Below are 57,671 nucleotides of genomic sequence, written 5' to 3' on the forward strand. Positions count from 1 at the left end.
AAACTCGGTCATCGTCTTCTTGTAGCGATCGATCGCAACCACGGTGCACCCGGTGCGCTCCGGGATGCGGGCGTTGCCCAGCGTCAGCCCAACAAAGGGCGTCGCCCTGGCCTCGAACACGCGGATCCGGGGCTCGACCGCGATGAACTTCTCGCCGAACAGCTTGTGCCCCAGCAGCTGCGCGGTGACCTGTGAGATCGACAGCGCGAAGTCAGCCCCGGCCCGGTGGACCCGCGGGATGTTCTCGGCGCGGTCGACCGCGGCGATGATCGGTAGGTCGGGCGCGAGGTCGCGGATGATCGTGACCGCGAACAAGGTGGTGCTGTCGTTGGAGAACGCGAGGATCACCGAGCGCGCGCGCAGCAGGCCGATCTGCTCGAGCACCTGCGGATCCAGAGCGTCGCCACACAGGTCCAGGCGCTCGTGCGGATCCCGGGCCAGGACCATGACGCGCTCGCCCACGCTCTCGAGCATCTCGACCAGCTTCTGGCCGACCTCGCCAAACCCAATGACCAGCAGCGGCCCGCTGCGCTCGAGCGGCGTGGCCAGCTCACCGAGCTTCGCCAGCGCCTCTTCGTTGCCAAGCGCGACCACGATCGCCCCAGGCTCTAGCCTGGTGTCGGGGCTGGGCTGGCCGTGGAAGTCGCCGCCGTACCACTGGCCAACGATCGTCGCGCCGGTCAGACGGCGCAGGCCGATCTCGGCCAGGGTCTTGCCCGCGACCTCCGAGCTGGCCGGGATCCGAAGCTCGGCGATCTCGACGTCGTCACCTAGCAGTTGGACGCCAGTGACCCGCGGAGCGATGCGCTCGCTCGCCTTGGCGGCCAGGCCGGCGGCCAGCGAGTGCATCGGGCTGTAGACTGCGTCGGCGCCGGACAAGATGATCGGCCGACGGTGCTTGGGCGTGTCGACGAGCGCGAAGATCTGGCCCTCGAATCCGCGCTGGCGCGCCATCGCGATCACCGTTGCGTTGTCGTGATCCTCGCCGTTGGCGATGATCGCCCGACAGCGCTCGACCCCTGCCAGATCCAGCTGCCCCTCTTCGAGGCTCGCGTAGACGACCCGGTGGCCCTTCTCCCGCAGCCACCGCGCGCGCGTCTCGTTCTCCTCGAGGATCACCGCCGCGATGCTCTGGCTGCCCATGTCAACGACCAAGCTCGAGACCGCCGGGCCCCAGCGATAGATGAGCACGAAATTCTCGAGCACCGGCAGCGCCGAGGGCAAGCGCGCCTCGAACCGGCTCTCAAACCATGGGATCAGCACCAGCGGGACGATCGACAGGGTGACCATGAGCCCAAAGAACTGGACCGACGCCACGAACACGACCATCAGCGGGCTATCCCAGTGCGAGTCGTTGCCGTAGCCGGTCGTCGTCAGGGTCTCGGACGCCCACTCCAAGCTGCTCCAAAAGTCGCGCTCTTGCCCCTCGAGGTGGCGCATGCCCAGCATGTAGCCGCTCGCCGCGATGAGCAGCGTGATGACCAGAAACCCGAACAGCAAGAACAGGCGATTGAACGGACGGCGCATTCCAAGAGAGCTCCCGGCATTATCGCATCGCGTGACGCGCCAACCGAACGGCACATTTGGCCAGTGAGATGCATCCCGGCAACCAGGCCACGTTCGCAGTTGTGGGAAGGGTGACGCCGTATCAGGCCGTCAGCGCGAGGACCCCGTCACTCGCTCGGACCTGGGCGCACGACAACTGGTCGAGCCACGGTTACCGGGATGCGTGACGTTTGGTTATCACGCCGGCAACCGAAGCTCCAGACGACTGGCCACGCCAGAGCCCACGTGTTCGGCGCCGATCCAATAGGTGGTGATGAAAGTGCGGGCCGGAGCACACGTTGCTCGCCAGATGTCGACGTCATCGAGTGTGCTGTTGAGCTTGTCACTGCTTGCCGTGCCATTGCAGACCGCGAGTCCGCCCGAGCATGACCGCTGTGAGGCCCAACCGGAGCGCTGCGACAGCGAAGCAGACAAGCCCATCGAGATCGTCGTTCGAACCAAGAAGCGGCCCGATTGGTTGTTTCCGGGGCTCGACCACCCTCGCGTCCAGGCCTACTTCCACAGCGGCAGCAGCGTGGGCGGCTCGCTGTTCGACGACTCCGAGGCCGAGCACCGCCGACCGCTGGTGCGGGCGGGATCGATCTCCGTGCGCGGCGCCGACAGCCGAGCCGAGCGAAAAGCAGCGCGCCGATTTGCCCGAGAGTTGGTCGCTGACGTCCGCCCCGCGCTCGAGGCCTGCTACGCCGACGTGCTCGCGCGCAGCCCGACCGACGCGACCCGACTGACCTTTCACGTCGAGCTGTCGGGCGACAAGCGCGGGGCGGTGCAGGTCAGCGCGGGCACCCTGGGCGACGTGTTCGGCAACGCGTGCGTGCACGGCGTGCTGGAGTTCGCCGACGTCGACGCCCCCAAGCTCGAGGCCGGCGTCGACATCCCGGTGTGGTTTTGGATGCAGACGATGTGATGGCGATCGGCCGGCTCAGTCGAGCCGCTCGAGCTTCAGCTCGATGTCGATCTTGGTGGTGAGCTGCTGCGTGCGCCCGCCGATCGACGCCTCGATCGTGAACTCGGTCATGGTCTTGGTGTGCACGAACATCGGCATCAGCTTGGCGAGCTCGTAGACGACGCGCCCGCCTCCGCGCGAGTCGAACTGAAGTAGCGAGACCTCCCCATCGGGCTTGTCGGGAGGCGTGAACTTGTCGGTCAGCGGCCGCTGGCTGGATTGCATCTCGAGGGTCAGCGCGTCGCCCTCGCGCGCGACCAGCTCGAACTGCGAGGTCTGCTCGAGCTCGATGCCGTTGTTGGCGAGCGCCCGGGTCTCTCGCCAGCTGGCCCCGATCCCCACGCCCGGCTCGGGGAACTGGACCAGCACCTGCTCGAAGGTCTGGCGCATGGTCTCGAAGGTCTGGGCCAGCTGCAGGTTCGCGCCCTCCGGGATCGCCAGCGCGCCCTCGATCACCGCGCCCCGATCATCGAACACCAAGCGCTGCTCGAACCCGCGGATCTGCTCGATCGACGCCTGCATCATCGCCGCCATCTGGCTGTTCGCGCCCGCGCCGTCGACCGCGAACCGCTCGGACACGATCTTCGCTTCGATCCTGCCCTCGCCTACCGAGATCGTCTGGGCAGAATTGATCTGGCGCAGCGGCGGCAGGTTCTGAACGATCGGCGCAATCCCGGGCCCGGTGATCTGCATGCGCAAGCCCATCGTGAGCGCGATGTTCTCGACCTGTCCCGCCGCGGGCACCAGGCGAAGACGCTGGACAGGCTCGCTGCCAACCGCGAGCAGCTCGTAGCCGCTGGCGGCCGCCTCGAGCGAGACGCTGGGCAGCGTGGGTGTGTACGCGTCGTCAGATTGCTTGGCTGGGCTCGCCTCGTCCTGCGCCTCGCGCAAGTTTGCAGGATCGGGCTGATCCGACTTGGCCTCGCCCGCAGGTGGGTCACCAGGATCCTTGGCGCAGCCCCCCTCAGCGAGACACACGAACAACACCACAGGTAGGAACCAGGCCCGCACGGGCGGCACCTTAGCAGTGTTGAATTTCATTTTCAGCCCTACCAACCATGGAGTTCTTGCAAGCAGAGCAAGGAGGGTGATAACGGAGTCCATGAACAGCCTCCTGAATCGCTCTGGCGTCCGCGCAGCCGCGCTCGGTTTCGTTCTCGTGCTTGGTTCGAGCGCGCTCGCTTGCGACAGCGGCGACGACATGGGCGACGGTGAAGCCACCGGCGACACGACCGACAACGGCGATGGCGACGGCGATGGCGACGGCGACGCGGGGCTCTCCCACGCTGCCGACATCCAACCCATCTGGGACGACAACTGCGTGACCGGGTGTCACATGCCTGGTGGCGTCTACGCGGCCCTCGACCTCAGCGTCGACGCGACCGACAACCTGATCGGCAGCGCGACCACGCAGGCGGCCGGAAAGACCTTCGTGGAAGCCGGCAACTCGGCGAACAGCTACGTCATCGCGAAGCTGCGCGGGACCCAGATGGAGTTCGGTGGCCAGGGCGCCTCGATGCCTGCCGGCAGCGGCGCTGCCCCGCTCCCGGAAGACACGATCGCGCTGATCGAGCAGTGGATCGACGAAGGCGCGCTGCCCTAGTTGGATGGGTCAGGAGTTCCTCCTGACCCAGCCAACTAGGGACTCTATTTCTGGTTGAGGGGCTTCACAGCCCCTCCCCCATGCCGGCGGAGCCGTCATGGGGCCCCCACCCCTGCGGTCGGGCCGAGCCCTCCGGGTCCGCGGGAGTTGCTTGCGGAACTTCCGTGTCCGTGCCCTCGTTACTCGATCTCGATGAGGCTTCACAGCCCCTCCCCCATGCCGGCGGAGCCGTCATGGGGCCCCCACCCCGGCGGTCGGGCCGAGCCCTCCGGGTCCGCGGGAGTTGCTTGTGGAACTTCCGTGCCCGCGCCATCCAAGACAACCACTGACATGGCTGACCTCGACAAGAAGATCACGCCAGCGGGCTATGCTGCGCTGCGGGCCGAGCTCGACCATCTGTGGAAGGTCGAGCGGCCGCAGGTCACCCGCGAAGTCACCGCTGCGGCCGAGCAGGGCGATCGATCCGAGAACGCCGAGTACCAGTACGGTAAGCGGCGCCTGCGGGAGATTGACCGCCGCGTCCGCTGGCTCAACAAGCGGCTCGCCGCGCTCGAGATCGTTCGCGCTTCGCCGACTGACGGCAAGGTCTACTTCGGCGCCCACGTGAGCGTCGAGGACGAAGACGGCGAGCAAAACACCTGGCAGCTGGTCGGCAGTGACGAGTGGGACGTCAAGCTCGGCAAGATCAGCGTGTCGTCCCCGATCGGCCTGGCGCTGCTGGGCAAGCGCGTTGACGACGAGGTCGTCGTCCGTCGGCCCAAGGGCGACCTCGAGCTGACGATCATCGGGATCCGCTACGACACCTACGAAGACCCAGACTGAGTCTCGACCAAAATTTCGAGTATTAACTCGCCTCATGCGGCGCTGCGACATCTCCCTCGAGCTCGACTGCCCCCCCGACCGCTTCTGGCGGCTCTACTTCGACGAAGACTTCACGCGCGAGACCTTCGAGCGCGGCCTGGGTTGGTCCGCCCCGAAGTACACGGAGTTTCGCAGCGACGAGCACGAGATCATCCGTCACCTCTCGGCCCAGCCCAAGCTGGACATCTCAGGCAAAGCCGCCAAGCTCATCGGTGAGCAGCTTGGCTATCAAGAAAAAGGTCGCTTCGATCGAAAGACCCAGCGCTTCGAGTTCAGCAATCGCACCAATATCTTTGGCGAGCGCATGAAGCTCAGCGCAAAAATGTGGGCCGAACCAATCGGCGAATCCCGCATGCGCTGGCGAACCGAGATGACAATCGACTGCTCGATCTTCGGCGTCGGCGGCCTGCTCGAACGAACCGCCGAGCAGAACATCGAAAAGACCTATCCAACCTGCGCCAAATACTGGAACCGCTACTTCGCCGACCACCCCGAATAGCCCAAACAAAAAACACACGAAGGTGCGAAGCCATGTGTGGGTGCCCGAAGGTGCGAAGCCGCCCAAACAGATGGAGCGCCATCTGGTGGCCGTAGGCACCAGCGCCATCCGGTGGCCGTAGGTACCCAGACAAGAGCCCCTCCTAGATCCTAGACCAGCGGCCCAAAGGTGCGAAGCCGCCCACACAGATGGAGCGCCATCCGGTGGCCGTAGGTACCCAGACGAGAGCCCCCTTCTAGGGGGCCAATCATACCCCTGCGAACAAACGCCCCATTGGGAGCGAGCGCAGCGAGTGACCGCGAAGTGCGAAACCGCCTGTGGGGGTAATAACTACCCCGTAGTGCCGCCGCTGCCGCCGTCCATGTCGATCATGCAGTCCGAAGCATCGTAGGTGCAGGTCACCGGGTCGCAGGCCAACATCCCCGACGCGTAGCCAAGCGACTCGCAGGTCTGCCCCTTGAGGTCATCCGTGTCGCACTGCTCGCCGGGATCGACCGCCCCATCACCACACACGGATCCACCCGTGGTCGGATCCGGATCGCCATCACCATCGCCATCGCCATCACCGGTACCACCGGGGTCGCCATCGCCATCGCCGGTCGTCTCGCCCGGACCGCCGGTCTCTGGCAGGTCGGCCGGCACACCGGTGTCTGTCGCCGTGCCCGAGCTGTCGGTCGGCGAACCCGCAGAGTCGAACTCACCGGGGATGTCATCGCCACAACCAGCGACGAGGAGGAGCGCGGGGACGAGCGAAAGGATCAAGCGGCTGCGCATTTCAGACAATTCGCACGTCACTGCGGCGAAGGCAAACCGTTTGCCCAATCTTCCCCACTGCCCCCACGACCGGGAGCTAGACACAGTTCAGAGCCCGTTTCGCTTCGTGAGCAAGCGCCGCGGACTACCCGCGACACCCACGGGCAAGCCGCTGGGCCGCGGGCGAGGGCAGTTATGCTCGCTCTCATGCGCGATCTCGCCAGTCCATTTGGTCGCGGCGCACGGGTCCATTGGGGGCTCGACGAGCGCCTGACCTTCCTCAACCACGGGTCCTTCGGTGCCGTGCCGCTCGAGCTGCTCGAGCGATCGGCGGAGCTGCGCAGGGAGATCGAGCGCAACCCGATCGACGGGGTGTGGCGTGGAGCGATGCCCCAGATCCGTCGAGTGGCCGAGCAGTGCGCGGCGTTTGTTGGCGCGCCGCCGCAGTCGACTGGCTTCGTCACCAACGCGACGGCGGGCATCAACGCGGTGCTGGGATCGATCCCGCTGTCACCCGGCGACGAGCTGCTCCATCTCGACCACGGATACAACGCGATCTGGCAGACGCTCAAAGTGATCGCGCGGCGTCGCGGCGTCGTGATCCGACAGGTCGCGCTGCCGCTGCCGGTCAGCGGCGCCGAGCAGGTCGTGGCGATCACGATGGCCGCCGTGACGCCTGCGACCAAGGTCCTCGTGCTCGATCAGATCACCTCACCTTCGGCGTTGCGGTTGCCGGTCGCGGACATTGTGGCGGCCGCGGCCGCGCGCGGGGTCGAGGTCGTGATCGACGGCGCCCACAGCCCCGGCATGCTCGATCAGCCCGCCGCCGAGGCGCCCCAGGCCGCAGCGTGGACCGGCAACCTGCACAAGTGGACCTGCGCCCTGCGAGGCTGCGCGCTGTTGACCGTTCGCCCGGATCTGGCCGCGCAGATCCACGCGCCGATCATCTCGCATCACCTAGACGAGGGCCTGACCGCCGAGCTCGACTGGCAAGGCACGATCGATCCCACGCCATGGTTGCTGGCCGCCGAGGCGATCGCGTTCATGGATCGATTTGGGGGCTGGGACGCCGTGCGACGCCACAACCATGAGCTGGCGACCCACATGCACGCGATGTTGTGTGAGCGCTTGGGGCTCACTCCGCTGTCGCCGCTCGACGGCTCGATGCTGGGCAGCATGGCCACGCTGCGGCTGCCGGACTCGCTGCAACCCCAAGCCGACGACCGCGGCCCCGAACAACTCCAAGCCGCGCTGCTCGAGCGATTTGCGATCGAGATCCCCGTGATGGAATTCGCCGGCGTCCGCTACACGCGGATCAGCTGCCACGTCTACAACGAGGCCGCCGACTACGAGCACCTGGCCACCGCGCTCGAGCAGCTCAGCCAAGCGCGAGCGTGACGATCTTGCGCTCGGTGGCCAGCGCTTCGGCGGCGCCGCCGAGCTTGGCGATCTGCCCGACCGCGGGCGAGGCGTTGACCTCGAGCACCGTTGCGACCTCGATCGGCTGCGCGAGCGGATCTGGCTTGGCCATGGGCACGCGCAGATCCACCCCCGCGTGGCGCAGGCCCATGTGCTTGGCGATCTGCAGGGTCAATTGGAGCCAGTGATCCGGCAGGTCGCGGACCAGCTCGCCCACGCAGCAGCGATGCAGGTTGTAGATCGTGGTCCGAAACTCGAGCCGCTGCCCGTCGGGCAGCACCGAGTCCGGCCCGAGCCCAGCCTCGCGCAGGGTCTCGATCCACGGCGCGCTGGCGCGAAGCTTGGCCGCGAAGGTGGGATCGAGCGCGCGCGTGTCCGTGCGCTCGTGCAGCTCGATCATGTTCGAGCGCCCGTCGCCAACGAGCTCGAGCGGGCGCCGGACGTAGGCCAGCAGCAGCTCACCATCGAGGACGTCGATCCGCAGATCAAAGCCCGGCACCGGCAGCTGGACCAGCGCGATCCGATCGATCGTCCACGCCTCGGTGACCGCCGCCGCGAGGCTGGCTTCATCGACCGCGAGGCTGACCCCGCGACCCCGCGACCCACGGTTGGGCTTGACCACCAACGGGTAGCCGGCCCGCTCGGCCATCGCCAACGCCGGGGCCAACCCGCGCTGGCTCGGATAGGGATCGCGCCCCAGCGCATCCAGGATCATCCCCGGCGCGATGCAGCGAGCGCTCTGTGGCACGCGCACGCCAAAGTGCTCGAGCACCATCGCCGTGTGCGACTTGTCCAGCGCCAGGGTCGCCGCCGCGTGATCATTGATGGGGGTGTGGGCCCCGTGCAACACCCGGCGTTGGTCCCCACGCTCGAGCAGCCACAGCCAGCCGGTCTCCGGGTCCAGGCAACGCGCGCGCCAGCCAAGCTCACGGGCGATCTGCAGGCGCAGCTCGATGGTCGGAGATCCAGGAATCCCTTCGGTCACGCGACGACGGTAGATATAGACTGCCACCTCGTGCAAGCGCGGTCTGTCCTCCCCCTGTCCCAGCGCCGGCTCGACCTCGCGCTGGTCGCCTGCTTCTGCGTGTTTGCCTTCACCTCGCTGGTGATGGAGATGTACATCGTGTTTGGCGTGGACCTGCGGGCCGCCACCGATCCCTTTGGCAGCGCGTGGCGGTTCTATGCCCAGTGGGATCCGCTGTTCTTCGACACCCCGCTGTGGCTGCGGATCATGTGCGGGATCGACGGCTTCGTGTTCGGCCCGTTCTACTTGGTGTTGATCTGGGCGTTCGTGCGTGGGCACGCATGGATCCGCATCCCCGCCCTGCTCTACGTCTCGGCGATCGTCTACTCGACGCTGGTCTACTTTGGCTACGAGTTCGTGGCCGAGCGCGAGCGGGCCAACCTGGCGATGGTCGTGCTCGTCAACGTGCCCTACACGATCGTGCCCATCGTGCTGGGCTGGCGGGTGCGCGCGCGCGATCCTTTCGCCGCTCCGGCGGCGCTGGGGTAGCATGGCGCATGTCCGCGTGGCTGGCCTGGTTGTTGTTCGCTGCGGCGACTGGGCAAGACCGACCGGTGCTGACGGTGCACGCGGATCCCTGCCTCGAGCTCGACACCGCGTTGCTGCATGACACCGTGAAGCATCAGCTTGGCGCCGGGCTCGACTACCGCGGGGATGTGGCGGCCCAGGCTGGACACACGCAGATCCTGCTCGACTGCAGCGTTGATCAGCGGGTCGAGATCACGGTGATCGATCCGCTCACGCAGATCAGCACGACCCAGATCGTGGACCTGCCCGCGCCGCCGCGCCGCGGTGAACAGCTGGGTTGGGCCGCGGCCGCGCTGCTGCGATCAACGTGGATGAACCTGGGGGGCGAGCAAGACCGCGCCTCGCGTCGAGCCGCGCGCGTGGCCCAGCGACCGCCTTCACCCTGGCAGCTGGGCGATGGATTTGTGGTCCGCAGCTACTTCGACCGCCGCAGCCCCGCGCTGATGCTGGGCGAGCAGGCCGAGGTCCTTCACCGACCGCGCCGACACTTCGCCTGGAAGGCCGATGGCGAGCTCAGCTACTGGCGGGTCCCCGTCGCGGTCGGCGAGGAGGCGGGCCTCGTCAACACCTTCACGGTCAGCGTGGCGCCCTCGTTGCTCGCCTGGGGCGAGTTTCCAGGCCGCGGCCCTCGCGGCGCGGGCACGGTTGCGATCTACGGGGGCGCCGGGTTTCGGGTTGGCGGCGTACGGATGCGGAGCACCAGCTTTGGCGACTCTGCCGGATTTCAAGCCTACGCCGGGCCGCTGTCGACCGCGCAGCTGAGCGTGAGCATGGGTCGCTTCGTGCGGCTGGCGGTCAACGCCGAGCTTGGGTGGATCCTGCATGGGCCCGTGCAGCCGCAGGGGGTCCCGCTGAGCTTGGTCGGGCCGTGGGCCAATGGGGTGTTCGTGATCGTGAGCTCGTTTTGATCACCGCCTGGAACCGGCGGCGCGCGGCAGGTAGCGTCAACGTCGTGCCCGCCTCACGCCCCCCGTGCTCGAGTCCCTCGTCGAGCGGCTCGAGCTCTATATGACCGACGACCGGCGCGACTACCTTGGCCCCTACCAGCGAGCCGTCATCAGCCACGGTCCGGGGTTTCCTGCGTTGTTGTTTGGCTCGCGCGAGCATCAGCAGCGTCGCTTCGCCGTGCTCGGCGGCGCGATCTCGCTGGCCGGTCGACGGATCGCAGATCTTGGCTGCGGGCACGGTGATCTGCTGACCTGGTTGGATGAGCGCGACATCGAGTACGCGGATTACCTGGGGCTCGAGGCGGTCCCGGAGTTCGCAGAGATCGCCCGCAAGCGCATGACGGAGCGCGCGCAGCCCCGGGCCACGTTCGTGCTCGCCGACTTCGTGGCCGCGCCCGATCGGGTCGACGCGCTGGTGCGCGATCACAACGCGAACACAATCGTCCTCAGCGGCTCGCTCAACACCCTGGACGAAGCCGCGGCGCTGGCCGTGCTCGAGCGCGCGTGGGCGGCCCTCGACGCCCAGCCCGGTGGCGTGCTCGGCTTCAACTTCTTGTCGGGCGGCGGCGACTGGGAGCGGCCCAGCACTCGGCTGCCGCGCCGCGACACCCAGGGGTGGATCGCGTGGGCGCTGGCGCGGACGGCCCGGGTGATCTTTTGTCAGCACTATCTTGGGGCCCACGACGCCACGATCGTGATGTACCGACCTGACTGATCGGCCTGACTGATTGGCCCGACTGATCGGCCCGACTGATCCGCGCGACTTCAGGTACACTCCCGCCATGCTGATCAGCTGCCCCGAGTGCGAGCGGAAGGTCTCGGATCGGGCCAAGGCGTGCCCCGACTGCGGCTTCCCGGTCGCCGAGCATGTCGCCGAGCAGGCCGCGGCGGCGGAGCGAGCTGCCCGGCTCGCGTCGCGCGAGCGCGTGGGTGAGATCGACTGCCCCAGCTGCGACGCCCGCGGGTTCGCCTACTTCGAGGCCAAGAACGACGAGGGCGAGACCCGCCAGATGTTCGGCTGGTGCGAGGCCTGCAAACACAGCGGCCGCGTGCATCAGTGCAAGGACGTGGCGGGCTACTACGCGGTCAGCCACCCGGCGCTGGATCCCTTCTTGCGCGGCGAGCTCGACGCGCCAGCCGAGGGCGTCGTGTTTGTCGGCACGCAGCTGGTCGCGGAGCATCGCTACGAGCAGGCCGGCGAGACCTGGACGGGCGCCGACCCGGGCGATCCACCCCCGGAGAAGTCCCCGGGTTCGTGAGCGGTCGCCGACATGGGACAGACTTGCTAAACCACCGCGTGGTGACTCCGCGCAGCATCGTCGCGTTCGCTGGCTTGGCGCTCGCGCTTGGTTGCACACCAAAGACCACCAACAACACCGGACAGGTCCCCAGCGAGTTCGCCGACGCCACGCTGAAGGTCACGATCGAGCCCGCGCCCGCGCACCTGCAGGGCCGCGTCGCCCTGCCAACCGGCGCGCGGCTCTACGCCCGGCCAACCTACACCAGCCCAAGCTGGACGCTGACCTTGCCGGACCCGCCCTTGAGCGGACTGAGCTCCAACGGACCCGCGCGTGCGCGCGCGTTTCGGGTAGTTGGCGTGGTCCGAACCGGCGACGCCTCGCTTGGGGGCTCGCTCGACAGCCCGGCAGAGTTTCTGGCGATCACCAACGATCTCGACGGCGAGGCCGAGCAGCCCGCCCGCGGCTGTGGTCCGCGCTTCGTCGACCTCTCGCACTTGCGCACGCTGCTCTACGTGCCCGCCGTGCACCTCGCCGAGGTCACCACCCGCAGCCTGGAGTTCGCGCCCTTCTCTGCGGCGGGCGACGTGGAGCAGGTCAGCGTTGGCGCGGGCGTGCGCGTGGGGCCAGCGTCGTCCACCCACGGGTTGCCGGTCGCGCCCCCCAACACGCGCTGGCGGTGGATCGACGCCGACGGCATTCGCGTGCTGGCCCCGATCCCCGACGACGCCATTGGGTTTGCCTGGGACCCCACCGACACGCCCAAGTTCGACAGCGCCGGCGAGCCGCTGCTGCGCGACGCCGAGGGCTCGACCCTGTGGCTGGACGACGACGGCGGCGCGCGGCTCGAGCTCACGATCCGCAACGAGTGCGGCGAGCATCGGCGTATTGTCGACGAGCCGGTCGAGCGCGAGAACCTGCGCGCCCTCGCGCTCGAGGTGTTCTACGATCAGTCGCCCCCGCCCGAGCCAGCGCCGATCGTGCCGCCGGACGCCGACTATTTGATCGTTGCAAACACGCCCCTGCGCTGGACCGACGGCGAGCTCGCGGGTGAGGTGCTGCGCGACTGGGCCGTGACCGTTGGCGTTGGCCAGACCTGGGACAATCGTCGCTGCTTTCCCTTGGTGCTCAGCGGCGAGCTGCGGCCCCTCGACGAGCCGGCCCTGGCGTGCGTCAAGCCAGAGGCGTTGGAGCCGCTTGCGAACGCGGTTGAGGCTGGCGGGTTTGGGGCCAGCGATGAGATGGAGCTTGGCGGCAGCGTGCAGCTGGGTCCGCCCGAGGTGATTGTGGGGACGTGGGAAGAACGGCTGCTGCGGCCGGTGCTCAATAGTCACCACGCCAGCGTGGGTGAGTGTCTGCGGCCGTTGCTGTTGGGGATTGAGGAGCTGGAGGGGGCGCGGTGGGTGATTGCGATGACCGTGGCAGAGAGTGGGCGGGTGGAGCAGGTTGATGTGACCGCGCTGGGGGAGAGCCATGGGGCTGTGGAGGATTGTTTGCGGGTCGAGGCGTATACCTGGGCGATGCCGCAGGGGGGTGGGCAATTGTTGGTGCCGGTTACGGTTGGGGTTTGGGGTGACGCGGGTTCAGATGTTGGCGGAGAGGCCGAGGCCGAGCCTGAGGTTGAGGCCAAGGCCGCTAAGCCCGAGGGGGAGCGCGAGCGGGGGAAGGTGATCATCATTCGTGATGAGGATGAAGCGGACGCGGAGTGAGCTCGAGCGTCAGCGTCATCCGCCGGAACCCAGAAGGCGACAATCCGAAGTTCCGCCGCTGAGTCCAGGTTGTTCGGTGGCAAGCCCCCGAACCACTTTCAAGCCGCGCAACAGCCGTGTAGAGTCAGGTTGTGTCCCGCCGCCGACCTCGACGCGAGATGCTCCAGTTGCCATCCTCTGCCGCCGTTGAACGATGGCTCTGCATCGGAGGCGCCATCGAGGATGGGACCCAGCTCCCGCCCGCCCAAGCGCTGGCAATCCTCCGCCGGTCCACGGGCGGCATCACCTTCAGTCTACGCAGCATCTACAGCTTCATCTGTCGCGCCGGTCTCGGAAGTGCCGTGCCCCGAACGACCCGCGAGCAGTGGAGTCAGATCGAATCAGAAGTTCGCTTCGGTCGCGTGATCGTGGCCGAGCGCCCTCGAGCAATCTCGCGGTACTCACACGACCACCCAGTCGACGACTCCGACGAACTGGCCCCGCCAGATCTGGTGCCCGAGCCGATCGACGACCGCGAGCTCGCGCTGCTCATCTCGCGTTGCGACCCGGTGCTGGCACATGACCCGCTGAAGTTCACCTACCTACTGCGTGGTCTCGGGGGACGGCCAGTGTCGCTGAAGATCGTTGCCGAAAGCTTCCCGGGGCGCGTCGTCCACGAGCGCCCCCTGACTGCGGCCGAAACCCAAAATGGTCCGCACAACGCCGAGTGGGACGGCGTCGTAACTCAGGCGGGTGCGCACCAGGGCGAGCGTCTATCTCCGCGCTACGGCCCGGCCAAGGTCGAGCTCGTCCATGACGAGACCTATCGAGACCAAGCGCCCTTCACGTTGGCCCGTATCGTTCACGTCGTCGAGACGGAAGACCTCGTGTTCGCAACGGGCCGGGCGCTGCTCAAATGTATGCCGAATATGGCATCACCTCAAACAAGGCACCAAAGATTGACGATCACCTGGGGCAGCTGCGAGCCGAACTCAACGCGATCAAGGCAGAATACAGCCTTTGCACACACCCCGACTTGGTCAAGGACCTGCTCGATCTACTTCCGCCCGACACCATCCCGGGGGCACCATGACAAACCACCGCCTACCTGTCTGTCTCTTTACTGCCGCGTTGCTGGGCTGCCGAACACCCGCCCCCGCAGGCACGGACCAGCCCGGCGCCCCTGAGCTGCCGGATCCGCGCTCTCCCGAGGCCGTAGAACCTCCTCGGCCCGGGCCGCTAGACTTCGCACAGGTTCAAGAGCTGATTGAGTTGGCGCTTGGAGCCAAAGTGGGCTTCATGGATTCCCGTCCCGCGAGCTTTGTCGCTGGCGCATGGCGTGAGGTGGTGCTCTTCAGGGTAGACGGCGAAGACTACTGTCGCGCCTTCACGCCACAGACAGAGTGGGACGATTGCAGCTTTATCGCGGATGAGGACGTCGTCCAGTGGAGCGTGCAGGAGCTGCTTGGGGTCGCGGTCGTGTCGTTCACCAACCCGGCCGCGCCACGGGTCGAACGAGTGCGCGTGCTCGAGGATACCTGCTCGCTCTTCGCCGCCTGTGGTGAAGTTGCGGGCACCATGAACACCTCCGCGCCAATGTGGTCGGAGATGGCCCGTATCGTGCTCGAGCACGCCGAGGTATCTGACGTCGACGGTGATGGGCAGCTCGAGATTGAGATCGTCACGAGCTACGTAGAGCTCACCACATTCGCTCAAGAACAAGCCGACGAGCCGTACGCCGACGAAATTTTCTCTCGTCGTCGGCTCACGGTGTTGCGCGGTGATCTGTCGCGCCAGCTCGACACCGACATTCACGTGGAGATGTTCGAGAGTACCCCTGGCGTGTTGCTTGAAGCGGACCGCATCCACGAGCGCTACACGCTCACACCCGACGGGCTGACGGCGTACTGGTGCGAGGTCGACGGTCAGTTCGCCATTCCCGCGCGGGAGTGCTCCAAACAGGTCTGTCCAGAGCCGACGACCCGGGCCCGGATGTCCTATGATGCGGCGAAGGACGCGTATGGAAAGGCGGAGATTGAGCAGTTGCGTCCCGTTGTCGACAGCTGTCCAGAATAGATCAACAGGGGGTCGTCTGGTGTACAGCCGTCCCGCGACTGGTGTGACCTTCAGTCGACATTGGAGGCTATGCTGGTGCTGCCATGGCCCTCGCGTCCAACCAGCAGCGACTGCTCGAGTCGATCTACGACGATCCTCGAGCCAACGACGCCCGACGTGTCTACGCCGACTGGTTGGTTGGCCGGGGGGACCCTCGCGGAGAGTTCATCCACCTTCAGGTCGACCGGTTTCGAGGACAGGCGACGGTCGAGCAGTTCGCCCGCGAGCGAGCGCTACTCGACCAGCACTGCGCTCGCGGATCACATCGTGTTCGAGCGCGGATTTGTAACACGCGTCGTTCTCAACTCCCAGAGTGTGGCGCGAGGGTGCCGGGTCCCGCAGACGGCTTGGTCGACGGTCGAGGAGTTGTTCATGCGTAACTCCGGGCAATGCGACGTGCCCAATGTGCTCGCGCCGCTTGTCGACGCGCCATGGATGGCGGGTCTGTGCCGTATCACTGCGCCCGTCGCCATGCTCGAGGCACTGACGACTTCTGCTCGGCGGCAGAGGTCAGGCATCACTGTGCTCGGGCAATGGTTCATGGACCCGCTCATGGAGCTGTGCGGACGCTTGCCGAAGCTCACCACCGTCGGCGTTTCGGCTAGCTATGGGACGCCAATTGCGTTTCTGCTTGCTCGACCGCCCCTGCGCGCCCGGGTCCGCCGTCTCGAGGTTCTGTGGTCGGACGACGCCGTCTGCAATCGCCCGGTCAGCGAGCTCGTCGAACTGGTCGAGGGATCGGTCTTCGACGAGTTTCGGTGGTACAGCGACGCGAGTCGTGGTGAGCTGGTGTTATACCGGACCGGCCCTGGTCGGTTTGGCGTGGTCGAGGGCGACGCCCACGTGCTCGAAGACTTGGACGTTCCCCCCGTGCCCGCGACCTTTGACAAGATAAGGGTATACTGGGCCAATGACCCCGATCCCGACCCCGACCACTACGATGGTGTGCGTGCTTTGGCCGAGCGGACCGGCGCGATACTCGAGATTGAGAAGGTCCCTGGCACCCGCTTGCTGCCGACACCGGAGGTGGAGAGTGCGGTGTGACCGTCTTGACTGGGTTCGTGGGTCCGACCACGGCGGGCTCCCAGTGGAGCAACGAGAGTTCGACCGGCAGCGCGGTCCGGTGTCGCGTTGGTCGCCGCCGATGCACAAAGGGGCGCGCCATCAGGGCCGCGTTCAAGGAAGCCGGGGCGCAGCGAAGCCTTTCGGTCATCGCCATTTAGGAGCACTCATGGCCACACCAGATGTCGTTCAATTCGTTTGTCTCAGCCAAGATCCCAGGACGGTCATTGAAGCCCTTGGTGGTGCCCTGGATACCCTGGATACCGAACTCGCAGCCATCGCCCGCCTTGGCTACGACACCGAAGACGGTCGCTTCGGATTTGAGGGCCAGGAGCAGCGGTGCACGAACTTCGCCGTCGCCGGCGCGCAGGTCGCAGACTGGGGTGACATTGCGCTGCAGCTCTTGCTTCCTCCTGGGGGGGGCGCCTGTTTCGTGTACCTGTGGCGTCAGCGAGAGACAACGTGTCTTTCTGTTGAACTCCACGCGGGCAATCTGTACTTCGAGAGCGAGGAGTGGGAAAATCTCCAGTGGGTCCGGAGCTTCCTCATTGCTACCAATGCCGCGCTAGGCACGGTTGGCTCGGCTTACGATGCCCACCGCGATGAACTCTTCGCTCCGTTGAATCTGGGCAAAATTCTCGAGGCGCTGCGAGCGGGGACATTGTTGGAGACCGTCCCCTTGTCTCACTACATGATTCGACACGATGTGATCGCCGCGAGGGAGATTCGAGCGCTGGTTGAAAGGGACGCTCCTCCGGGGTTTCGCTACTCAGAGACGACGACAGGGTACTATGTGCTGGACAATCTCTACTGAGCGGATACCACTCCTCTCGTTTCGGGACGCAACGCGGGGGTAGCGGTGCCATGCGCTCGCTACACCACGGACCACCCCGGGACCCAGACGGCACGACCGAGAGTCACCCCGCGTAGCGATTGACACTTCTCAGACTCCAAGATCAGTGCTGACTGACTCGCCGAGGCGTCCCACCAGCACCCCCCACCTCGACAACCCCCCAACCACCCGGCACCCTCCCCCCAATGCCCCTCCTCGCACGTCTAGGCCTAGCGTCCCGCCGCGGCTTCGGCCGCGTCACGCCAGACCCATTCGTGCTCGCCGTCGCGCTCTCGCTGCTCGCCCTGCTCACAGCGATCCTCGCCGGCGACTGGCCCGCCACCCCCGGCGCCGACCGCCTCGCGCTCCGCATCTCCGCCGGCCTCGAAGCCTGGGGCACCACCGGCCTATGGAAGCTGCTCAGCTTCGCCATGCAAATGGTGATGATGCTGGTCCTCGGCTCCGCGCTCGCCGAGGCCCCGGTCGTCCGCGCCGGGATCACCAAGCTCGCCCGCTTCGCCAGCACCCCCCGCGTCCTCGTGGCGATCACGGCCTGCGTCTCGATCGCGCTGGGCCTGCTCAGCTGGTCGCTCAGCCTGATCGGCGGAGCGATCCTCGCCCGCGAGGGCGGTCGCCAAGCCAAGCTCCGCGGCTGGCAGCTGCACTACCCCATCCTCTGCGCCGCCGCCTACTCGGGCCTCATGGTCTGGCACGGTGGGCTCAGCGGCACCGCGCCGCTCAAGGCCACCACCCAAAAGGACATGGTCGAGGTGCTTGGCGAGCAGCTCGCGGCCAAGGTCGGCACAATCTCGCTCGAGCACACGCTGCTCAGCCCGCTCAACCTATTCGTGAGCGTGGGCCTGCTGCTGCTTGGACCGCTGCTGTTCGCGGCCCTGACCCCGCCCGACGGTGAAGACCCCGCCCCACAACCCCAGAGCGACGATCTCGCCGAAGCCCCCCTCCCCGCAGATCCACCGCCCGCCGACACCCTCGAGCGAATCGAGCGCTCGCCCGTGGTCGTGTGGGCGCTCGCGTTTCCGCTGCTCGCGGCGCTGGTCGCCGGGGTCGCGCGCAAGGGCGTGTCGAGCATCGACCTCGACACCGTCAACCTCGCGCTGTGGGTGCTCGCGCTGCTGCTCCACGGCCGCCCGCACCTGTTCTTGGCGGCCTGCGCCAAGGGCCTGCGCAGCTGCACGGGGATCGTGCTGCAGTTCCCGCTCTACGCCGGGATCATGGCGGTCATGGCCGCGTCGGGCCTCTCGGCGCAGCTCACCAAGCTGGTCAGCTCAGCGGGTCCCACCTTGCTCGCCCCGGTGACCTTCCTGAGCGCGGGCCTGCTCAACCTCATGGTCCCCTCGGGCGGCGGGCAGTGGGCGGTGCAAGGCCCGATCATCATGCAGGCGGCGCTCGAGACCGGGGTGGATGCCGGTCACGTGCTCATGGCAATGGCCTACGGCGATCAATGGACCAACATGTTGCAGCCGTTTTGGGCGCTGCCCTTGCTCGCGGTCACGGGCGTGCGCGCCCGTGACATTGTTGGCTACACCGCGCTGTGGATGATCGCGGGCGGCGTGCTGATGGTGCTGGGCCTGGTCCTGTTCACGGCTTTAGGCTAGCGAGCAGCCGCCTCCACGGCGAGCACCTCGAATTGCCCAAGAGAGATCCGCGCGAGCACATCGACAACCGGCAGCCGAAGGTGCCCCGAGCCAACCGTGGTCGTGCCAGCGGTCGCGTCGATCTCGTGCCAGCGCTGGCCGTCGTGCCAGGCCGACCACGCGTGCGCGCCCATGTCGGCCCCGCCAGCAGACATGCCCTCTTCGAGCCGCGCCGGGATCCCGGCGATCCGCAGCAGCGTGACGGTGAGCAGCGCGTACTCGGTGCAGTCGCCCTTGCCGCGCTCGATCAGCTCGACGACGTTGGGGCTGTTCGGCGTGAGCTCGTACTGAATGTGCTCGTGCGCCCACGCAACAACCGCGGCGACGGTGGCCTCGTCGTCGCCAGCGACCTGCAGCTTCTTGACGATCTTGCGCAGCTGCTCGTCGTCGGCGCGGATCCGGCTGTCGAGCTCGAGCATGCGCTGGCGCTCGCTACCAACGAGCTCCTGGCGCGTCGAGGTGGGCACGGCCAGCGAGGGCAGCACGGTCAGGCGTAGCTCGTCTTCGTCAATGACCTCGGCGGTGATCCGCGGGTTGCCGTCGCGGAGCGTGCGACGTGCGAAGCCCTCGGCATCGTCGACGCGCAGGTGATAGACGAGGGTCGAGGCCAGCTCGTGGCGCCCGAGCGAGCGTGGGAGCATGCTGGCGTTTTGGACCTCCGGGCTGGCCACCCATTGATCGATGAGCGCGAGGTCCTGCTCGGACTCCGTCAGGTTCAGGCTGACCTTGGCGCTGAAGTTGGCCCGACTGTGCGCCTTGTTGTCGCTGGCGTCCCAGTCGGCCCGGACCTCGCTCTGGCGCATCAACCCAAGGATGCTGGCCCAGCCAAGCACGCCGTACTCGCGGCTCTGCCCGGGGTAGTGCTGGGCGAGCTCGCGGACGACCTTGGCGGCCCGGGCACCGTCTACCCGAAACAGACCAAAGGGGTCGGCGCCTTCGGTGATCGTGGGCGCGGGCCGGGCCTCAACGGCGGCAGCGAGCTCGGGGGTGGACGCGACGAACAGGGCGCCGTCGCGGATCAGCCACCACAATCCATCGTGTTGCTTGGCGTGGCCGGGCTCGAGTTCACCAAGGCCCGCGCGCTGCAGCGCCTTGCGAAGGTTGGCGTCGCGGGGGACCGCCAGGACCCAGTCCTGCCACAGCGAGTGGCCCACGTCGGGGTACCAACCCAAGAGCACGGCGGAGCCCTGCGCGACGACGTCTATTGGCGGCAGCTTGTCGGTGGCCGCGAGTCCGCACGGCTCTTCGCCGTCCGCGAGCGCGCGGAGCTGCTCAATGCTCAACGGCCCCGCGCCAACGTGCCCCCGGCAGCGCCGCCACGATGGGCCGTCAAACATCTCGTCGAGGTCGTCGGGCTCGAAGGCCAACCCGGCGAGGCTCACGGGTGACGCGGGCATCAGCTGGGCGAGCGCGCCCAGATCCCCGGCGGCGCTCGACTTACCCACGACTTGCCCCGAGAAGGCCAGACCTTCGGAGTCGAAGGCGACCTCGATCGAGAACTGCGCGAGGGTCTCTTGGTATTGCAGCGACTGCAGGGCGGCGCCGTCGTGCCAATCGCTGACGACCGTTGCAAACGCCGAGCTGGCGGCGAGCGACTCGACGCCGCGGGGGAGCTCGCGCAGGATCCTCTCGGCCACGAATTGATCCGAGAACACCAGCAGCCGATCATCAATGAACATGTACAGCTCCGAGTCGGACAGGAGCTGGTTATCGAAGATGCTGACGGTGGCGTACTGCTCGAGCTGGTGACCGGCGATCGTCCGAGTCAGCCGCACGCGCTCGCTGGTCAACCGCGCCGAGCCGCCCGTGTTGCTCTCGAGCGGGGCCTCGAGCATGTCCTGCAAGAAGACCGGGAGGACGCCCGCGACGAGCGGGAGCCCAACGGCCATCAGCGACATCGCCATGGGTGTGGCGACGCCGGCATCTTCGCCGGCCTCGCGGCGGCCAAGCACCTCGAGCACGGCGGCTCGATCGAGCACGGTGGCCGAGCAGGCGAACCGGCGATCACCACCGGGTGACACGCAGTCGATCGCCGCCCGGGTGTCGAGGCCGCCGGACTCGCGCAGCAGGGTGAACGGGCCCGCGACGAGGAGCTCGGTCACGAGCGCGCGGACGATCGTGGTGTCAATGCCGCTGCCCGGCGCGAGGCGGCGGAGCAGATCTTCGATGCTGGCGACGAACAGACCGAGCTGGCCCACACGGAAGTAGCTCCACTGATGGCCCGGCGCGAGCTCGGGGAGCGACAGATCGCGCAGCTGCTGGCGCGAGCGTGGGGCGGTCTTGGTTGCGCGGGCGCGGGCCCAGTCGGCGGCCCGGGATCCGGCGAGCAGGTCACCCTTGCTGAGCAGCTTGCGGCCGCGGTCATAGTCCTCGAGCACGCTCTCGAGGGCGCGGCGCGAGGAGCTGGCGCGGGTCTTGTCGCCGTCGGCTGGGTCGCGATCGACCGCTTCGATCAGGGCTTGCAGCCGCTTTCGATCCTGGCGGTCGAGCACGCTGCCAAGCTGAACGGCAAGGACCATGGCCAGGCCGCGATCGTCCTTGGTCGCGATTCCCGCCTTGCTCAGCGCGTCGGCTCGCTCGCGCAGCAGGGCGAGGTCCTTGGGGCCAGGCTCGCGCGCGAGGCTGTTGGCGGCCAGCAGCGCGTTGGTGTGGGTGCCCTCGCGCAGGACGGCGCGCAGCGACTCGAGGTCGACCCGCCCCGGGTTTGGCTCGCCGTCTGCGAGTGGCTCGAACTCGTCGAGCACGGCGCTCGCGGCCAGGGCCAGCGCGCGCACCCGGGTGTCGCCGCCAAGCATCTCGCGGGACAGCTGCTGGGCCTCGGCCGGGGGCAGCGCGGTGAGGACCTGCAGCAGACCGTAGGGCGCGAGCTTGTTGCCGGCTGTCAGCGCCGGGTTGGAGACGGCTTGTTCGTGTTGGTCGTAGAGCACGCGGCGGGCGTCGGTCAGCACGCGCTCGGGGTGGGTGGCCGTCGCTTGTCGGCCAAATTCATGGAGATCGGGATCGGCGTCGAGCAGGCTCGCAAGCGCGACGCCCTCGGCCGCGGGGGCCTGCGGCGTGGTGCAGGCGAGCAGCGCCCGGCGCTGCCAGGGGTCGCGGGTGGCGAGGAACAGATCGAGGAGCAGACCCGCCTCACGCCGTGGATCGAGGCCGTCGCGGGCGTCGGCGGCGAGCGGGCAGCTGGGCTTGGGGCCAGGGCGAGCGGCGCTCAGCGACGCTCGCCCGCGCAGCCGCGTGAGCGCGTCGGGCATGACGCTGTAGCCGCGCAGCGCCTCGGCCATGCCCGCCGACACAGACCAGTCGAGCGGGCGAACGCTGTCGCGGGCCAGCTTGATCCGCGGCGCGAGGCCAGCGAGATCTTCGGGCGTGGTTCGGGTGATCAGCACGAACACGCTGCCGCCCGTGGGCATGATCAGGCTGTGGACAACGCGGTCGCGCCTGGCCACAGCAAACTCGATCGCCGGTCCACCGTGCAGCTCGATCTCTCGTGACCACAGCAGCGAGTAGTCGTTGTTGAACCACGCGTCGAACCACTCCTCGGCGCAGTCCATGCCCATGCAGCGCGTGTCACGGGGGCTGTGCAACACCCACTGCTCGCGGATCGCCTCAGGGGGCGCCTCGTCCTCGTCTTCATCCTCGTCTTCATCCTGGGGCTTTGGCTTGCCGCCCTTGGTCGAAGTCAGCGGCTCGCTCACGCCAAGCCGATTCGCGTCGAGGGTGAGCGCGGCCGGAAAGAACAGCTCGGCGCTGGTGTCGACCCGAGCGTGACGCACGGGCTCGAGCTTGGCGATGCTGGCGTCATCGACCCGCGCGAGCGCTCGATCAAACGCCTCGGCGCTGCGGATCCAGTCGGGCAGGCCATCGTCGGCGCCGGTCAGCCGCGTGGGCATCACGGCGTCGCTGAGCCAAAAGTGATCAGGTTGCGCGAGCCGGGCGTGGGCCAGGGCGCGCGTCGACGCTTCGAGCTCCCCCGGCTCGCTCAGCAACGGCAGCGCGTCGAGCATGATCAACGGGTTGTCGGGGTGCAGCGCGACGAGAGATCGCGCCCGCGCGCGGGTCTGATCCGTCACCCGTGGGCCGCGCTGGCTGACCAGGCGGACCCACTCGAGCACGTGGCTGTTGGGGTGGGCCTGGGCGAGCGCTTCGAGCTCTTGCGGGCCGCGAGCTTCCCCGCGCGCGCGCAGGATCTCGATCATCGCGTCGCGGGGGATCTTGCGCTGGTCAAGGTCGTCGCGGATCAACGCCGACAGCGAGAGCGTGAGCAGCCCGATCGCGCGCAGCTCGGCCTCGTCCTCGGTCTCGGCCAAGGCGACGCTGTTCAACATCCACGCCTGGTGATGCACGAAGCGCGGCGTGGCCTCGGGGTCGTCTGGATCTTGCGCGGGGAGCCACGCGAGCATGCGCTGGGCGTAGCGATCCGCGGCGTCGAGATCGAGCCCACGCAACGCCGAGATCGCCGCGAGCGCCTGGGCCCGCGGGTCCCCAGTTGGGAGCCAGTTGAAGGTCTGCTGACGCAGCAACGGCCCGCGCATCTGGGCTTGAAGCAGCTCGCTGCTCATGACCTCGCGCGCGACGCTGCCAAGCCCGAGCTGCGCGATCCGGGTGTTGGCGCCGCGGGTGTGATCGCCCTGCTTGGTGTGCCACAGCGACTCGTAGTAGAGCCACCAAGGATCACGCTGCAGCGCCGGTGAGGCCGCGGCGGTCGTGAAGAATTGCGTAAGATCGAGGCCCCGCGCGCGCGCCCGCTCGGGCTCGTTCAAGGCCAGGTAGGCGAGCTGCTTGGCGATGAAGGGGTCGCTCGTTCGCAGCCATAGCTCGACGCAGCGCTCGATCCCCCGCTCGGGATCTTCGAGGTCCGCGAGGTAGTTGCACGCGTACGCAGCCAGGCCGGGGTCGGTGAGCGGCGCCAAGAAGCGCTCGAGCAACGGCTCCGGGTTGGCGTTGAACAGCTCGCGTTGAACGATTGCCCACTCCAGCTCGGGATCCAGCGCCCCGCGGGCCCGGATCTCGGCCATGCGCAGGGCCGCGTGCAGGGGCTCCACGCTGCGACGGTAGCCGTAGGGCTGGGGGGTCTTTGCGTGGACCTGGGCGAGGCCCGCGTCGTCGCCAAGCAAGTAGGTGAGCCACAGCTCGGTCTCGAGCTCAGCCGCGCGGTCTTTGGGGGCCAGGGCGTCGAGCCACGCGAGCTGCTGGGCCGCGACGACCTTCGCATCAGCCAGGCTCGTCTGCCCACGCAGCTGGCGCTGCAAGTAGAAGTAGCCGCGGCGGGCGAAGGTGGGCAGCGACGCCGCGAGCTCCGGGTGCGCGATGACGGCCTCGGGGTCGTCGCGGGTGAGCCACACAGTCGTGAGCTGGGCTTCGTCGATCTTGCCGGTGGCCCTGGCTTCGATCAGCTCATCGAGTTTCCAGTAGACCTGCGGGAGCGCGAGCAAGACGTCGGAGATCGCCTGCGAGGCTTCGAGCTTCTCCGCTTGGGCGCCAAGCGTGCGCAGCGAGGCGTCGAGGGCCTCGGTCGAGCGTGGATCGAGACGCAGCAGCTCGAGGTACAGCGCGTGCGCGCGGGCCGTGTCGCCAGCGGCCTCGGCGATCCGCGCGCGGACCAAGGTTGGCAAGAACTGGGGCTCGCCGTCGGCTTCGGCGATCGCCAAGGCGCGGTCGCGCAAGCGCGCGTTGCCAGCGAGATCAGCGGCCAACGCCAAGCGAGATGCGATCGCGATCTGGACAGGGCCGTTGAGCTCATCGAGCAGCGGCGCGAGCTCGGCGGCCCCAACATCGAAGGCGCCACGCCGCGCGTAGCCAAGGCCGCGCGCAACTCGAGCGAGGTGCGAGGGGCCCTTGAAGGTCTCGGCGATCTGACTGAGATCTTGCCACTGCCAGGGCGACAACATTCGCGCGGCTTCGTGGTGATCCGTCAACAGCTCGTTCGACCAGGACCCAAGCTGCTCGACGCTGATCCGCCCCGCGTCAAAGTCGTCGAACACCAGCTGCGCGAACAGGCGATCGCTGTCGGTCAAGAGCGAGCCAAAGCGCGCCAGCCGAGCGCGCGCCCGCTCGAGCTCACCGGTGGTGATCTCGGCCCACAGCGCGCTGGTCTGGTAGCCGGTGGTCATGGCCACGCGCGTGTCGGCGAAGGCCTCGAGCTGCTCGAGCGCCGCGCTTCGTTGCTCGAGATCCAGCCATTGGACCGGCGCGAACCATGTGGCGCGGGTGTTGGGTGAGACCGCCAGCGCGTCGAGGGCCTCGTCGAATTCTTCCTCACCCCACTGCAGCGGCGCGAGCTCCTCGACCAGCTCGGCGCAGTCCTCATCCACCAAGCCGCGCTCATGGCAGATCGTCAGCAGCCCGCCAAAGTCTGGGTCCTGCCCGACCGCGGCGGCGAGGGCCTGGTTGCGCGCGCGTCGGGGAGCCTTGCTAGAGCGCGCCGCCGACACGAGCGCCGCCATCGAGCTGCGCGGCAGGCCGTGGCCCTTGGCCTCGGTCACCAGCTGGGTGCTGGCCTCGCGGGCAAGGGCAACGTGACCGGCCGGGGCGAGCTCGGCATCGAACGCGCTCAACCAACTCGACACCGAGGTCGACCGGCGGGCGCGGGCCCGGCGATACCAGCTCGAAAACAGCGAGCGTCCTGCTTCAGTCCCAGTCTCGAGCTCGACCATGGCCATGAGCGCGTCGGCGAGCTGGCGCTCGTCGGCGGTGGCTGGCGCGTCGGCGACCGATTCCAAGAGCTGCCCCGCGTCGCCAAAGCCACCATCGCGGAGCATGAAGCGGGCGCGAACCAGGGCCAGCGCGAGGCAGTCTGGCGCGCCGCGGTGGCGCAGGAGCATGCGGGCGTGGGCGCCGAGCGGGTCGGCGCCATCAGGCGAGAGATCGGGGAGCAACTCGGGGTCGGCCTCGAACGCGCCGCGGTCGAGAGCGGCAAGGGCAACCTGGGCTGCGAGCGCGTCGACGTCGATTGGATCGGCGCGCAGGATCATCTGAACCCGCGCCGCGAACAGCTCGCTGTCGTGCGCTTCGCTGGCGCGGTGGGCTTGGCCCCACAGCAAGTCCACGGCCACGGGCCCGAGCTTGGCGAGGGTCTTGGGCGCGAGTTGGGCCGCCCGCTCTGCGCCGGACTCTGCGGACGGACCGCTGGACCCGCGCAGCCGCTGCAGCCCCGCGCGGCTGGCCTCGTCGCCGCGCATGGCCTCCCACAGCCGATCGTACCCCCACGCGATCGATGCATACCCCGTCAGCCGAACGGCGCGCGCGATCGCCTTGCGCTCGCGCCTGGGTGCGGCCATGAACTGCGCCGCCTCGAGCACCAGCGAGCCGTCGAGCACCGCATCACCGATCCCAACGGCGAAGCGGGCGGCCTCGTCGAGCTCGCCCATTACCCGCTCGAGCTCGGCTTCGTCTGCGCTCTCGAGTCGGGCGATCGCATAGCGACCGCGCGCCGCGAGCAGCTGCGCGCGGGCAAACGCCGCGGCCTCGTCATGGTTGCCCAGCGCCAACGCCACCCGTGCACCCTCGCGGGCGCGCGAGCCATCGCTATCGCCCCTGAAGTCCTCGGGTGAACCCAGCGCGATCCGTTGGCCGACGAGCGCGTCGTCGAGCTCGGCGAACTGCGTGGCGACATCGACCCGAGCGAAGCTGCACCCACTTGGCGCGAAGCCAAGCAGCGCGAGCAAGGGCACACAGATCCAGGAGCGAAGCCGACCTCTCGTCATCTGCGAACTCCAATAGCACACCACGGGTGCCGATAGCTCGCTCTTCTTCGCGGAACGGAGATCGGAATCAAGAGCGTCGCCCGGGACCGAAGTCCCAGGCGACGCAACCGAGGCGGCGAAGTCCAAGGTCTCGGTGAGACCACAACCGGACACGTAAGTGGAGAGGTACCCGGTGGCTGCAGGTGGCCAGACAAGAGCCCCCTGCTAGGGGGCCAATCATGCCCCTGCGAACAAACGCCCCACTGGGAGCGAGCGAAGCGAGTGACCGCGAGGTGCGAAGGCGGCTGTGGGGGTCATAGAAGGCCTGCGAGGTGCGAAGGCGGCTGTGGGGGTCATAGAAGGCCTGCGAAGTGCGAAGGCGCCTGTGGGGGTCATAAGCTGATACGCTTCACGAAGAAGTTCTTCGCTTTCGTGGTGACCGCTCGGCTGACGGTCTTCCACTCGAGCCCGCTGGCCTCGAGGTCGCTCGAGCATTCGCGCTTCACGTCCTGCCCGACCCACTGCAGGAAAAACCGCATGTTCTTCATCTCGAGCGAGTGGCCCTGCTCGCCCAGCGTGTCCAGGCCCTGCTCGAGGCGGTTGTCCGTGACCGCGAACTCGATGAACGCCTCGATGCCCGCGAGCACCTCTGGGTCGATCTGCGGCCCTTGCGACTTGGTCCGCTTGGTCCCCTTGTGCTGCTCACCCTTGGTCTTGAAGTACAGCCCCGTGTGGCCCCAGTGCGGCCCGATCGGGGTCCAGACCAGACCCTCGCCAATGCCCTGGATCCCAAACCGGGCCCCCCACGGGCACTGCGCTTCAACGGCTTGGGTCAGCGCCTCGGCCCGGCTCGCGGCCTCGAGCTTGCTCTCGCGCGAGTCGAAGTCAATCCCAAGCTCGTGGGTTGGCGCGTCAAACACCGAGTGAATGTCCGCGTCGGCGTAGGCATTTTCAAACGGGCCGATCACGTCGAGGTAGCCAGCGTCGTGGTCGGTCTCGTCCTTCAGGATCCGGGCCGCAAACACCACCCATTGCCGAGCTGGAAGCGCGTTGACGGCCGTCCCCTTCTGGATACCCGGGCCCACGAACTCGCCAAAGATCGTGACCGGGGTCGCCGCGTCGAGGCCCCCGGCCGCGCGAACCGAGGCCTCGATCGCCCGAACCGCGGCGACCCGCTGCGGCTCCGCCATCCAAGCCGCGAACCCAGCGTTGTCGTCGCCAACGGTGATGACCCGCGACCGCGATTGCATCACCAGACCCTCTGGCGAGCAATTTACGCCCGCGTTGGTCCCGTGGAGCTTGACCGTGGCGCGGAATTTTACCGGGGTTCGGATCTTGTGGATCTCCGGGCAATCCGGGTTTTCGTTGGTAATCTCGATGTAGCGGGCGACTTGATGGAGCGCTTCGATGTGCGTGAATTTTTGCATGGCATGGTTCCTTTCTGGGTTGGTTGGACGGTGGGTTTGGAGGGCGAGAAAATGAGAAGAGCGCCGCGGAAGCTAGGCTCCGGGCGCTCGGCGGCTCGAGATTTACGGTTGCGATTAACCGCTCGAGACCCCGGCAGCGCCAGCTCCCCACAACAATGAGCACGCACTTGTTGGCGCGCTCGAGCGTGTGGGAGGGAGGTGGCGTGCGTACATACGAGGCCTCGACGCGCTGGTTTACTCGCACTGTCTCTCTGTGTCAAGCCAGCTTCTACGCGAGCGCGCGAGGTCTTCGCTCGCGTGGGGGCGAGAAGCCTCGTCCGAGCTGCGCACGCCGATCTCGTGTGTATGTGGACGTGACATTGTTGTCTACACGGCGACCCGTGATGGGCTGCGCGCGGAACCAAGCGCTGGTGGGTATCGCACGATTCGGATAGACGGTGCTCATTTTCGATCATGCGCATTTCTCTGACTGTGGCGAATCTCCCCACCTCTGAAAATTGCCTGAATCCGCATACAAATTAGCAAGTACGAGCATCACTGATGTTATCACCAGAGGCCAACGCCGCCACGACTCTCAACAAATTACGACTGTTCATCATCCCATATTATGGTAACGGTAGGCACACGATCGGGCTCAAATTAAGCGAACCCAACAATGCACTTCAAAACACTACCAGCCATGCCAACCATGCTCCATTCCCCCCGCACGCAGGCTCGCTGGGCTGGCCTGACAGCCGGGCTCCTCGTGTCGCTCGCCGTCGCGTCCCCGGTTCAGGCTGGGTATCAGTTCGACGACGACGAGAGCGACTATCAAGATCTGGTCCTGGCCACCCCGATCGCGCTCGAGGGCCGCGTCATCGATGCCCAGGGCATGCCGATCATGGGTGCGCAGCTACGGTTGATCGCGTGGGGCGACAGCCTGATCAACGATGGTGAAGCAACGATGGCGTGGGAAGCCGGGGACTTCCAGCTGGCCGGCCTCGCCCGCCGCAACGTGCTGCTAGAAGTCAGCATGGACGGCTACTACACAGAGATCTTGCCGGTCAGTCTTCAGGTCGAGCTTGGCGAAGCCGCTGTGGATCTTGGCGATATCGAGCTCGTCGCTGAGCAATTCGGTCGCGCGCGCCTGACCTTTGGCGGCGACACGATGTTCGATCGGCGCATGTTCGACGACGGGGTCCTACACCTCAACAACCTGAGCGAGGACACCCAGGCGCTGTTTCGCTACATCCAGCCGCTGCTGCAGGCCGACGACCACACCTCGATCAACCTCGAGACCCCGGTCACCGACGACTTCTCGACCCCCCACCCCAACAAGTCCTACGTATTCGCCGCCTACCCCGAGAGCGCCGCCGAGCTGCCCGGGGTGGGGATTGACTCGGTCTCGCTGGGCAACAACCACATTTACGACTATCTCGAGATCGGCGTGTCCGACACGCTGTTTCACCTCGACGCGATCGGCCTGCCCTACTTTGGCGCTGGCATGAACCCGAACGCCGCGGCCGCCACAAAGCTGCGCTCGGACATCAACGGCGTCGAGATCTCCCTGCAAGGGTTTAGCAACTTCATTGGCTACTCCTACGGGCCGCTGTATGAGGTCGTGACCCGCAGCAATCCGTTCAAGGCTGGTGCCCTGCCCTCGTTCTCGGCCAACTTGGATGACTTCGTCGACACCGAGGTCGCGGCCGGCCGGTTTGCGATTCCCGTGATCCATGGCGGCGACGAGTACAAGTGGGTGCAGAACTCGGGCAGCCACTACGACTTCGAGCGGCTCGTCGACCACGGCGCCGGGCTGGTGATCGCTCACCACCCGCACGTCGCCCACGGGGTCTCGGTGATCGACGCTGGCGACGGCCCGCGCTTCGTGTTTGGCTCGCTCGGCAACCTCGTGTTCGATCAAGAGGTGTACGAGACCATGCGCTCGTACCTGGCGATCGTCGACATCAACGAGGGTCCCAGCGGCCCGGAGGTCGAGCGGGTCCAGCTCGCGCCCTATCGGCTGGACGGCTACATTCCCCGCCCGCTCGTTGGCGCGGGGTTGGCCGACATGGGCCGCCACCTCGCGCACCTGTCCACCGCCGAGGCGCCGGTCAGCGGGTTTGGGCGCGCGGTGGTGTTCGCAGAGGGCGGTCGCCTGGTCGTCGCCGCCGACGAGAGCGACGTGCAGACCACGGACCTCATTGACGCACGCTCGCTCACGGTGGCCAGCGGCTCAACCGGGCTCGTCTCGCTGGATCCCTATACCGATACCGACGCGCTCGCGGCGTTGTCGAGCAGCGCGGCCGCGACCTGCGAGCTTGGCCTGGACCTGCTCGGGATCGGCGACTTCGAAGATCCCGACGTCGACGACGCCTACCTCGAGGGTGATCTGTGGGTCCAGTCCAGCGCCCGCTACGTGCAGGGCAGCGAGACGTACAATGGCAACGGCGCGGCGGTGCTGCTGCGCAAGTCAACCTACAACGACCGCACCAGCTTGTGGATGGGCAACAAGGTCGAGATCAAGGGCAACCGCCCGATCACGGTCGCCGGCTGGCACAAGGGCGACAACGCGGGTGAGTTCCGCATCACGGTGCGCTGGCTCAGCTCGGCGGGCAACACGGTCGCGCATACGACCGAGTATCAGAATTTTAGCGCCAACTATGACTGGTCGCGCTTCGCTATCAACCTGACCCCGCCAAATGGTGCGGACTCGATGCAGGTTTACTATCGGCACTATCCACCGAACAGCGGCGGCGAGGGCCAGGTGTTCCTCGACGACCTCAGCTACATCGAGTGGGATCCAAACACCGTCGCGGTCAACTCTCAGGCGGTCAGCTTGGCAACGCCAAACGCGTGGGACTTCGTGCGCTGCAGCGCGGGCAATGGGCCGCTCAGCCTCAACCTGACCCACCGCGTGTACGAGAGTAACTGAGCGAGCAGAGCTCAGCTTCAGGGCACGACGACGCGAAACGCCTGCCAGCCGGGGACCCCCTCGCTGCGCAGGCGTAGCTGCGTGTCGCGCAGCGCAGCGGCGCCGTCGAGCTGTTCGGGCGGAGCGAGCCGTGCAGCGGCGCCGGTCGCTTGTTCGTAGAGCGACACCCCGATCTCTCGCGCCAGGGCGTCGTCAACCTTGCCGTCGGCGGCCAGCACCCAGCGCGCGCCCGCCAGCACGAACGCCCGCCCGAGGTTCATCCCGCCCGCGAGGGTCTGATCGTCAACGGTCGCGGTGTCACACCCAGATAGAACGACGGCGGCTGGTACCCGCGGCAGCGCGAGGATGTCGATCACGCTGAGCTGGTCGCTGTCGTGCAACACCAGCGCGGCCTCCCAGCCGCCTGGGCCGCCGTGGGTGCCGTGGCCGGCGTAGTGAAGCAGCGCCGCCCCCGGCAGCGACTGGCTCAGCGCCGGGCCCGTGGCCGCCGCGCCGTTGAAGTGCTCGACCTCAAAGCCGCGCGCGAGCAGGCCACGCTCGACCTCGATCGCCTCGGACTGCGCCTGCGGAAGATCGTTGGACGGGTTGGCGACGACGACCGCTCGCGCTGGTTCGACCGCGCTTGGGCCCGTGTGTGGGCGCGTCGACAGGTCGAGGGCGTAGACGATCGGCGCGGCGTGTAGCAGCACGCCATCCTCGAACGCGAGCGCGTGGAAGGCCAAGCCCCAGCCCGCGCCAGTTGGGATCACGCGGATCTGCTTGGCGGCCCGCAGGCGCGCGGAGATCGGTGCCAGGACCTGCTCGGCCCACGCGTGGTCGGTGTGGCCGTCCACGGGCGGGTCCGCGGCCGCGGCCACGCTGACACCTTCGCTGTCGGCGACGAATACCCATGAGCCGCCCCCGCCCGCGGGAAACTGCATCAGCGTGAGTTCATCGGGGCGGATCGGCGGCAGCGTCTCGCAGCCCGGCGGCTCGCGCTGATCAGCGACGATCCCCAGCGCGAGGTCGAGCAGGGCCATGGCCTCCGTCATCCGGGCGGCGCGTCGGCTCTCGCGACGCTCGCGCTCCGGCGCGGAGAACTGCCAGTCTTCCCGACGCTCGGCCGCCAGCTGGTCGCGCGCGGCGACGAACCGAAACAACAGGTCTTCGCGATCGGCCCGTTGGCTGGGGCTGAGGCTCGCTATCCGGGCCGCACGATCGATCGTGCGCAGGGTTCGGCCGCGAGCCAGCCGCGCCCGACAAAACGCCTCGTCAACCCTTCCAGTCTGGATCAGCAGATCGACGAGACCCTCGGCGCTGGCCCGCTTGCCGAACAAGAACAACTCGCGGCCTGGATCAACCCCGACGCTGGTGAGCGTGTCCTCGAGCAACAGCTCGGCGACCTCGAGCGAGTCGATCGCGGCCTCGCGCAGCCCGTAGGCCTCGAGGGTCCGCGCGTGGCGAACCGTGGCGATCCAGCGCAACCCCGGCTCGCCCTCGCCGATCTCCGGGCGGCCAACGAGCGGCGGGATCAGCTGCTCGCGCCCGGTCGCAACGCCGATCTGCGCCTCGATCTCTGCGACCCAGGGCTGCAGGTACGTGGGCACGCCCGCGACAATGGCCTCGCTGATCCACGCCCAGGCCTCCTCGGGTTCGTGCTCGGCGAGCGCGACCAAGGCCAGGTTCACGCGCGCGGCGTTGTAGGGATCCGGGCACCGACCCGCAGCATCCACCGCGGCGAGCTGCGCCTCCATCAGCTCACGCGGTGGATCGTGAGGGAGCCCGGCCTCGGCCAAGAGCAGGTGGATCCAGCCAACGTTGCCCTGCGCGCGCGCGCGATCCTTGCAGCTCACGCCCGGCGCCGCGGCGCTGGCTTCCACGTCGCGCGCGACCTCCAGCGCTTCGTCGCCGCGACCAAGCTGGGCCAGCGAGGTCGCCAGCTGTTCGCTCGCAGCCAAGGTGGTTCGAAACATTCCCAGCCGCTCGGCCCCGCGGCGCGCCTCCTCGAGCGCGCGCACCGATCCGCCAAGATCCCCGGTCAGGGCCGCGAGCACGCCGCCGTAGTAGTCCCCCCACACCCTCGCCTCGGGCAGCTTGGCGCCCGCGTGCTCGAGGGTCTCGACCCACTCGTGCGCACCGGCCAGATCACCGTTTTGCATGCGCAGAGCCGCCGCCGCTGCGGCGCAGTCGGCGAGATCGCGGGTCCGCCCGATCGAGCGCGCGAGCGTGGCGGCTTGCTCGGTGCGCACCAACGCTTGGTCGGGGTCGACGCCACCAAGCAGTCGCCGCAGGCGCTGCAACACCGCGAGCTGCTGGGTCGGAGCCAGCGCGCCGCCCTCGAGGGCGGCGCCCAGCATCTCAATCGCCTGACGGGGGTCGCCGCCGCGGCTGAGCTGCTCGGCGCGCGCGAGCTCGGCCACGATCGGCTCTCGGACCAGGGTCAGCTCGAACGGAGCGGTCCACGGCGGCTCGATGCCCTCGATTTGAACGGCGCCGGCCGTGGCGGCCACGGGCAGCGCGAACCGCTGCCCGCCATCGACCGCCAAGCTCTGGGTCTCGAGCCGCGTCCCATCCACGCTGACGCGCAGCTCCGCCTTGGCCTGGATGTCGACCCAGACCTGCAGCGTCGCGTCGCTGCCCTCGTCGAGGTGACATGTGCCAGGCTCGATGTGACGGCAGCCCGCGAGTTCGATCGTGGGTGGTGGCACGGCAGCCAACACGAGCTGCTCGCGCGCGGCCCCTTCGGCCGCGGACTCCCGCTGGCAAGCGCTGGCCAGCAAGGCGAGAACGCTCGCTGCCAGGGGTGCACCCGTCCACCAACGCCGACCGCGAGCGGGCGAGGAGCCGCGCCGGAGCTGAGAACACAGTGCGCGACGCGTCACTCGGCGACGATGATCACCCGAAACTCGACGCGGCGCCACGCACCCGGTTTGTCAGCCGCTTCGCTGCTGCCCGGGAGTTGATCGGGTTCGGCGATCAACAGGGCGAGGGTCCAGTCGCCAGGCGTGAGCGCGAGGTGGGTATCGAGCTGCCCGCGCACGCGGATCGCCCCCTCTGGAGATGTCTGCGCCGCCAGCTGGGGCGTAAACCGAAGCTCGCCGTCGGCCGAGCGGCCGAGCAGCGCCACCGCGACCGGAGCGCGCACGGGCTCGCTCGGCGTGAACTGCCAGTCAATTTCATCGCTGGCCCGCAGCGTGATCGTGGGCGCCCCCTGGCCCATCGCGTGGTCGGGATCCGAGCGCTGACTGGCCGCGCCCCCCCGCAGTTGGGTGATCTCGTAGTCCGGGACCATGGCCAGCTGCGGGTCCTGGTTGGAGCTTGGGCCCACGCCCGAGACGCCCAGCCAGATCAGCGCGACGGCGGCGGCAGCCGATGCCAGTACGATCGCTATCGCGGCCACCGAGCGACGACGAGGCGCGAGCTCGATCACCTTGGCGGGCTCCGACTCGACCGGCTCCGACTCGGCCGGCTCCGGCGTTGGCTCCGGCGTTGGCTCCGGCTCCACGCTCGCCTGCGGCTCCGCGAACATCGCCTCCATCGCGTCCAAGATATCCGCTCGCTCCGCATCCGAGAACGGCCGCGAGCGCTCGTCCTCGACCTCATCGCCCTCGTTGATCGGGAGGTCGGCGTCCGCGGCGAGGTCCTCGCGTTGGTGGCGTCCGAGCGCATGCAGGAGTTCGTCAGTCATGACTCGCCATTCCCCTTGTCGCCGCGGTGCCCGACGATGATGCAGTCTTTTCGAGGGCGTGGGCGCGAGCCAACTTGCGCGTACGATAGCACCACGCGTTCACGGCTCCGCGGGTCATACCCAGGCTCTGCGCGACCTCGGCGGGGTCGCGCTCTTGCACGAACAGCTGATCGAACAGCTCGTGATCCCGGGTGTTCATGTTTGCATACAGCCGATCGAGCACCGCGCCGAGCTCGGCCCGCTGCTCCAACAAGAGCACCAACTCCGCGTCACCCTCGGTGTCCGTGTCGCCTTCGATCGTGTGGGGATCGATCGGCTCGTCCGCCCACGGGTTGCCCTTGCGCTGGCCAAGAATGCGCGCAACTTTCCGGCGCGCGACCAACCGGACGAAGCTGTCGAGGCTGCGCCCGCGCTGTGGGTCCCAACGCCGAAGCTCGTGCCCATCCCGCTCGAACAGCGAGATGAGCACGTCCTGGACCAGGTCACGGACCTCTTGGCGAGGGTCCCGCTGCTGCGCCGGAGCGAGTCGGCGCAGCACGAAGCTGACCTCGCGCTGGATCGTGTCGAGCAGGCGCCCGGCCAGCTCGCGCCGTGCGACCGCGTTCCCAGCCAGCGCCGCCTGAACCAGGCGCTCGTCGTCCGGGGAGCTAGACACCGATGCTTGATACCAAACCCGCCCGGGGCCCGCGAGTGAACGCTCATGCACAGACCTCGTGTGCCCGGGGTCGAGGTTTCGATCACGACCAGGGGTTGTAGGGGTATGGCATCCCGGTGATCGCCTGAAAGGTCTCGGCCCAGGTGGTGGAGAAATACCAGTAGGTCCAGCCGCCGCCGGCGTAGTAGTCGACAGCCTGCCAGTTGAAGGGCAGCCCGCAGGCCTCGGGGACGATCTCGTCAGCCCACAGATCGTGGACGGGCTTGAACATGGATGGTGCCCCCGCCTCGAGCGCCCACCGAGCCTCCTGGGTGTCGCCATGGACGTCCATGACGATGTCGGCCTGGGCGCTGCCGAGCGTCATGATGCCCACGCAGTCGAGCACTTCGTCATTGTCGTCGACAACGCAGTCCAGGCTGATCGATGTGGCGTAGCTCTTGTTGCCCAGCTGGGCGGTCCCCTGGGCATCCAAGCTGAAGTCGAAGCCGACCGACGTCTTCTGCTTTGCCGACCGAAAGCCGTTCGATATGCTCAGGCTCGCGGCCTGAGCCGTGCTCGCTATTGCCAGCGTCAAGGGCAGCGCCAGGGCGGGCAAGCAGACAGTCAAGATTGTACGGGTTCGCGTGTTCGGTATCATTTTTCAGGTCTCGCAGTGCAGTGGTTGAGGGAGCTCGTGGGTGATCACCGACCCCGTTGCCGACGAGGCCCGCTGCGATGACAAAACAAACCTCCGCTTGCTCTCCCGTCATTGGCGGCCCCGTAGAAGCCAAAGGACAGACATGACCGCAGACACCCGCTTCCTCCGTATCCTCGCCCCGCTCCTGGCGCTGACGGCCGTCGCTTGTGACGACGTCGAGCCCGAGTCGGACGACGCGCTCCTGCGCGCTGGTGGCCTGAGCGACGCGGCGTGTCCAGCCCACCGTCAGATCGCCCGCAAGCTGGTCAAGAACTGCCCGGTCGTAGCCAACTGGCAGGCGACCAAGCTGTTTGCGGGCGCCGGGGGCGTGCTCGGCAACTACTGCACCTACACCTGGCAGGGCGTCCCCGGCCAAGAAGATGTGGCCCCGCTCGTCAACCACCCCAGCTTGGCGGCGGTGGGCTCCGACTGTGAGGTCGTGTTCGAACAGGGCGCGCCCGCCCACGACGCGGTCTGGTCCGAGCTCGATCCCGACATCTTGGATCTGTTTCACGAGTCGATTGGCTGGGCCAGCGCTGCGGATCTGTCCCTCTCCACCTCCGAGGCGTCGCGTGTGCCGGTCGTGGTCGCGGTGCTCGACTCGGTCCCCGAGCCCGCGCCGGCCAACCCGAGCTCGCAGCACGGTGAGATCATGGTCCGCATGATTCAGGACATCGCGTGTCCGCATCCAACCAAGCCGTGTGTTGTCGATGTCGTGCGTGGTCTCGCCATGCCCCGGCTCGCCGCCCAGCAGATCGACCTTGTCAACGGTGGCTACTTCGGCTCGCAGGGCGACACCGCCAAGAGCATCTACGCCGCGATCGAAGACTGGCGGACCACCAATTGGGGCCAACAGACGCCCAAGGTGGTCTTGAACATGAGCCTGGGTTGGGACCCGGAGTTTGGCGAGCTCGCGGTCGACTCGCCCGCTGTGGCCGCGGTCTACACCGCCCTGGAGTACGCGTCCTGCAACGGCGCGATCATCATTGCGGCCGCTGGCAACCAGGGCCACCTGTGCTCCACCGGGGCGCTGCTGCCGGGCGCGTGGGAGGAACACGCCGCCCCATCACAGGCCCGATGCAACGCGCTCGGGGTCGCTTCCCCGGCCCCAACCACCAACTACCGGCCGCTCGTTTACTCGGTCGGCGGCCTCGATCATGCGCTGTCTCCCATGCCGGGCTCGCGCGAGGACGGCATGCCTCGGCTCGCGTCTTCGGCGACCCACGCGGTCGGCCGCGGCGACAGCACGGCGGTGACCGGCACCTCCGCTGCCGCGGCGACGGCCGCTGGCGCGGCGGCGTTGGTCTGGTCCTACAACCCACAATTTCGCGCCGATCAGGTGATGTCGGTCATCTACGACTCCGGCGTGAACACCGGGATGACCGCCGACTACGTTGGCCCCGGTGGCCTCACCAATGTCCGCAAGCTCGATGTGTGCGCGGCGCTCGAGCACGCCTGCAACATGCTCGGGAGCAGCTGCCCGGCCGTGCCCTTCGCCAACCAGCTGTCGTGCATCAACGCCCCGCCGGCCGTGAGCCTGAGCGACCTGTTTGCCCAGCTCGCCCACGCGGTCCCAGACCACGCGCTGACACCCAACTTTGGCCCCGCGGTTCCGTGTCCGGCCAGCTGCGGCTACCCGGAGACCGCATACTTCGCGTCCAGCCAAGGCGCCTGTCCCACGCCGATCCTGCCGGCCCTGCCCTTCGTCGAGCCCCAGCCAACCCAGATCGGCTGCCCCAACTGCACCCTCGATGTCACTTCGAGCATCGTCTATGCGTCGCTCGATCCCGACTATGCCTATGACACGCTGCGCAGCGTGGCCGTGAGCGTGTTCGATGGCAGCGAGCACTACTACTTCGACCTGGGCCCGATCCCGCTCACCGCGACCGAGATCACCACGATCCAGCTCGACCCCGAGCTGATGCCCCCAACCGTCGTCGCCAGTAAGATCTCGCTGACCTTCGCCGAGTATCCGCGCGACGTCACCAACGAGCTGCTGATCAACTGAACCGCGCCCCGCACCCTGTCGGCTACTCCGCCCCGTCTTCGAGCCGGGCGATCAGCAGCTCGTAGGTGCGGCGCTGATCCGGCCGGGCGCGCCGCGAGACTCGCCGCAAGGTCGGCACGATCTCGCGGCCCCAGATCGCCAGCGCGTCGAAGGCCGCGTCGCGCAGCTTGGTGTCGCGGTGGGTCGTGTACGCGAGCACGGCCGTGACGCCGGGCTCGTGGCGGCCGTTGGCCAGGGTCTTCATCAAGCCGGGGATGACCTCGCGGCGGGTCTCGATCGCCAACACCCGGGCGGTCGTGGCCAGGCAGCGCTCGCGCGGGGCGACCTTGCGCAAGGCTCGGAGCGCGGCGCTGCGGACCCGGGCGCGGGGATCCACGCTCAGCTGCTCGAGCGCGTTGGCGGCTCGCTCTCCGTGGTCGCTGAGCGCGTGCACGGCCCGTACGGCAAGGCCGATCTCGACGCCGTGCTCGTCGATCGAGGCGACGAGCTGGTCGAGGTTCATGCTGCGGATGGGATCGTCGAGCAAGACCTCGCCAGCGGAGTCGATCGGGTCGGGCTCTGGGTCTTCCTCGATCAGGTGGGCGACCTCGTCCGGGGCCCGCTCGGCCAGCTCGCGGACCAAGGTCGCCAGCGCCAGCGAGCCGTCGGGCACCAGCAGCCTGACCAAGCCAAATTCGCCGGCCAGCGCCTGGGTCCGCGCGAGGGGGATCAGCAGCGACTGATCCACTGTGGAGATCAGCGGCGCCAGCTCGAGCTGCCCGCGCGACCACGCTTCGACCCACACTGGCAAGAAGCGTTGCTGCTGAATCGCGTCGAGCCGCTCCGCCAGCGCCTGCGCGTGCCGAGAATGCGCGATCGGGTCGGGGGGCGCGTCGGCGTGGATGCCTGGCCACGCCTCGAGGTGGTTGGCGAGGATCCTGAGCGCCCAGGAGCCTAGCTCGATGCTGCCAGCGAGGTAGGCGTGAAGGACGTCAGCCCAGCGCGGGCGGGCTTCCGGCCAGGCCAACAGTCGCTCGGCCGCGCGGGTCCGAAGCTTCGGGTCATCGTTGGTGAGCGCGGTCGAGAGCGCTTCGAGCCGCGCGCGCGAGGGCGGCAGATCACTCGGCGGGCGGCGCTCGGGTGGCGGCTCGGGTGGAACTGGCAGGCCAAGCGGTCGCCCCTGCAAGACCTCCAAGAGCCACGCGTCCGGGCAACCGGGCAGGTGCGCGGCGCTGGGCGAGGGGCAGGCACACACGCTTCGGTGCCACGCCTGGATCTCGCGCCGCAGCTGCTTGTAGACCTCGCTCTCGTCCTCACGCTCGCTCGGCAGCGCGAGCACTTCGGCGAGCAAGCGGGTGCTGTCGCCGACCACGTCGGGCCCGATCCGGCACGCTGCCAGGCACGCGTCGAGATCCGCCCGCGTCCGAACCGCCCCGAGCTGGCCAAGCAATTCATGGCGACGATCACCGCGGACCTCGGCGCACGGCGGCAGCGCGCGCAGCAAGGTCAAGGCGCGCATCCGCTGAGCGGGGGTTGGGCTGACCGGGACCACGCAGCGCTCGATGAACGCGGTGATCAACGCGGCGATCGACTCGGTGGGCGGCGGCGGCTCGGCCTCTGGCTGGTGGGTCAGCGCCAGCGCGAGCTCGAGCAGCCCGTCGAGGTGCTGCGCCTCGCTGTCCGTCGCGGCTTCGAGCACCAGCCCCGCGGCTTGGCTCGCTCGATCATCGCCGGCGAGTTGCTGCGGCCGGATCCACGCCAGCCAATCGGCGAGCCCCGCCCGAACACACCCGAGCACCGGCTGGAGCTCCCAGATCCGCATGCCGACGCGCGCCTCGGCCAGCACGCTCGCCGCCTCGGGCGAGAACCCTTCGAGCCGCAGGCGCCTGGTCGGATCATCCTTGGTTGGCGCGGGCCGAAGCTTGGCCCGGTACAGGGCCTCGGCCAGAGCCTGCTGGGATGCGTCGGCGAGGGTGATCGTGCCGTCGAGCGCGGCCTCGACCAACGCCGCGTGGACGGGGTTCGACGAGCCGGCCAAGCGCAGCGCGGCCGCTAAGCTCGAGGTGCCGCTGATCGCCTCGCGCAGCATTCGCTGGCGCCGATCATGTGGACGCGGCGGGCCCTCGGCGACCAGGGCGTCAACCAAGATCGCGGCGCGGGCGGGCCCCGCCACGGCCTCGAGCGCGTCGAGCAGCAGCTCGCGCAGGCGAGCATTTTCGTGGTGCGCCAGGCCGGCGACCAGCGCGGGCACGCAGCGCCGCGACCCGACAACCCCGAGCGCCTCGGCGGCCGCCTGCATGATCGACATGGACACGCCACGCAGCGAAGCGATGACCATGGGCTCGGCCCAGCGCGCCTCGAAGCGCGCGACGGCGGCCAGGGCCTGGCGAACCAGCCGGCCGTCCTTTGACCCGGTCAGCCGACACAGCGAGAGCTCGAGCCCCGGCGAGCCGCCCTCTGCGGGGCCGTTGTCCGTCCCCTCGTCCGACAAGATCGCCTCGATCGCGGCGCGCTGGACGTTTGGATCGGCGTGGCGCCAGAACGGCTCGATGAAGCGCAGCCAGGGCCCGCGCGGCTGTTGACGCGCGATCGTCTCGAGCAAGGCCACGCAGATCGGCGCCTGGGGCCGCTCGCGCAGCCAGTCGGTCGCCAGCGCCAGCACCAGGTCACGGCCTGTCTCGGGCGCCGCGTCGATCCAGCGTCGCACCGCGCGACCGCTGGCGATCAAGTGTCGGCCGTAGCGATAGATCTGCTGCTCGAGCTCGGGCAGCGAGGCGCGCTTGATCAGGAAGTCGCCGTCGAGCGCGAGCTGGACGACGTGGGCATAGACGATCCGAAACAAGCGCGTGATCTCGGCCAGATGGCGAAGCTCGCCGGCCTCGCACAGCAGCTCGAGGGCCGCGCGCGGATCGACCCGGTGCGACGGATCCGGCGGCCACGCGGCCTCGGTGTAGATCGTTGCGGCGAGCTCGTCGCGAGCCGCCCGCAGGCGCGTGTCCAACAGCCCCGATCGGTTCGGACCTAGGGCCGCGCTCAGCTCGCGAAGCAGGGTTGGCCGCGCGCGGCTCAGGGCCCACGCGGCCGTCAGCGCCCCATCGCGCAGCGGCTCGGGGCAGGTCGGATCCACGAGCAGCGCCTGCAAGCGCGCCGCCGCCTCGGCGCCGCCCTTGACCCGGAGGATCGGGATCACGCGGGCGGGCAGCCGATCCAGCCACATGAGCAGCGGCGCCTCGGCGTCGTACTCGGGCGACGCACCTGCAGCCACGAGCAGCGCCGCCGCCACGCGCAGGTCGACGTCTTGTTGGTTCCCAAGCTCGGTGAGCAGCTCCGCGAGCAGCTCGTGCGCGCCCGTGCCCACGCTCGCGGCCAGGATCCCGGCCCGTCGACGCCAGCGTGGATCATCCCCGCGCTGGCGCCGAAGCTCGGCGAGCAGCGCCACCCGAGCGACGTGGGTGACACGGACAAACTCCTCCGCGGTCCAGCCACGATGCAGATCGAATGCCTCGAGCGCGGACGGGATCAGGGCGTCGTCAATGAACACACCGTGGCGATGAGCCTCGAGCACCAGGTCGTGGGCGCTGGCACCAAACCGCAAGGGATCGGCGACCGCGAGGACCAGCGCGAGCTCGAGGTCCTCACGGGTGGCGACGCTGCCCAGCCCGGCGAGCGCGACGACCAGCTTGGCGTCGTGAAGATCATCAGCACCCTCAGCCTGATCAAACAGCTCGAGCAGCGCCCCGCGTAGCTCGAGGCTCGCCGCCAACTCCACGCAGACGCCGACCAGCTCGAGATCGTCGTCGGCCAAGCCCGCCCGGATCAACTGCTCGCGCTCGGCCACGCTCGTGGGGGACAGCTGCTGCAGCCACTCTTGCGACAGCGCTCGGTAGACGGCGCGCCGCGTCGCGCCCGTCGTCGCCGACGCCAGCGCGACGAGACACGCGAACCCCTGCTCGGGCGTGATTGCGAGATCCGCGACCGCACCGCCAAGCGCCGGGACCACGGCCGCGCGCAGGCGACGATCCTGGGCGCTGCACATCCGCCGAAACAGCGCCGCCGGATCCGCCGCCGCGCTCAGCGACCAGTCCTGGATCGCGTGCAGCAGCCAGGTCTCGTCGAGCTTCGCCAGCGTGGCACGTGACGTGCTTTGGTCACGGCTCGACAGCCCAACTCGCAGCCACGCCGTACGCACGACGGGCTCGAGCGCCTCGAGGTCCAATGGCAGCCGCGGCGCGTGGCTGACCAACGCAGCGGCGAGCGCTGCCAGCTCCAGCGCCAGCTCTGGCGCCAGCTCGGCGACCCGCACTGGCAGCGCAGCCGCGAGCTCATCGAGGCGCTCGGGCACGCCACAGCTCGCGACCGCCGCCCGCACGCTCGCGACCTGGGAGAGCGCGTCTGCAGGATCGAGTCGCGCGATGCGTGTCAGCATCGCGGGGGCGGTGTCGAGCGCGGTGCGTGACATGGCGATCGTCGCCGACTATCGCACGACGAGCGACGCATGCGATCGGCGATCAGGATCACTCGATCGCGGCGTCGTACTGCGCGACGGTCTGCTTGCTGTGCTTCTCGGCGAAGCCGTCCTCGAGCTGCGGGTTGGGATGTGCCTTCGCGGCCAAGGTGAGGCAGTCGGAGTCGTCAATCTCGTCGAGGCACTTGCACTCTGCGTCCGCCCGAGCGTTCAAGCCCTCGGTCACCGCAGGGTCCATGTCGGGCTTGCAGGCGAGCAGCACAACCGCCACGGTGGAGATCAGGGCGGCGCTCATCGGGCTGAGCACGGGCACCAAGCTACCGCGTTCGCTCGCTCGGGTTCGGCCAGGTCGGGCGAGGCTTCTGGCGCGCTCGCGGGCCGCATGCGTGGACGGGGGCACCTCGGCCAGCGGTCGTCGGCAACCCGCGACGGGCTGCGATTTCGCTCACGATGCGGCGGCGTTGCGAGGACGCCCGGATACCGATGTACCATTCGCGGGACATGCCCTCGCGCTCGACCTTCGTCATGGCGGTGCTCGTTGGCGCCAGCCTGACGCTGGCTCCGGTCCCGAGCTTGGCCGGCCCCGGACCAACCGAGCAGCCCGCCGAGGATCTCAGTCAACCAACCAACCCCGCGCAGCCAGACGCCGACCCACCACCCACGCGGGGCATCGTGCTGCCGCCCCCCACGCTCGACCCGAACAACTTGCCCCAGCCCGAGTCCGAGCCAGGCATCGAGTTTGCCGTGCCGCCGCCCGAGTCCGAGCCCGAGCCCGACGAGCCAACCGATGTCGTGCCCGGCTACATCGCCGAGTTCCCCGATCCCGGCCACGCACCCAACGACGGCCACAGCACCCTCGCGCTCAGCGGCACCACGCTCATCTTGGCCGGGATCGGCTTTGGGGTGGGCTTGACCGTTGGCCTGCGGCGCAGCGTCCCGCTCGAGTGGCTGTTGCCTTCGACGATCGTCCCAACGGTGGGCGTGCTCGCGTTCTCGGCTGGCGGGCTGTACCAGGGCATCAAGCTGGCCCAGACCTATCGCCGCTGGGAGATCGGCCACCGAGTGATCGGCTCGCCCCAAGGCGGCGGCTTGCGGGTCGGCGGCTCGTTCGCGTTGCTTGGCGCGATCGGCTTCATCTCGTCGGGTGCGTTCGCGCTGCGTGACCGGCAGCTCGAGTTTGGCGGGACGATGCTCGCGATCGGCTGTGCCGCGGCCGTGGCAACGCCGATCATGTTCGTCGTGGGCGCGGTCTACCAGCGGGACTACGAGCGCACGGGTGGGTGGCGACGCCGGCCGGTCCCGCCGCTGCCGCCCGGGGCCGAGGGCGCGCAGCTCCAGCTCATGCCCATGGTCGTGCCGCTGCCTGGGGGCGTGGGGCTTGGCGCGGCGGGTCGGTTTTGAGGGCGCGCGGCGGCGTGTCATCATCGCGGCCATGAGCGAGGACATTGCCAAGCAGCTCCACGCTGCGATCGCCAGCAAGCTGCCCAACGCGGTCATCGAGGTCACGATCGGCTCGCCCGGACACTACGCGCTGGCGGTGACCTCGGCCGAGTTCGCGGGTAAGAAGCCGGTCGCCAAGCAGCGCCTGGTGTACTCGGCGATCGCCCACTTGATGGCCGGCGACGCGGCGCCCGTCCACGCAATCGACAAGCTGATCACACGCGAGCCCTGAGCTGCGTGGCCTACCCTGCCAACCCGAATCTGCGCGCCAGCACGCTCGCGTTGTTGAGCGGGATCTGGACCAAGCTGCCGGCCGCGGTCGCACGCGCGCGCGCGTGGGGAGCCGACTGGTGCGAGCGCTCAACGCCCTTCATTCACACGATTGACGGCGAGGTCGTCGCCCACGTCGGCGTGCTCGAGATCCCGGTCGTGATCGACGGGCGCGCGCAGACGGTCGCGGGTGTCCACGCCGTGTGTACGGCCGCCGAGCTGCGCGGGCGCGGGCACATGCGCGCGTGCATGGAGGCCGCGCTGGCGTGGATCGACGCCCGCCATGCCACCGCGATCCTGTGGGCCAACGATCCCGCGATCTACACCCGGTTTGGGTTCGCCAGCCAGGCAGAGTCGATCTTCGTCGGCCCCGTGGTTGGCGGCCGCGAGGATGGTGTTCGCTTGCTCGCCCGCGACGACCCCGCCGACATGGAATTCCTCACCGCGCAGCTGGCCCGGCGCAGCCCGGTGTCCCAGCGGGCGGCAACCCATGAGCCTGGTTGGCTGGCGCTGATCGACCTCGCGCTGTGGACCACGGGCCCGAGCTTGGCGTGGATCCCCGCGCTCGAGTGCGTGGTGGTGTATGCGGTCCGCGACCGGTTCTTGGATCTCTACGATGTGATCGGCGCAAGCATCCCGTCGCTCGCAGACATCGCCGCGCACGTGGGCCCGGGGGTGGACACGGCGATCACCTACTTTTGCCCGGACGCCCTGGGTGATCACACGCTGGTCGCCGAGCCGACCGTGCTCATCGATCAGCTCATGGTCCGCGGCGCGTGGCCAAGCGACCCGCAGCCGCTCGCCTTCGCCCCGCTCGGTCGCTGCTGAGACCCGCACAGCCATCGCACTTCGCCACCTGCGGCGGGCGTGATGGATGCCAGGCCACGCCGACCCGCTCGAGTTCACGCGGCGCTACGCGTCACCCAACAACAGATCCGCCGCGCGGTAGCCAATCAGCATGCTCGGCGCGTTGAGGGCCGAGACCGGCACCACTGGCATGACCGATGCGTCGGCGATCCGCAGCCCCTTCACGCCCCGCACCCGCAGCTGTTCATCGACGACGCCACGATCCTCGCAGCCCATCGCCGCCGTACCCGCGAAGTGATAGGTCGTCATCGCGTTGGCCCGCACAAAGCCCTCGAGCAGCTTGGTCGAGCGCGCCCACTTGCCGGGGAACAGCTCCCGCGCGCCCCAGTCACGCAGCGCCTGGGCGCCCGTGATCCGCCGCGCGAGCTCGATCCCCGCGACCAGCGTGGCCAGGTCTTCGGGGTCGCTCAAGTAGGCCGGATCGATCAACGCCTGATCGCTCGCCCGCGGCCCACCCAGCTTGACCGTGCCGCGGCTCTTGGGCTTGCCCAGGATCACGACCATCCCATACAGCTGCGCGACCACGCGCTGCAGTCGCTGGCTCGCAAAGGCCAGCGACACCGCCCCGCGCACGCCCTTGGTCAGCGGCGCGCGCTCGCGCAACACCGGCGGAAGCACCAAGGTCGGCAGCATTCGCATCATCATCTCGCGCAGGCTCGAGCGCGCCGGGTAGAACACGTAGCAAGTGTCGGGCTGGCCCGGGCGAAGATCGCTGGCTGGGTTGGCGCGGTGAAACCCGTAGAGCTGCGGGTACTTGGCGTCGACGTCACGCCGCCCGCGGTAGAACAGCGTGACGTTGGGATGATCCTGGAAGTTCTCGCCGAGCGCGGGCTGGTCGAGCCGGACCTCGATCCCGTGCTGGCGAAGCTGCGCCCGCGGGCCGATCCCCGACAGCATCAAGAGCTTGGGCGTCTCGACGGCGCCGGCACACATCACGACCTCTTTGCTGACCGCGACGCAGTGCCGGGCCCCGCCCACGCTGTACTCGACCGCCGACGCCCGACCCTCGGCGTCGATCACGATCCGCTCGACCCTGGCCCCGGTCTGCACGTCCAAGTTTGGCCGCGAGAGCGCCGGCTGCAAGAACGCGACATAGGAGCTGCGCCGCTGCTCGCCCCGGTAGTTCATCCACTCGTAGCCCAACACGCCGTCGAGGTCGCCGTCGTTGAGGTCCGTCGCGCGCCGAAACCCAGCTTCGACCGCGGCCTCGATGCACGCCTGGGTGAATTCGGTTGGATCGCGGCGGTGCGGATCCAGCACGCGCTCGAGCCCTTGGTAGGCCGACTCGAGCGCGGACCAGCGCCAGCTCGGTACCTGCCAGTCGTCAAAGTCCGAGACCGAGCTGCGCAGGTAGACCATCGCGTTGATCGCCCCGCTGCCCCCCAGCCCGCGGCCGCTGCCAACGAACAACGACTTGTTCATGCACGCGCGCTGCGGCGTCGTGTACTTGGGCCACATCACCCGATCGTTGATGAACGCCTGCTTGTAGCCGTCGACCGTGAGGGTCTCGGGGTTTTGCTCGCCGCGATCTCCACACTCGAGCAACAGCACGCGCGCGTCGCTGTCCGTGGCCAGGCGGGCCGCGACCACGCAGCCGGACGAGCCACCTCCGACGACGACATAATCGTAGCTGCGCATGCGGCAGCGATGGTCGTGAGCCCCACTCGAGCGGTCAACCCAGACGGGCCGGGGGTGTGCAGGGGGTCACGTCTTCGCCATCAGAACCGCCCGGAGATCGACAGGCCGCCGCCACCTTTTAGCGCCATGGTTCCAGGCATCAGGTAGCCGGTCCGCTCCCAGATCGTGAACTGCGATCGCCTGAACATGCCGCCCGCGAGCAGGGCCACGCCCGCGAGCGAGAAGCTGCCAAGCAGGGCGGTCGGGATCCATTCTTCGATGTCCTGGTCCGACTGCCTGATCACCGTCTGCGCGGTGATGACCGTTGGCACTGCAAATGTGACAGCCGCGACCGCGCCACCGATCATCATCCCCGTACCCGTGTTGGGCGGCTGGAGTTGGTTGCGACTCACCCAATTGCGATATTTTTTGTTCGCGCGGGCCCCGTCGGCCAGCATCGTAGCGCTAAACAGCCCAACGGGAAGCGACGACAGGCCGATCGCCAGCGCCTGCTTGCGATCGACCTCGAACCAGCCCGGTCCGGCCATCCCGGCGACGGCCATCGCGAGGCTCCCCGCCACGCCCAGGGTGCCAAGCGCGATCAGCCCGCTGCCCGAGTGGGGGCGCTTGCTGTCGACGACTCGCGGTCCGGCGTCGATCGTGACATCGGCGGTCTGCGCCTCGAAGATCGGCGCGGGTGCGGTCTGCGGATCCACCTCGATCGGCGCCGACGCATCGGTGGGATCGAGCAGCTCGGCGTCGCCGAGCCCTGGCTCTGGCTCCGGCTCCGGCGACACCACGATGAAGTGGCCGTCGCTCGGGCTCCCCTCCGCGCCCGGGTTCGGCGACGCCGCCGACGCGCGGCCGATCGGCGCGAGACCAAGTCCCAGCGCGACTGTGAGCGCGATGAACCGCGCACTCCGAGACTGCATCCATCCAAACATGCCCAGGTGGTCGCCAACCCCCTGGGTGCGGTTCAGCCGACACCGCGTGTGCGCGCGCCGATCCTTCGCTGGTGTCCGAGTGAATATCGCGACTTGATTGGGATCAACGAGCCGCCGCGGCCACGATTGAACCGATCACGTGCGAGCGAGACACGATTGCGCCGGACTTCTACGCAGCCGGCCGCAAGCCGAGGATCTGCCGGGCCTCGTCGGGCGAAGCGACCTCGCGCCCCGCCGCGCGGGCGCACGCCGCCAGCGCCTCGATCAGCGGCCCATTGCCGCTCGTCTTGTCCCCATTCGGCAGATAGAAGGTGTCCTCGACGCCCGTCCGCAGCTGCCCGCCAAGCTCGGCGGTCCGTTGGTGCAGCGGCCAGATCTCTTCGCGCCCGATCGCGGTGACCTGCCAGGTGCTGGGCTCGAGCCGATACTCGACCAGCAGATCCAGCAAGCGCGGATCCGTGGGCATGCCCGAGGCGACCCCCATCACGAAGTTGTAGTCGGGGTGATCGGTCAGCCCCGCGCGCACGAACAGCTCGATCGAGCGAACGATGCCGACGTCGAAGCACTCGAACTCCGGCATCGCGCCGGTCTCTGCCATCACCTTCAAGAACTTCTGGACCTTGCTGACCGGGTTGTCGAACATCATCGGTGGCCAGGCCCACTGCCCGTTGCTGCGGACCTTGAGGTAGTTGAGGCTGCCCGCGTTGCAGGCCGCGATCTCGGGCTTGATCCGGCGCATGCACGCCTCGGGGCCGGAGATGTCGTTGCCAATGACCCCGGTGCTCATGTTGATGATCACCCCGGGGCACGCCTCGCGGATCGCGTCGATGATCGCGCCCGCGACCTCGGGATCCCAGGTCGGCATGTGGCCCATGTTGGGGGCCTGATCCCGAAAGTGCACGTGCATGATCGACGCGCCAGCGTTGAACGCGTCCTTGGCCGACTGCGCCATCTCTTGGATGGTGACCGGGACCGGGTGCTGCTTGGGGTTGGTGAGGACGCCAGTGATGGCGCAGGTCAGGGCGGCTTTGTCGGTCATGGGGATCAACCTTGGGTGGGGCCTTCGGGGGTGGCTTCGGGGGTGATGATCACCAGCACTTGGCCCTTGTCGACTTGATCGCCGACGGCCGCGCGCAGCTCGGTGAGGGTGCCCGCGATCGAGCTGGTGATCGTCGACTCGATCTTCATGGCTTCGAGGGTGAGCAGCCGCGCGCCGGGCTCGACGCGGGCCCCGGGCTCGGCCCACAGCGCGAGCACGCGGCCCATGGTCGGGGCCCGCACGCGGCCATCGCTGCCGTCGCTGCTTGCGTGGTTCGTGGTCTCGTGCGGGCGGTGCTCGGCGAACTCGTGGGTGCTGCCGTCGAGCTCGACGAGCAGCGCGTGCTCGGCCGTCCACGCGTAGTGGGCTTGGCGCTGGCGGCCGTCACAGTCAAAGCGCAGGCGCAGGCCATCGTCGGCGAGCACGGTGAGCTTCGCTGGGTTGGCGCCAGCTTGCTCGACCGTCCAGCACGCGCGCTCGTGGGCTGTGGGCGCTGGCTGCAAGCTCAGGGCGGTGATCTGCTCGCCGCAGCGCAGCTCGATCGCCGAGCTGCTGGTGTTCGCGCTGTGCCACGCCACCGGCACCCCCGCGCGTGGGTGCGAGTGATCGCGCAGCGCCTCGAGCCAGATCACGGCTGCGAGCGCGAGCGCCTCTGCGGGCGCGGGCGCGGGCGGGACCAGCAGCGCTCGACCGGCCTCGGACTCGACGAACGCGGTCGTCACCTCGCCGGCCACGAACGCCGGGTGCTGCAGCAGATCGACCAAGAACCGCTTGTTGTGCGCAGGCCCAAACAACACAGTGTCGCGCAGGCCAAGCAACAAGCGCCGCCGGGCCTGCTCGCGGGTGTCGCCGTACGCGATCACCTTGGCGACCATCGGATCGTAGTCGCTGCCGATCTGCTGCCCGCGGCCGCGGCCGACGAGCAAGCCATGATCGACGCGCAGGCCCTGGTTGTCCGCCGGGCGCCAGGCCAGGACCTCACCCGTCTGCGGCAGGAACCCGGCGTTGGGATCTTCGGCGTAGAGCCGAACCTCGATCGCGTGGCCGCGCAGCAAGATCTGCTCTTGCACGAGCTGCAGCTCGTGCCCAGCCGCGACCTCGAGCTGCCACTCGACCAGATCCAGGCCCGTGACCAGCTCGGTGACCGGGTGCTCGACCTGCAGGCGGGTGTTCATCTCCAAGAAGTAGAACGCGCCGTCGCTGGTCAGCAGAAACTCCACCGTGCCGGCCCCGACGTAGCCCACCGCCTTCGCAGCCGCGACCGCGGCCGCGCCCATGCGCGCCCGCAAGTCCTCGTCCACGACCACGCAGGGCGACTCTTCAATGATCTTCTGGTGGCGTCGCTGGGCCGAGCAGTCGCGCTCGCCCATGTGGATCGCGTTGCCGTGGGCGTCGGCGAACACCTGAATCTCCACATGCCGGGCGCCCTCGACCAACTTCTCGAGCAGCAGCTGCCCGTTGGCGAACGCGTTTTGAGCCTCGCGCGAGGCGCTGGCGATCGCCGCCTCGAGCTGCTCGGGCGCGTCCACCCGCCGCATGCCCCGACCACCACCGCCGGCCACCGCCTTGAGCAGCACCGGGTAGCCGATCGCATCGGCCTCGGTCTGGAGTTGCGCGAGCGTGGGCTCGACCCCCTCGGGCGCCTGGTAGCCGGGCACCGTGGGCACGCCCGCCGCGATCATGCGGGCCTTGGCCAGCGCCTTGTCACCCATCGCCTCGATCGCCGCCGGCGGCGGGCCAACGAACACGATGTTGGCGTCGGCGCAGGCCTGGGCGAACCCGGCGTTCTCCGCCAAGAACCCGTAGCCGGGGTGGATCGCGTTTGCGCCGGTCCGCTTGGCGGCCGCGAGGATCGCCGGGATGTTCAGGTACGACTCGGCGGCTGCGGCCGGGCCAATGTGGACCGCCTCGTCCGCGAGCGCGACCGCGAGGCCGTCGGCGTCAGGGGTGGAGTAGACCGCGACGGTCTCGTAACCGAGCGCGCGGGCGGTGCGGATCACTCGGGCGGCGATCTCACCACGGTTGGCGACGAGGAGCTTGGTGAAGGTGGGCATGGGTGATCAATCAATCGGGCAGCTCGCGCTGCGCGAGCCAGGCACATGCAGACTCCAACTCCTCGAGCAGGCGCTGCCAACTGTCCAGCTTCGTGACGGGGCCGTCGATGTCGAGTTGCTCGAGCAAGCGAGCTCGGAATTCGCCGAACTGTGTGTTGGTGAGGGTCTTCAGCTTGTGTTTGCGGCTGCTCAGGCTCGCGCGAGCGAGCGAGTCGCGCAGCGCCTGCTTGGGGTCACTGCAAGCTTCAATCTGGGCCGGCTTCCTTGGCAGGCCCAGGTCGTTGCTCCGCCCAGGATTACCAACGACATCGCGAAGCGGCCGTGGGTCCGCCAGCAACCAAGCCTCGGTCTCTCGAACCGGAATCACCCGCACGCAACCCGGTGAGCCGGGACAGCTCGCTAGCGCCTCGTCAATCTCGGCTCGACGAGCCTCCAGGCCCGCCTGGTCGGCGTCTCGGTGAATGAAGAGAAGATCAAAGTCGGGGTCGTGGGTCAGCAGTGTTTGAATCCGCGGACCAAGCTGCTTTCCAAGTCGATCGAAATGGACCAGCAGGTCCTGGGCCCACTCGATCTCGACCTCATCGACACCAGCGCGCCGGCACAGCTGCTCGAGGACCCCAATCAGGGCCCGCTCGCTCTTACCCTCCGCGATGAAAGCTGCGCGCATTAACGATCCTCGTCAGCCGCGTGAGAGGTGGTGACGGCGACCGCTTGGGGGTCCAGATAGCTGTAGATGGGCAGCGTCACGCCCCGAACGCCGGCACGGCAGCGCCAAGTCTGACGAATGGGGTGCAATCGAAGCGCTCGCGCGTCGCGTCCCTTGGGTCCCGAGATCAACGCAGTCGTGGCCATCAAGAGGTCGCCCTTGCGACGCGCGTAGACCTGCTTGACGAGCTCGGCCGAGTGGGTGTTGACGATCACCTGTCGCAGCGGAATCCCGTCATGCTTCCCGTGCGCTTGCAGCTCCTCACTCACGTCCACTTCGGCGTCCGTGGCCAGATCAACCAGGTTGTCTGCCAGCTCCGTGAAGCGCCGGGGATGGACGCCGTTTTCGGGCTCTTCGATGCACGAGACGTGATCCCCACCTTCGTGTCCGAGCAATAGCAAAGCGAGATAGCGGAGCGTGCCGTCGGAGAGCTTGCGCGCCGAGATCGTCTCGCCACTTTGCGTGGTCGCGCGAATTGTCAGGAGCTGACGCTCGGTGTCTTCATCCACCCAAATTTTCCGCAGCGACACAATCGGCCCGAGCTTTGCGACGAGCTCGGCGGACAATAGGTCTGCAGCGCTCACGTCGTCGTGCGCCGAACCATCGGGGCGGGTGAATTTCATCATCAGGAGCGGCAGGTGCTCGCCGCTCGCGCTCAGACGCTGCGCAGACCCAATGACGTGGGGCTTGCGAAGCTCGCTGGGTTCGAGCGCAAGCCGCCGCCAACTCAGCATCTGCTCCCGCGCCGCGAGGATCTCCGGGTGCTCGATCGTATTGTAGAGTTGAAGCGTCGTCTTTCGAGCCGAGTCGAGGTTTGGCGGCAGGCTTGCGTCCGGCATCGACCCCGCCGCGAGATCAAAGATGACCTTGGACGGGGTCGCGTCGTCGAGCCGGTGCGCCACGGCGAAGCTGGGATGGTGCGGAAAGTGAACAACCTCCGAAGCCGACGCGCCCCCCACCACGATCAGGCGCTCGCCCGCGAGTCGCAGCCGGCCATTGAAGGTCAACTCCACCTCGTAGCGTAACTTGGGGTTGCGCAGCTTGTCCGCGCGCCCAAGGCCATCGGCGACCGAGCCGTCCACGATCATCTCTACCGCGATGTGTATGCGGTCGGCCCAGACCTCGCCGTCGTTCCAAAACAGCGCGCGCGCAGACTCATGCGAGCCCAGCGTCGCGCGAACACGGCTCGCGGCCTCTTCCAGCGGATACTCCGCCAGCAAGCTCAGAAACTCGATCGCATCGAACAAGTTCGACTTCCCGACCGCGTTGGGCCCCGCGATACACGTGAACGGCCCAAACTCCGCCGAGAACCCAAGCAGGTTCTTGAAGCCGTCAACCTCGATCCGGGTGAGCATGGCCAGTCGATCCTACAACCAAGGTCAGGCGTCGTCGCGGGCCCAGCTTGGGTCGCGCTTCTCGATGAAGGCCCGGGTCCCCTCTTGCCCCTCGGGCCCACGGATCGCCAGGGCAAACTCCCGCGCGGCCCGATCGAGCAGCACCTCGAGGTTCTCTGACAGCGACGAGATCACCAGATCCTTGGTCACCGCCACCGCCCCCGGCGCGCAGCGACGGATCTGCGAAAGCGTCTGCGCGAGGGCGACCTCGAGCGCCTCTTCGTCGTCGTACACCTCGTGCACAATTCCAACGTGCTTGGCCTCGTGGCCGTCGAGCCGGCCCCCCGTGACCGCAAACCGCCGCGCCTGGCTGAGGCCCACGCGGCGCACGATGAACGCGGCAATTTGCGCGGGCGGGATCCCCAGCGAGGTCTCGGGCAGCCGAAACTTCGCGTCGGCCCGGGCCAAGCTGACGTCCGCCACGCACGCGAGCCCGAAGCCACCACCCATGACCGCGCCCTCGATCACCGCGACCACCGCCTGCGGCGCCGCCTCGATCACGCTGAGCATGGTCCCAAACTTGCGATTGCCGATCACCATGGGATCGTCGGGGCTGCCCGGCACCTCGGGGGGCGGCGCCATCCGAGCCGCCGCCATGTCGCGGATGTCACCGCCCGCGCAAAAGTGGCCGCCGGCTCCGCGGAGCACGACCACGCGCAAGATCTTGCTGTCCGCGATCGCGTCGAACACCGCGATGATCTCCTCGACCATCGCAAAGCTCATTGCGTTGCGCACCGCCGGCCGGTTGAAGGTGAGGTGCAAGACCGAACCTTCATGCCGCAGCGCGAGGTTTGGCGTGTCTGGAAGCTCGAAGTCCATCATCCCTCAGCCTTTCTTTCGCTTGGGCAAAGTGCCCATCAGCTTGCAGATGATCCCCAGCATGACCTCGTCCGCGCCGCCGCCGATCGAGACCAGGCGCGCGTCACGATACCCCCGAACCACCGGGTTCTCGTTCATGTAGCCCATGCCGCCGTGGAACTGAACGCACCAGTCGCCAACCTCGCGACACAGCCGCCCCGACTTGAGCTTGGCCATGCTGGCCAGCTTGGTCACGTCTTTGCCGCTGACGTATAGCTCGGTCGCGCGATAGACCAGCGCTCGCAAGGCCTCGAGCTCGGTCGCCAGCTCCGCGAGCTTGAAGTGCACGTATTGATTATCGAGCACCGAGCCGCCAAACACCTGACGTTGGCGGGTGTAGTCGGTCGTCATCTCGAGCATGCGCTCGAGCGCGCGGATCGAGTTGGCCGCGCCCCACAGCCGCTCCTCTTGGAACTGCATCATTTGATAGACGAAGCCGTAGCCCTCTTGCCCGATCAAATTCCGCTGCGGCACGCGCACGTCTTCAAAGAAGATCTGCGCGGTGTCGGACGAGCGCATGCCCAGCTTGTCGAGCTTGGTCGAGCGGTCGACGCCCTTGGTGTCGAGCGGGACCACGATCAAGCTCTTGTTCTTGTGTGCAGGCGCGCCGTCAACGGTGTTGACCAGGCAGCACATCCAGTCGGCTTGGTAGCCGTTGGTGATCCACATCTTGCCGCCGTTGATGATGAAGTCGTCGCCGTCCTTGCGGGCGTGGGTCTTGATGCTGGCGACGTCGGAGCCGGCCCCGACCTCGGACACACCAATGCACCCAACCATGTCCCCCGCGATGGAAGGCTCGAGGTAGGTCTTCTTGAGGTAGTCCGAGCCAAACCGGGCCAGCGCGGGGGTGCACATGTCGGTCTGCACGCCGATCGCCAGGGGCACGCCGCCGCAATTAATGTTCGACAGCTCCTCGGCCATGGCCACCGTGTAGGAGTAGTCGAGCCCGGCCCCGCCGTGCTCCTCGGGGTACTTGAGCCCCAGCAAGCCTTGGTCGCCAAACAGCTTGAACACCTCGTGAGCCGGGAACGACCCGGCCGCCTCCCACTCGTCAACGTAGGGGTTGATGTGCTTGTCGATGATCCCGTTGACGGTCTTGCGCAGCAGCGCGTGCTCTTCGGTGAATTTCATGATGACTTGCCCTTTGATTGCTTGGGCAGGGTGCCCATCAGCTTGCAGATGATCCCCAGCATGACCTCGTCGGCGCCGCCGCCGATCGCGACCAGACGCGAGTCCCGGTAGGCGCGGACGATCGGGTTTTCGTTCATGTAGCCCATCCCGCCGTGGAACTGAACGCACCAATCGCCCAGCTCGCGGGTCAGCCGGCCGCACTTGAGCTTGGCCATGCTGGCGAGCTGGGTCACGTCTTTGCCGCTGACGTAGAGCTCGGTCGCGCGGTAGACCAAGGCCTTGAACGCCTCGAGCTCCGTCGCCAGCTCGGCCAGCTTGAAGTGCACATATTGATTGTCGAGCACCGAGCCGCCAAACAGCTTGCGCTCGCGGGTGTAGGCGATCGTCATCTCGAGCATGCGCTCGAGCCCGCGCACGGAGTTGGCCGCCGCCCACAGCCGCTCCTCTTGGAACTGCATCATTTGGTAGACGAAGCCGTAGCCTTCTTGCCCAATCAGGTTGCGCTGCGGCACCCGAACATCTTCAAAGAAGATCTGCGCGGTGTCGGAGCAGCGCATGCCCAGCTTGTCCAGCTTGGTTGAGCGATCGACCCCCTTGGCGTCGAGCGGGATCACGATCAGGCTCTTGTTGCGATGCGAGGCCGCGCCCTCGACGGTGTTGACCAGGCAGCACATCCAGTCGGCCTGGTAGCCGTTGGTGATCCACATCTTGCCGCCGTTGATGACGAAGTCGTCACCGTCCTTGCGCGCGTGGGTCTTGATGTTGGCGACGTCAGAGCCAGCCCCCACCTCGGACACGCCAATGCAGCCAACCATGTCGCCGGCGATCGAAGGCTCGAGGTAGGTCTTCTTGAGGTCGTCCGAGCCAAACCGCGCCAGCGCTGGCGTGCACATGTCGGTCTGTACGCCGATCGCCATGGGCACGCCGCCACAATTGATGTTGCCAAGCTCCTCGGCCATCGCGACCGAGTACGAGTAGTCCAGCGCCGCGCCGCCGTGCGCCTCGGGGTATTTGAGGCCCAGCAAGCCCTGCTCGCCGAAGCGCTTGAACACCTCGTGAGCTGGAAACGCCCCGGCGGCCTCCCACTCGTCAACGTAGGGGTTGATGTGCTTGTCGATGATCTGGTTGACCGTCTTGCGCAGCAGCGCGTGCTCTTGACCGAACAGTTGCATGGCGGTCTCCTACAGGCGCGCGGGGCCGAAGGTGTTGGGGCTGAGGGTGCGGGTCTGGGCCTCGCGGCAGGTGGCCAGCGCCATCGCCAGGACCCGGCGGCTGTCTCGCGGATCAATGATGCCGTCGTCCCACAGCCGCGCGGTCGCAAACAGTGCGGTGGACTCGGACTCGATCCGCTTGACCAGCGTGTCTCGCATCATGCGAACGTTGTCATCGCGGATCTTGCGGGCGGCCTCGTCGAGCATGTGATCCGTGCCCGCGAATTTGGCCTTGGTGATCATCTCCATGACCATGCCGATCTGCTCGGCGCCCATGACCGCGACCTTGGCGTTGGGCCAGGCGAAGATGAAGCGCGGATCAAAGGCCCGGCCGCACATGCCGTAGTTGCCGGCGCCGTAGCCCCCACCCACGAGCAAGGTCAGCTGTGGGACGGTGGCGTTGGCCACCGCTTGGATCATCTTGGCGCCGTGCTTGATCGCGCCGCGTTGCTCGGCGTGCTTGCCGACCATGAACCCGGTGGTGTTCTGCAGGTACAGGATCGGAATGTTGGCCTGACAGCACAGCTGGATGAACTGCGCGGCCTTGCACGAGCCATCGGGCATGATCGGGCCGGCGTTGGCGACGATCCCCAGCGCGTAGCCCTCGATCGACGCGTGCCCACAGACGGTGTCCGAACCCCACCGGGCCTTGAACTCGAGGAAGTCCGAGCCGTCGACCAACCGGGCGATCAGCTCGCGGATGTCCCAGGGGTGGCGGGGGTCGGGCGGCACCACGCCGCACAGCTCCTCGACGTCGTAGCGGGGCGGCTCGAACCCGCGTTGCGGCGGTGGGACATAATTTTGATTCCAGCCGAGCTTGGCGACGACGTCACGGGCGATCCGAATCCCGTGGGCGTCGTCCTCGGCGATGTACTCGGCGAGGCCGGAGACCTCGGCGTGCATCTGGGCCCCGCCAAGCTCTTCGTCGCTGGCGTCCTCGCCGATCGCCGCCTTGACCAAGGGCGGCCCGGCCAAGAACACCTTGGCGCGGCCGCGGACCATGATCACATAGTCGCTGAGCCCCGGCAGGTACGCGCCACCGGCCGTCGACGAGCCATTGACCACGGTAATGTGGGGGATCCCGGCGGCCGACATGCGGGCGATATTGCAAAATACCTTGCCGCCCTCGACGAACAGCTCGCTCTGGTAATTGAGGTTGGCGCCGCCGCTCTCGACCATGCCAATACAAGGCAGCTTGTTCTCGAGCGCGATCCGTTGGGCACGAAGGCTCTTTTGCAGCCCCATCGGCGCGATCGAGCCGCCCTTGATCGCGCTGTCGTTGGCCGTGACCAGGCAGCGGACGCCGGCGACAAATCCGATCCCAACGATGTTGCCGCCCCCGAGCGTGTCCTTGCGCCCGTTGTCGTCGTGCATCTTGTACCCGGCCAGGGTCGAGAGCTCGAGAAACGGGCTGCCGGGGTCGATCAGCCGGGCGACCCGCTCGCGCGGGGTCAGCTGGCCGCGCTTGTTGAACTTGGCCCGCTTGGCCTCACCGTGGGCCCGGACCTTGGCCTCGAGCTCACGAAAGCCCTCGACCAGCGCCAACATCTGGGCCCGGTTGTGTTGATACGCCTCGCTGCGGGTGTCGAGGGTGGAGAGCAAGGTTGGCATGTCAGTCCTGACCCTCACCCGGCGACTGGGGCAGCTTGTCGAGCTTGGTCACCGCGCGCATGTCCGCCGGCAGCGTGCTGCGATGAAAGCCATTGTAAGGGAGCGACCGGTCGTGCTCGGGCATCGGCCAGTGGTGAGGCATCAGCGGCGCGGCACCGTCGACACACAAGGTCTGGCCGGTGATGAACGCGGCAGCGGGCGACAGCAAGAAGCAGATCGCGGCCGAGATCTCGGCTTCAACGCCAAACCGCTTGAGCGGCACGGCCTTGGTCATTTGCATGAACATGCTGCGGACCGCCTCGGGGTAGGTCTCCATGCCGGAGCTGGCG

Annotated in this window: 44 protein-coding genes (2 of these 44 running past the window's edge); 21 read left to right on the forward strand and 23 right to left on the reverse strand. The window is 68.0% G+C overall.

Features of this window, described 5'->3' with window-relative positions:
• Window positions 1-1,527, reverse strand: partial view of a potassium channel family protein gene (locus DB30_RS06045; RefSeq protein ID WP_052547018.1) — the 5' portion only. Its footprint begins 105 nt before the window's first position; only the first 1,527 of its 1,632 coding nucleotides appear in the window; its start codon is at window positions 1,525-1,527; the stop codon falls past the left edge of the window.
• Between the two features lie 358 nt (window positions 1,528-1,885).
• On the opposite strand from DB30_RS06045, the gene DB30_RS06050 reads away from it, so the two are divergent.
• Entirely contained in the window at window positions 1,886-2,470 is a 585-nt protein-coding gene (locus DB30_RS06050; RefSeq protein WP_165703643.1) for a hypothetical protein, read from the forward strand.
• 15 nt (window positions 2,471-2,485) lie between these two features.
• Here DB30_RS06050 and DB30_RS06055 read toward each other — a convergent pair whose 3' ends face one another.
• Window positions 2,486-3,520 carry a DUF6263 family protein gene (locus DB30_RS06055; RefSeq protein WP_146658125.1) on the reverse strand — a complete coding sequence of 345 codons (1,035 nt, stop codon included), beginning with the start codon at window positions 3,518-3,520 and terminating at the stop codon, window positions 2,486-2,488.
• A gap of 91 nt (window positions 3,521-3,611) precedes the next feature.
• On the opposite strand from DB30_RS06055, the gene DB30_RS06060 reads away from it, so the two are divergent.
• The 3 genes from DB30_RS06060 (at window position 3,612) to DB30_RS06070 (ending at window position 5,472) form a co-directional block, all read left to right on the forward strand.
• On the forward strand, window positions 3,612-4,112 hold the full coding sequence (locus tag DB30_RS06060; RefSeq protein WP_052547021.1) for a hypothetical protein: 501 nt from the start codon (window positions 3,612-3,614) through the stop codon (window positions 4,110-4,112).
• A 330-nt stretch (window positions 4,113-4,442) separates the two neighbouring features.
• A complete protein-coding gene (greB, locus tag DB30_RS06065) occupies window positions 4,443-4,934 on the forward strand; it encodes a transcription elongation factor GreB (protein ID WP_052547022.1) in 492 nt (163 codons plus the stop codon).
• A 34-nt stretch (window positions 4,935-4,968) separates the two neighbouring features.
• Complete coding sequence (locus DB30_RS06070; RefSeq protein WP_052547023.1) at window positions 4,969-5,472, forward strand: DUF2505 family protein; 504 nt, start codon at window positions 4,969-4,971, stop codon at window positions 5,470-5,472.
• Window positions 5,473-5,802: 330 nt separating this feature from the next.
• Here DB30_RS06070 and DB30_RS06075 read toward each other — a convergent pair whose 3' ends face one another.
• Window positions 5,803-6,246, reverse strand: coding sequence for a hypothetical protein (locus DB30_RS06075; protein ID WP_052547024.1), 444 nt, complete (start codon window positions 6,244-6,246; stop codon window positions 5,803-5,805).
• A 186-nt stretch (window positions 6,247-6,432) separates the two neighbouring features.
• On the opposite strand from DB30_RS06075, the gene DB30_RS06080 reads away from it, so the two are divergent.
• Entirely contained in the window at window positions 6,433-7,623 is a 1,191-nt protein-coding gene (locus tag DB30_RS06080) for an aminotransferase class V-fold PLP-dependent enzyme (RefSeq protein ID WP_052547025.1), read from the forward strand.
• Here the strand turns inward: DB30_RS06080 and DB30_RS06085 are convergent.
• Window positions 7,604-8,629, reverse strand: coding sequence for an ATP-grasp domain-containing protein (locus tag DB30_RS06085; protein ID WP_146658128.1), 1,026 nt, complete (start codon window positions 8,627-8,629; stop codon window positions 7,604-7,606). The two genes, DB30_RS06080 and DB30_RS06085, sit on opposite strands and share 20 nt — an antisense overlap.
• 30 nt (window positions 8,630-8,659) lie before the next feature.
• Between DB30_RS06085 and DB30_RS06090 the strand changes: the two genes are divergently transcribed.
• From DB30_RS06090 to DB30_RS06140, 11 genes are all read left to right on the forward strand, one after another.
• Complete coding sequence (locus DB30_RS06090; protein ID WP_052547027.1) at window positions 8,660-9,157, forward strand: EXPERA domain-containing protein; 498 nt, start codon at window positions 8,660-8,662, stop codon at window positions 9,155-9,157.
• Window positions 9,158-9,165: 8 nt separating this feature from the next.
• On the forward strand, window positions 9,166-10,104 hold the full coding sequence (locus DB30_RS06095; RefSeq protein WP_052547028.1) for a hypothetical protein: 939 nt from the start codon (window positions 9,166-9,168) through the stop codon (window positions 10,102-10,104).
• Window positions 10,105-10,168: 64 nt separating this feature from the next.
• Complete coding sequence (locus DB30_RS06100) at window positions 10,169-10,858, forward strand: class I SAM-dependent methyltransferase (RefSeq protein ID WP_052547029.1); 690 nt, start codon at window positions 10,169-10,171, stop codon at window positions 10,856-10,858.
• 67 nt (window positions 10,859-10,925) lie between these two features.
• A complete protein-coding gene (locus DB30_RS06105) occupies window positions 10,926-11,402 on the forward strand; it encodes a zinc-ribbon domain-containing protein (protein WP_052547030.1) in 477 nt (158 codons plus the stop codon).
• A 41-nt stretch (window positions 11,403-11,443) separates the two neighbouring features.
• A complete protein-coding gene (locus DB30_RS06110; protein WP_146658129.1) occupies window positions 11,444-13,090 on the forward strand; it encodes a hypothetical protein in 1,647 nt (548 codons plus the stop codon).
• 158 nt (window positions 13,091-13,248) lie between these two features.
• On the forward strand, window positions 13,249-14,256 hold the full coding sequence (locus DB30_RS06115; protein WP_146658130.1) for a hypothetical protein: 1,008 nt from the start codon (window positions 13,249-13,251) through the stop codon (window positions 14,254-14,256).
• A gap of 112 nt (window positions 14,257-14,368) precedes the next feature.
• The gene (locus DB30_RS06120) at window positions 14,369-15,145 is read left to right on the forward strand and encodes a hypothetical protein (RefSeq protein ID WP_146658131.1); all 777 of its coding nucleotides are present in this window, start codon (window positions 14,369-14,371) and stop codon (window positions 15,143-15,145) included.
• An 83-nt stretch (window positions 15,146-15,228) separates the two neighbouring features.
• A complete protein-coding gene (locus tag DB30_RS06125; RefSeq protein ID WP_146658132.1) occupies window positions 15,229-15,564 on the forward strand; it encodes a TIGR02996 domain-containing protein in 336 nt (111 codons plus the stop codon).
• A complete protein-coding gene (locus DB30_RS06130; RefSeq protein WP_146658133.1) occupies window positions 15,557-16,228 on the forward strand; it encodes a hypothetical protein in 672 nt (223 codons plus the stop codon). Before DB30_RS06125 ends, DB30_RS06130 begins: the two co-directional genes overlap by 8 nt.
• A 187-nt stretch (window positions 16,229-16,415) precedes the next feature.
• Window positions 16,416-17,060, forward strand: a complete 645-nt coding sequence (locus tag DB30_RS06135; protein WP_052547034.1) for a hypothetical protein — start codon at window positions 16,416-16,418, stop codon at window positions 17,058-17,060.
• Window positions 17,061-17,284: 224 nt separating this feature from the next.
• A complete protein-coding gene (locus tag DB30_RS06140) occupies window positions 17,285-18,694 on the forward strand; it encodes a TIGR00366 family protein (protein ID WP_146658134.1) in 1,410 nt (469 codons plus the stop codon).
• Here the strand turns inward: DB30_RS06140 and DB30_RS06145 are convergent.
• The gene (locus tag DB30_RS06145; RefSeq protein WP_146658135.1) at window positions 18,691-26,433 is read right to left on the reverse strand and encodes a transglutaminase domain-containing protein; all 7,743 of its coding nucleotides are present in this window, start codon (window positions 26,431-26,433) and stop codon (window positions 18,691-18,693) included. The genes DB30_RS06140 and DB30_RS06145 overlap by 4 nt on opposite strands.
• A gap of 371 nt (window positions 26,434-26,804) precedes the next feature.
• Entirely contained in the window at window positions 26,805-27,839 is a 1,035-nt protein-coding gene (locus tag DB30_RS06150; RefSeq protein WP_052547037.1) for an RNA ligase family protein, read from the reverse strand.
• A 688-nt stretch (window positions 27,840-28,527) separates the two neighbouring features.
• On the opposite strand from DB30_RS06150, the gene DB30_RS06155 reads away from it, so the two are divergent.
• Window positions 28,528-30,750 (forward strand): CapA family protein, encoded by a 2,223-nt coding sequence (locus DB30_RS06155; RefSeq protein WP_165703644.1) that lies wholly within the window; start codon window positions 28,528-28,530, stop codon window positions 30,748-30,750.
• A gap of 17 nt (window positions 30,751-30,767) precedes the next feature.
• Here DB30_RS06155 and DB30_RS06160 read toward each other — a convergent pair whose 3' ends face one another.
• From DB30_RS06160 to DB30_RS06175, 4 genes are all read right to left on the reverse strand, one after another.
• Window positions 30,768-33,509 (reverse strand): CHAT domain-containing protein, encoded by a 2,742-nt coding sequence (locus DB30_RS06160; RefSeq protein WP_052547039.1) that lies wholly within the window; start codon window positions 33,507-33,509, stop codon window positions 30,768-30,770.
• A gap of 98 nt (window positions 33,510-33,607) precedes the next feature.
• Entirely contained in the window at window positions 33,608-34,417 is an 810-nt protein-coding gene (locus DB30_RS06165) for a hypothetical protein (protein WP_052547040.1), read from the reverse strand.
• Window positions 34,410-35,072, reverse strand: a complete 663-nt coding sequence (locus tag DB30_RS06170; protein WP_052547041.1) for an RNA polymerase sigma factor — start codon at window positions 35,070-35,072, stop codon at window positions 34,410-34,412. The genes DB30_RS06165 and DB30_RS06170 overlap by 8 nt, the downstream gene beginning before the upstream one ends.
• 82 nt (window positions 35,073-35,154) lie before the next feature.
• Window positions 35,155-35,679, reverse strand: a complete 525-nt coding sequence (locus DB30_RS06175) for a hypothetical protein (protein WP_165703645.1) — start codon at window positions 35,677-35,679, stop codon at window positions 35,155-35,157.
• A 172-nt stretch (window positions 35,680-35,851) separates the two neighbouring features.
• On the opposite strand from DB30_RS06175, the gene DB30_RS06180 reads away from it, so the two are divergent.
• On the forward strand, window positions 35,852-37,756 hold the full coding sequence (locus DB30_RS06180) for a S8 family serine peptidase (protein WP_052547043.1): 1,905 nt from the start codon (window positions 35,852-35,854) through the stop codon (window positions 37,754-37,756).
• 22 nt (window positions 37,757-37,778) lie between these two features.
• Here the strand turns inward: DB30_RS06180 and DB30_RS06185 are convergent, their stop codons facing one another.
• Window positions 37,779-42,194: a hypothetical protein gene (locus DB30_RS06185; RefSeq protein ID WP_052547044.1), complete on the reverse strand. Its 4,416-nt coding sequence runs from the start codon at window positions 42,192-42,194 to the stop codon at window positions 37,779-37,781.
• A 55-nt stretch (window positions 42,195-42,249) separates the two neighbouring features.
• Entirely contained in the window at window positions 42,250-42,495 is a 246-nt protein-coding gene (locus DB30_RS06190) for a hypothetical protein (RefSeq protein ID WP_205632918.1), read from the reverse strand.
• A gap of 206 nt (window positions 42,496-42,701) precedes the next feature.
• On the opposite strand from DB30_RS06190, the gene DB30_RS06195 reads away from it, so the two are divergent.
• Genes DB30_RS06195 through DB30_RS06205 form a run of 3 tightly spaced genes read left to right on the forward strand, consistent with a single transcriptional unit; the run spans window position 42,702 to window position 44,738 of the window.
• A complete protein-coding gene (locus DB30_RS06195; RefSeq protein WP_052547046.1) occupies window positions 42,702-43,601 on the forward strand; it encodes a hypothetical protein in 900 nt (299 codons plus the stop codon).
• A gap of 31 nt (window positions 43,602-43,632) precedes the next feature.
• Entirely contained in the window at window positions 43,633-43,872 is a 240-nt protein-coding gene (locus tag DB30_RS06200; RefSeq protein ID WP_052547106.1) for a BolA/IbaG family iron-sulfur metabolism protein, read from the forward strand.
• 5 nt (window positions 43,873-43,877) lie between these two features.
• Window positions 43,878-44,738 (forward strand): GNAT family N-acetyltransferase, encoded by an 861-nt coding sequence (locus DB30_RS06205; protein ID WP_052547047.1) that lies wholly within the window; start codon window positions 43,878-43,880, stop codon window positions 44,736-44,738.
• An 84-nt stretch (window positions 44,739-44,822) separates the two neighbouring features.
• Here the strand turns inward: DB30_RS06205 and DB30_RS06210 are convergent, their stop codons facing one another.
• The 11 genes from DB30_RS06210 to DB30_RS06260 form a co-directional block, all read right to left on the reverse strand.
• Window positions 44,823-46,415, reverse strand: a complete 1,593-nt coding sequence (locus DB30_RS06210; RefSeq protein WP_052547048.1) for a GMC family oxidoreductase — start codon at window positions 46,413-46,415, stop codon at window positions 44,823-44,825.
• A gap of 80 nt (window positions 46,416-46,495) precedes the next feature.
• Entirely contained in the window at window positions 46,496-47,326 is an 831-nt protein-coding gene (locus DB30_RS06215) for a hypothetical protein (RefSeq protein WP_146658140.1), read from the reverse strand.
• Window positions 47,327-47,507: 181 nt separating this feature from the next.
• Complete coding sequence (locus DB30_RS06220) at window positions 47,508-48,377, reverse strand: beta-keto acid cleavage family enzyme (RefSeq protein WP_052547050.1); 870 nt, start codon at window positions 48,375-48,377, stop codon at window positions 47,508-47,510.
• A gap of 5 nt (window positions 48,378-48,382) precedes the next feature.
• Entirely contained in the window at window positions 48,383-50,431 is a 2,049-nt protein-coding gene (locus DB30_RS06225) for an acetyl/propionyl/methylcrotonyl-CoA carboxylase subunit alpha (protein ID WP_052547051.1), read from the reverse strand.
• Between the two features lie 10 nt (window positions 50,432-50,441).
• Window positions 50,442-51,098: a DUF4276 family protein gene (locus DB30_RS06230; RefSeq protein ID WP_052547052.1), complete on the reverse strand. Its 657-nt coding sequence runs from the start codon at window positions 51,096-51,098 to the stop codon at window positions 50,442-50,444.
• Window positions 51,098-52,492, reverse strand: coding sequence for an AAA family ATPase (locus tag DB30_RS06235; RefSeq protein WP_052547053.1), 1,395 nt, complete (start codon window positions 52,490-52,492; stop codon window positions 51,098-51,100). The genes DB30_RS06230 and DB30_RS06235 overlap by 1 nt, the downstream gene beginning before the upstream one ends.
• A gap of 24 nt (window positions 52,493-52,516) precedes the next feature.
• Window positions 52,517-53,350 carry an enoyl-CoA hydratase/isomerase family protein gene (locus DB30_RS06240; protein ID WP_165703646.1) on the reverse strand — a complete coding sequence of 278 codons (834 nt, stop codon included), beginning with the start codon at window positions 53,348-53,350 and terminating at the stop codon, window positions 52,517-52,519.
• 6 nt (window positions 53,351-53,356) lie between these two features.
• On the reverse strand, window positions 53,357-54,520 hold the full coding sequence (locus DB30_RS06245; RefSeq protein WP_052547055.1) for an acyl-CoA dehydrogenase family protein: 1,164 nt from the start codon (window positions 54,518-54,520) through the stop codon (window positions 53,357-53,359).
• Complete coding sequence (locus tag DB30_RS06250) at window positions 54,517-55,692, reverse strand: acyl-CoA dehydrogenase family protein (protein ID WP_052547056.1); 1,176 nt, start codon at window positions 55,690-55,692, stop codon at window positions 54,517-54,519. Before DB30_RS06250 ends, DB30_RS06245 begins: the two co-directional genes overlap by 4 nt.
• Window positions 55,693-55,701: 9 nt before the next feature.
• Window positions 55,702-57,342 (reverse strand): acyl-CoA carboxylase subunit beta, encoded by a 1,641-nt coding sequence (locus DB30_RS06255; protein WP_052547057.1) that lies wholly within the window; start codon window positions 57,340-57,342, stop codon window positions 55,702-55,704.
• A 1-nt stretch (window position 57,343) separates the two neighbouring features.
• On the reverse strand, window positions 57,344-57,671 hold the 3' end of the coding sequence (locus DB30_RS06260) for an SDR family oxidoreductase (protein ID WP_052547058.1). The gene runs 587 nt beyond the window's last position; the window shows 328 of its 915 coding nt (coding positions 588-915); the start codon falls outside the window, past its right edge; its stop codon occupies window positions 57,344-57,346.

It is taken from the genome of Enhygromyxa salina (genome assembly GCF_000737335.2).
Taxonomy (GTDB): domain Bacteria; phylum Myxococcota_A; class Polyangia; order Nannocystales; family Nannocystaceae; genus Plesiocystis; species Plesiocystis salina_C.

Excerpts from the sequence above, each read along its gene's own strand:
- DB30_RS06195 (WP_052547046.1), top strand. The coding sequence starts at position 42,702 with ATGCCCTCGCGCTCGACCTTCGTCATGGCGGTGCTCGTTGGCGCCAGC.
- DB30_RS06225 (WP_052547051.1), bottom strand. The coding sequence starts at position 50,431 with ATGCCCACCTTCACCAAGCTCCTCGTCGCCAACCGTGGTGAGATCGCC.
- DB30_RS06155 (WP_165703644.1), top strand. The coding sequence starts at position 28,528 with ATGCTCCATTCCCCCCGCACGCAGGCTCGCTGGGCTGGCCTGACAGCC.
- DB30_RS06115 (WP_146658130.1), top strand. The coding sequence starts at position 13,249 with ATGCTCCAGTTGCCATCCTCTGCCGCCGTTGAACGATGGCTCTGCATC.
- DB30_RS06135 (WP_052547034.1), top strand. The coding sequence starts at position 16,416 with ATGGCCACACCAGATGTCGTTCAATTCGTTTGTCTCAGCCAAGATCCC.
- DB30_RS06200 (WP_052547106.1), top strand. The coding sequence starts at position 43,633 with ATGAGCGAGGACATTGCCAAGCAGCTCCACGCTGCGATCGCCAGCAAG.
- DB30_RS06185 (WP_052547044.1), bottom strand. The coding sequence starts at position 42,194 with ATGTCACGCACCGCGCTCGACACCGCCCCCGCGATGCTGACACGCATC.
- DB30_RS06125 (WP_146658132.1), top strand. The coding sequence starts at position 15,229 with ATGGCCCTCGCGTCCAACCAGCAGCGACTGCTCGAGTCGATCTACGAC.
- DB30_RS06255 (WP_052547057.1), bottom strand. The coding sequence starts at position 57,342 with ATGCCAACCTTGCTCTCCACCCTCGACACCCGCAGCGAGGCGTATCAA.
- DB30_RS06060 (WP_052547021.1), top strand. The coding sequence starts at position 3,612 with ATGAACAGCCTCCTGAATCGCTCTGGCGTCCGCGCAGCCGCGCTCGGT.
- DB30_RS06235 (WP_052547053.1), bottom strand. The coding sequence starts at position 52,492 with ATGCTCACCCGGATCGAGGTTGACGGCTTCAAGAACCTGCTTGGGTTC.
- DB30_RS06070 (WP_052547023.1), top strand. The coding sequence starts at position 4,969 with ATGCGGCGCTGCGACATCTCCCTCGAGCTCGACTGCCCCCCCGACCGC.
- DB30_RS06245 (WP_052547055.1), bottom strand. The coding sequence starts at position 54,520 with ATGAAATTCACCGAAGAGCACGCGCTGCTGCGCAAGACCGTCAACGGG.
- DB30_RS06240 (WP_165703646.1), bottom strand. The coding sequence starts at position 53,350 with ATGGACTTCGAGCTTCCAGACACGCCAAACCTCGCGCTGCGGCATGAA.
- DB30_RS06180 (WP_052547043.1), top strand. The coding sequence starts at position 35,852 with ATGACCGCAGACACCCGCTTCCTCCGTATCCTCGCCCCGCTCCTGGCG.
- DB30_RS06190 (WP_205632918.1), bottom strand. The coding sequence starts at position 42,495 with ATGAGCGCCGCCCTGATCTCCACCGTGGCGGTTGTGCTGCTCGCCTGC.
- DB30_RS06215 (WP_146658140.1), bottom strand. The coding sequence starts at position 47,326 with ATGCAGTCTCGGAGTGCGCGGTTCATCGCGCTCACAGTCGCGCTGGGA.
- DB30_RS06075 (WP_052547024.1), bottom strand. The coding sequence starts at position 6,246 with ATGCGCAGCCGCTTGATCCTTTCGCTCGTCCCCGCGCTCCTCCTCGTC.
- DB30_RS06230 (WP_052547052.1), bottom strand. The coding sequence starts at position 51,098 with ATGCGCGCAGCTTTCATCGCGGAGGGTAAGAGCGAGCGGGCCCTGATT.
- DB30_RS06105 (WP_052547030.1), top strand. The coding sequence starts at position 10,926 with ATGCTGATCAGCTGCCCCGAGTGCGAGCGGAAGGTCTCGGATCGGGCC.
- DB30_RS06165 (WP_052547040.1), bottom strand. The coding sequence starts at position 34,417 with ATGACTGACGAACTCCTGCATGCGCTCGGACGCCACCAACGCGAGGAC.
- DB30_RS06145 (WP_146658135.1), bottom strand. The coding sequence starts at position 26,433 with ATGACGAGAGGTCGGCTTCGCTCCTGGATCTGTGTGCCCTTGCTCGCG.
- DB30_RS06140 (WP_146658134.1), top strand. The coding sequence starts at position 17,285 with ATGCCCCTCCTCGCACGTCTAGGCCTAGCGTCCCGCCGCGGCTTCGGC.
- DB30_RS06130 (WP_146658133.1), top strand. The coding sequence starts at position 15,557 with ATGCGTAACTCCGGGCAATGCGACGTGCCCAATGTGCTCGCGCCGCTT.
- DB30_RS06080 (WP_052547025.1), top strand. The coding sequence starts at position 6,433 with ATGCGCGATCTCGCCAGTCCATTTGGTCGCGGCGCACGGGTCCATTGG.
- greB (WP_052547022.1), top strand. The coding sequence starts at position 4,443 with ATGGCTGACCTCGACAAGAAGATCACGCCAGCGGGCTATGCTGCGCTG.
- DB30_RS06120 (WP_146658131.1), top strand. The coding sequence starts at position 14,369 with ATGGATTCCCGTCCCGCGAGCTTTGTCGCTGGCGCATGGCGTGAGGTG.
- DB30_RS06250 (WP_052547056.1), bottom strand. The coding sequence starts at position 55,692 with ATGCAACTGTTCGGTCAAGAGCACGCGCTGCTGCGCAAGACGGTCAAC.
- DB30_RS06210 (WP_052547048.1), bottom strand. The coding sequence starts at position 46,415 with ATGCGCAGCTACGATTATGTCGTCGTCGGAGGTGGCTCGTCCGGCTGC.
- DB30_RS06220 (WP_052547050.1), bottom strand. The coding sequence starts at position 48,377 with ATGACCGACAAAGCCGCCCTGACCTGCGCCATCACTGGCGTCCTCACC.
- DB30_RS06150 (WP_052547037.1), bottom strand. The coding sequence starts at position 27,839 with ATGCAAAAATTCACGCACATCGAAGCGCTCCATCAAGTCGCCCGCTAC.
- DB30_RS06095 (WP_052547028.1), top strand. The coding sequence starts at position 9,166 with ATGTCCGCGTGGCTGGCCTGGTTGTTGTTCGCTGCGGCGACTGGGCAA.